Source organism: Nonomuraea ferruginea (assembly GCF_039540635.1).
Lineage (GTDB): Bacteria > Actinomycetota > Actinomycetes > Streptosporangiales > Streptosporangiaceae > Nonomuraea > Nonomuraea ferruginea.
In genome coordinates this window covers 223,451-277,752 of record NZ_BAABFD010000012.1, presented here as the reverse complement: position 1 = coordinate 277,752, position 54,302 = coordinate 223,451, and the positions used below count along the sequence as shown (strand labels likewise).

Genomic DNA, 54,302 nt, shown 5'->3' with positions numbered 1-54,302 from the left:
AGGAAGACGTCGGAGACGATGTCGTCGGCCAGGGACGGGCCGAGTCGCCGGGCGACGTAACGCCGCAGTGCGGGGGCATGCCGGTCGAAGAGTCCGGCGAAGACCTCCGGGTCGTGCCGCGAGCGCCGTATGAGGTCGGCGTCGGCCGTGCCAGACTCTTCGGCGATCACCCGGTGCTCCCGTTCGCTGCGCAGTGCATTCGACGGCTTTCGCCCGTACGACCACCGCGAGTTCGCGAAAAGGAGTGTGAACTACGTCACATACTTGGCTCAGATGCTCAGCGGCACGTGGTGGATCTCGTCGGCCGGATGGCCGGCGCGTTCGTGGATGCGCAGGACCGCGTCCGCCGTGGGCGCCTCCGAGAGGCAGTAGATGACTCCTTCCTCCGGGTCCGCCCAGGCGTGCTCGAAGGTCACTCCCTCCTCGTCCTGGATCTCGACGTCGGCGGAGTGTGCCCGTTTGAGCTGGTCACCGGTGATGCCCGCCATGCCGCGGTGCATGTCGAGGAACTTCGCCATCACTGCCTCCCCACAGGCAAGCTGTCTCCTCCAGCGTAGGTTCGCCCCCGCAGCGGGCACACCAAGTGGGACCCAAGAGGGCGTATCGGGCCACTCGTACAAAACAGCGTGCCCGGCGACGTGGGCCGGGCACGCTGGGTTCGGGTGGGAGATCAGCCGGTTCTCAAGGTGAGGCCGTACGCCGACAGGATCTCGTTGACGGGCTGGTGGTACGTGGTCCCGCCGATGCTGCAGTTGCCGGAGCCGCCGGAGGTGACGCCCTGGGCCTGGCTGCCGGAGATGAACGAGCCGCCGGAGTCGCCCGGCTGGGCGCACGCGCTGGTGCGGGTCAGGCCGGAGACGGTGCCCTGCGCGTAGCGGACGCTGGCGTTGTGCTGCTGGATGGTGCCGCAGCGCCAGCCGGTGGTGGAGCCGGAGCGGCAGATGGACGCGCCGACCGACGCCTGCGTGGAGCCGCGGACGGTCACGAGCGCGCCGCCGGAGCCGCGCACGTACGGGGTGGCGTTGTGGCCGGGAGCGGCGACCCAGGCGTAGTCGTTGCCGGGGAAGGACGAGCCCTGGAAGGTGCCGGTCGGGTTCGTGGTGCGCGAGCCGGCGCGGCCGCAGTGGCCGGCGGTGACGAAGCCGGGGGTGCTGCCGCGGGTGACGGAGAAGCCGACGCTGCACCGGCTGGAGCCGATGTAGAACGCGGAGCCGCCGATGATGTCCATGAACGGCTGCGGGCTCTCGGTGGAGACGGCGACCTTGACCACGCCCTTGTCGACGCCGGCCGCGGCGGCGAGCGCCTCGCCGGCTTCCTGGGTGGCGGCGAGGATGACGACGCTGTTGGTGGTCACGTCGACGTACCAGAGGGAGGCGCCGGTCTTGCCCTTCTGGGCGGCCAGGTCGAGCTGGTCCTTCACGGAGGTCAGCTGGGCCAGGGTGCGGCCGACGACGACCGGCTGGGCGCCCTTGGCCTCGATGGCCGGGGCCTCGGCGGCGTCGGTCGTGGCGACCATGAGCTTGGAGGCGTCGGCGTTCAGCCAGGAGCCGCCGTAGGAGTCGCCTAACGAGGCGGTGAGGGTGGCCTCGGTGGCGGCGGCGCGCTGCTCGTTGGCCAGCCGGGTGACGACCTGCCGCTCGGTGAGCCCGAGGTCGCGTTCGAGCGCGTCGATCACCGACGGCGGGGTTGCCGGGTCCGCCATGGGGGCCGGGTCGGCCATGGCGGGGACGGCGAGGGGGAATGCCAGGCAGGCCACGATGGTGGCTCCTGCCAGCGCACTGCGTTTACCCAACATGCGCACTCCTTGGTGGGGGGTGCTGTCAAGTTATCGGCTGGCGCTGGCAACGACACGTCCTCAAAAAGGCCGTATTTCGGTCTTATGGTTCATGTCCTGAAATATCTAGACACACGGTGAACATTGCGGTCAGCCGGTCCACGTCCGCCGGAGTGGGCGGCTCCGGGCCGAGGGCACGGCGGACTCTGGTGATGCCGGTGAGGAGCGCCGCCGCGGTGCGCGCTTTGGCCATCGCGTCGGGGTCGTCGCCCAGGAACTCCGCGAGCGGGGTGATGATGGCCGTCCGCAGGCGCTCCCGTACGAGCTCCTGGATCTCCGGGTCGTCGGCGGAGTGGGCCAGGGCGCGCAGGATGCGGCTCTTCGGGTCGGCGTGCATGCGGCGGGCGGCGAACTCCGCGAGCCGGCGCGGCAGCCCCGCCCGGTCGCCTTCGAGGACGACCCGGATCGTCGGCTCGTCCCGCAGGACCTCGCCGAACAGGCCCGCCTTCGACCCGAAGTAGCGCCCCACCAGAGCGATGTTGGCGTCCGCCGCCGAGGCGATCATGCGTACGGTCACGCGCTCGTACCCATACTCGGCGAACAGCGCCCTGGCGGCGTCGAGCAGCCGGAGACGGGTGGCCGCACGGTCCCGGGGGCGGGCCTCAGCTCTCATGCCCGGGAATATATCGGCTTGCCGAAACACTAGTAAACAGGCGTATACTTCCATGCGGAATACGAGGGGATGTGGTGACTTGGCGGGCCAAGCGGCGGCCGCAAGCCCCCAGAAGCAGTACACCCACCGCGAGGTCCTCGAGGTCATGGCCGGGCTCATGCTCGCCATGCTCACCTCGATGCTGTCGACGTCCGTGGTGGGCACGGCGCTGCCGACGATCGTGGGGGAGCTCGGCGGCCAGGACCAGTACTCGTGGGTGGCCTCGGCGACCATCCTGACGATGACGGTGTCCACACCGCTGTGGGGCAAGCTGTCCGACGTGTTCGGCCGCAAGCGGCTCTTCCAGGTGGCGCTGGCGGTGTTCGTCGGCGCGTCGCTCGCCGCGGGGCTCTCGCAGAACATGGGCCAGCTCATCGCCGGGCGCGCCCTGCAGGGCGTGGGCGCGGGCGGCCTGGGCGCGCTGGCCCAGGTCATCCTGGGCGACATCGTCTCCCCCCGCGAGCGCGGCCGCTACTCCGGCTACATGGGCGCCGTCTTCGGCGTCTCCACCGTCGCCGGGCCGCTGCTCGGCGGGTTCCTGGTCGACGCCGAGATGCTGGGCTGGCGCTGGTGCTTCTACGTGGGCGTGCCGCTCGCCGTGGTCGCCGCGGTCGTCGTGCAGAAGGTGCTCAAGCTGCCGCACGTCAAGCGCGACACCCGCATCGACATCTGGGGCGCCACCACCATCACGGCCGGCGCGACCTCGCTGATGCTGCTGCTCACCCTGGGCGGCACCGAGTTCGCGTGGAACTCGCCGTGGACCTACGCCCTGGCCGCCGTAAGCCTCGTCTCGCTGGCCCTCGCCGTGCTCGCCGAGCGCACCGCGGGCAATCCGATCCTGCCGCCCCGGCTGTTCCGCAACCGCACGTTCATCCTGACCAGCCTCGGATCGCTGTTCGTCGGCGTGGCGATGTTCGGCGCGATGATCTACCTGCCGCAGTACCTGCAGGTCGTCCAGGGCATGAGCCCGACGGACTCCGGCCTGATGACGCTGCCCATGGTGATCACGCTGTTCCTGTCCGGCGTCATCTCCGGCAAGACCGTCACGCGGACCGGCAGGTGGAAGATCTTCCCGGTCGTCGGCATGCTGCTCGTGACCATCGGGCTGTTCCTGCTGTCGCGGCTGCACGTCGACTCCAGCCCGTGGATCATCGGCCTCGACATGGCGGTGCTCGGCACCGGGCTCGGCCTGACCATGCAGATGCTGATCCTGGCCGCGCAGAACGGCGCCGAGGTCCGCGACATGGCCTCCACGACCTCCGGCGTCTCGTTCTTCCGCTCGCTCGGCGGCGCCATCGGCGTGGCCGGGTTCGGCGCGATCCTGACCAACCGGCTCTACGCCGAGATGCCCGCGGGGAGCGCCCGGCCGTCGCTCGGCAGCCCTGACGAGATCCAGGCGCTGCCCGAGCCGGTCAAGCACCTCGTGCTGGAGGCGTTCACCCGCGGCCTGGAGACCGTCTTCCTCGTGGGCGTCCCGATCGCCCTGCTCGGCTTCCTCGCCGTGGTCTTCCTGAAGGAGCTGCCGCTGCGCGGCGGCGCCGCTCCCCCGCCCGCCGCCCCGCCGCCCAGCAGGGACGACCTGGTGCTGGCCGGCCTGCTGCTCGAACTCGTCGCCCAGCGCGTCGAGCGCGTGAACGGCCGGCCGTCGGCGCTGCTCACGGCCGTGGCCAAGATGGCGCCGCCGGACGACCGTACCGAGAAGGAACGTGCCAGGGCCGTGGCGCGTGACGTCCTGCGCCCCACCTCGCGCGCGCTCATCGCGCAGGCGGCGCCGCCGGCGCCCGCGAAAGATCTGGTGACAGGAGGGATCCCGCAGTGATCCGCAAGTTCGTCGGCGCCGTGCTGGCCGCGCTGGCGGCCATGGCCGGGTTCTGGCTGATGGTCGCGCCGTTCGCGCTCGGCACCCAGCCCGAGGGCGCGGCCTGGAACTCCGCCACCACGACGGAGTTCTTCACCGGCCTCGGCGTCGCCGCCGTCGGCCTCGCGGGCGCCGCCGCCTTCGCCGCCGCCATCCACGCCGAGCTCGCCGCGCGGGGCCTGGTGACGGTACGCGAGCGCCAGCGGGAACCGGAGCCCGCCGCCCCCCAGACCTCGTCCGCCGAACTGGCCGCCCTGCTGGCGCCCCTGGTCGAGGCCCTGCGCGAGGACCTCGACGCGACAGACCGCGAGCGGCGGCAGAACGGATCCACGACCCTGGTCGCGTCGGAGGACCAGCGATGAGGGCCAAGCTGGGCGTGACCGCGCTGGCGCTGCTGTTCCTGGCCGGGCTCTGGCTCGTCGCCGCCCCGTTCGTGGTCGGCTACCAGCCCAGGGGCGCCGCGCTCACCGCCGCGACCGTGAACGACCTGTGGATCGGCGGCGCGCTCGCCGGCGGGTCGTTCCTCGGCCTCGTCTGGTACGCGGCCGACCTGTTGCACGAGTTGACGACCCGGCGCGGCAAGCTGCGTCGTAGCGGCTGACCTGCTGGAACGTGTCGTATCGTGGCGGGATGAAGCGTGCTGCCACCCTGGCGCTCGTGGTGCTCGCCTCCGTGGCGTGCGGCGGGCAGAGCCCGGTCGCGTCCACCGGACCGGCGCCGCCGACGACCTCCGAAACGGAGCCGGCGACCTCGGAGCCGACGCCCACCGCGACGACGCCCACCGCCACCGAGCCGCCCTCGTTCGACGCCGAGGTGAGCCAGGTGACCCGCGACCAGTTGCGGTATTCGTGGCGTGAGGGCTGCCCGGTCCACTACCGCGACCTGCGCCTGATCAGGATGACCTACTGGGGCTTCGACGACAAGCCGCACACCGGTGAGCTGGTCGTGCGCAAGACCGTCACCGACGACATCGTGCAGGTCTTCGAGAAGCTGTACGACTGGCGCTGGCCGATCAGGCGGATGGAGCTGATCGACGTCTACAAGGGCGACGACTACGACTCCATCGACGCCGACAACACCTCGGCCTTCAACTGCCGCCAGGCCACGGGGTCGAGCAGCTGGTCCAAGCACGCCTACGGCGAGGCGATCGACATCAACCCGCGCGAGAACCCGTACGTGACCGCCGACGGCAGGACGGCCCACTCCAACGCCCGGAAGTACACCAAGCGGCCGATGAAGGGCAAGGGCGTGATCAACCCCGGCGACAAGGTGGTGCGGGCGTTCGCGCAGGTGGGATGGCAGTGGGGCGGCAACTGGTCGGGCACCAAGGACTACCAGCATTTCAGCAAGGGCGGCGGCTGAGAGAATCGAGACATGGCTGACAAGGACGGCGACGGCTGGACCGAGTGCGGGCGAGGACACCGCCACTGGGGGCTGCACGGCGCCTCGGGACTGCTCGCCGTGCACCACGACGAGCTCGGGGTGCCTCACGTGCTGATGCAGAAGCGTTCGGCGTGGAGCCACCACGGCGGCACGTGGGGGCTGCCCGGCGGGGCGCGCGACAGCCACGAGGACGCGGTGGCCTCCGCGCTGCGCGAGGCCCGCGAGGAGGCGGCGGTGGCCGGCGACCTGCTGCGGGTGCAGGGGGTCTACCGCGACGACCACGGCGGGTGGGCGTTCGAGACGGTGATCGCGGAGTCGGCCGAGCGGCTGGCGGCGGTCTGCGCGAACGGCGAGAGCGACGAGCTGCGCTGGCTGCCGCTGGGCGAGGTGGCCGCCAGGGAGCTGCACCCCGGCTTCGCCGAGACGTGGGGCACGGTCAGCGGTGCGATCAGCCCGGAGACCCTGGTGCTCGACGTGGCCAACATCGTCGGCGCGCGGGCCGAGCGCGGCTGGTGGAACGACCGGCTGGGGGCCGCCACCCGGCTGCTGGAGGCGGTGTCGGGGCTGCGGCTGTCGCATTCGGTGCTGGCGCAGTGGTATCCGCGGATGGTGGCGGTGGTCGAGGGCGCGGCCAGGGAGGTGCCCGACATTCCCGGGATGCAGGTGGTCGCGGCGGCCGGCAGCGGCGACGACGCGATCGTGGACGTGGTGCGCCGGGCCAAGCCGTGGGAGCGGGTGCTCGTCGTCACCGCCGACCGGGAGCTGAGGGAGCGGGTCGCCGAGCTGGGGGCCGAGACGGCGGGACCCAAGTGGCTGCTGTCACAGCTGCGCGGGTAACACGTCGTCGAAGACGGCCTTGAGCCCGGTCACCTCCAGCACCCGCTGCAGGACCCCGTGCACGCCGGTGAGCCGGAGCGTGCCGCCGCGCCCGCCGACGGCGCGCTGGTGCTCCACCAGCGCCCACAGGCCGCTGGAGTCGCAGAACTCCAACCCGGAGGCGTCGATCACCACGTCGAGAGGTCCTTCGGCGGCGAGGGCGTCGAGCCGCTTCTTGAAATCGGGAGCCGTCAGCTTGTCCAGGTCACCCCGCAGGCGCACGGTGGCCGAACGCTCCGCCCGTGCCACCTCGATCTTGAGATCCGCCACCACCTGAACGTACACCGGCGTCACCGCAGCCGCTATCGTGGTGTCGCACTGGAGGGTTCGCATAGTGGACGAGTGCAGCCGCCTTGAAAGCGGCCAGGTCAGCGATGGCCTCGTGGGTTCGAATCCCACACCCTCCGCTTCCCGACGAAACCCGCTCACCGGCCGGTGAGCGGGTTTCGTGCCGTCTACCGGCCGGCGCCGGCGAAACCGTCTCCGATGCTGGCGGCGAGCTGCAGGTAGGCGTCCCTGGTCGCCTCCTGCAACCGGTCCAGGTCGATCTCCGCGCCCTCCTCCAGATGCGGGTCGTACGGCACGCGGACGACGGCCCGGCACCGGGCGGCGAAGTGGCCCTCCAGCTTGTTGATGTCGACGGCCGACTTCGACCTCGGCCTGACGCTGCACAGCACCACGGTCGCGTCGCGTACGAGATTCTCGTAGTGGTGGGCCTCCAGCCAGTCGAGCGTGGCCGAGGCCGCCCGCGCGCCGTCGACCGACGCGGAGCTGACCAGCACGATCTGGTCGGCGAGGCCGAGCACCCCGCCCATCGCGGAGTGCAGCAGGCCGGTGCCGCAGTCGGTGATGCAGATCGAGTAGAAGTTCTCCAGCACCTGCGAGACGGCCTGGTAGTCGGCGCCGCTGAACGCCTCCGACACCGACGGGTCGCGGTCGGAGGCCAGCACCTCCAGCCGCGACGGCGCCTGAGAGGTGAAGGCCCTGATGTCGACGTACCTCTTGACCTGGTCGGCCTCGTTGAGCAGGTCGCGGACGGTGGCCGAGGTCTCCAGCTTCAGCTTGTCGGAGAGCGTTCCACGGTCGGGGTTGGCGTCGACCGCGATCACGCGGTCGCCGCGGATCTGGGCCAGCGTGGCGCCCAGGCCGACCGTGGTCGTGGTCTTGCCGACACCGCCCTTCAGGCTGAGCACGGCGACGCGGTGGTGGCCGGTGGCGACGGGTGTGCGCGCCCTGGCCATCAGCGCGCGGCGGCGCCTGACCTCCGGCGGCTCGCCGGGCTTGATCCAGCCGCCGGACGCCTTGTAGACGATCCGGCGCCAGCCCTTGGAGGGGGCGTTGCGGCGGCCGCGCAGCAGCGTGTCGGGGTCCAGGCTCTCGGCGGTGGGCCTGCCGGTCGCCGGGGGCCTCGGCGGGGCGTTGAAGACGGGCACCGGGGCCGGGCGGTGGCGCGGCTCGGGCTGCCTCGGCGGCTCCTCGGCTCTCGGGGGCGCCTCCTCCGCCGGGCGCGGCTCCTGGAACCTGAGGTGCTCGTCGAACGTGCGGGCCTCCCGGCCGGCGCGGGGCTCGTCGAAGGCGCGCTGGGACGGCTCGGCGAACGGCGGGCTCGGCTGGTCGAAGGTGCGTTGCGGAGGCTCGGGGAAGGCGTGCTGCGTGGGCTCGGGGAGCGACGGGGGCGGCAGCGACGGGAGGGACGGGAGCGTTTCGTCCGGGGTGTGCTGGGCCGCCTCCTCGCGCGCCGACTCGGCGGCGGGCTCGGGCGGGGCGGGCGTCTCACTGGCCCAGGCCGGTGGAACGGGCCAGGAGAGGTTCTCCTCGGTCTTCTCCTCCACCTTCTCCGGCTCGGGGAAGGACGCCAGCGCGTAGCTGTCGGTGTCGTCCGGCCGGGGCAGCGGCTTGAGCGGGGCGAGGAACGCGTCGTCGATCGCCGGTTTGGTGTCGGCGCTGTCATCAGCGGGCGGATCGTCCCCCGTGTCGGCCTTTGTGTCGGTCTTGTCGCGCGTGCTCGCCTTGTCCAGCCACTCCCCCGCCTCGCTCTCGGTGGCGGGCACCGCCTCCGACCCGTACACCGAGTCGACCGCCGCGCGGAAGAGCGGCGGGGTCGGCGTGTCGTGCTGCGGCACCGACGCCCACGGGTCCTGGGGGTAGGGCGAGACGACGGCGGTCTCGTCGGCCGGGACGCCCGGGCCGGTCTTGGCGCTCACCTTGACCGGCGCCTCCTCGGACTCCTTGATGGCGTCGAGCCAGGCGAGCTGTTCCTCGAGAGATTCTTCTCGATCGTGTCTTGCCACCGTGTTCCCCCTCGGGCGGGTCTAAAGGGGTGGTAAATATCTTGCAGATTAACGCCAAGCGCTCCGGGGAAGGCCGGCAACCCTCAACTTCTCTGCCCCGTTACCGTGGTGCGCATGCGAGCCATCGAGATCACCCGCAGCGGCGGGCCAGAGGTGCTGGAGTGGCGGGAGGTCCCCGACCCGGAGCCCGGGCGCGGTGACGTGCTCATCGACGTGGCCGCCTCGGCGGTCAACCGGGCGGACGTCCTCCAGCGCCAGGGCAACTACCAACCCCCGCAGGGCGCCTCGCCCTATCCGGGGCTGGAGGTGTCCGGCGTGGTCGCGGCGGTCGGCGCGGACGTCGAGCACTTCAAGGCGGGCGACGAGGTGTGCGCGCTGCTGGCCGGCGGCGGCTACGCCGAGCGGGTGGCCGTGCCGTGGCAGCAGGTGATGCCGGTGCCGCGGGGCGTCCGGCTGGAGGAGGCCGCCGGGCTGCCCGAGGTGGCCTGCACGGTCTGGTCCAACGTGTTCATGCTGGGCCGGCTGCGCAAGGGCGAGACCCTGCTGGTGCACGGCGGCGCGAGCGGCATCGGCACGTTCGCGGTGCAGCTCGCCAAGGCGTTCGGGGCGAACGTCGTGGTCACGGTCGGCTCGTCCGGCAAGGGCGAGCGGGTCAAGGAGCTGGGCGCCGACGCGTACGTGAACTACCGCGAGGAGGACTTCGCCGAGCAGGTCAAGGCCGATGTGATCCTCGACATCATGGGCGCCAAATACCTGGCCGGCAACGTGCGGGCGCTCAAGACCGGCGGGCGGCTGGTGGTCATCGGCATGCAGGGCGGCCGCAAGGCCGAGCTCGACCTGGGCGTGCTGCTGGCCAAGCGGGCCTCGGTGCACGGCACCACGCTGCGCGCCCGCCCGGTCGAGGAGAAGGGCGCGATCGTCCGGAGCGTCGTGGAGAACGTGTGGCCGCTGATCGACGCCGGGGCGGTGCGGCCGGTGGTGTTCGCCGAGCTGCCGATGTCCGACGCGGCCGAGGCTCACCGTATGGTGGATTCCGGCGACCACGTTGGGAAGATCCTCCTAGTACGGTGAGACTTATGAATGCTGAGGACAACAACTCGCCTCACATCGTGGTGGTGGGCCCCGACTTCCAGGGTCATGACGATAACGGCGAAGACGAGCGCTCGGTGGCCAACCTGGTCGAGCAGCCGGCCAAGGTCATGCGCATCGGCAGCATGATCCGGCAACTCCTCGAAGAGGTGCGGGCCGCTCCGCTCGACGAGGCCAGCCGCAAGCGGCTGAAGGACATCCACCAGTCTTCGATCAAGGAGCTGGAGGACGGCCTGGCGCCCGAGCTGGTGGAGGAGCTGGAGCGGCTGTCGCTGCCCTTCACCGAGGACACCGGCACCGCGCCCAGCGACGCCGAGCTGCGGGTGGCGCACGCCCAGCTGGTGGGCTGGCTCGAAGGGCTGTTCCACGGCATCCAGACGACGCTGTTCGCCCAGCAGATGGCGGCCCGCGCCCAGCTGGAGCAGATGCGCAGGGCGCTGCCCGGCGGACGGCCCGAGGAGCACCCGCGCCCGCCGGGCGGCTCGGGGCCCTACCTGTAGAGCTCCTCGAGCACCAGCGCGACGCCGTCCTCGTCGTTGGCCGCGGTCACGTGATCGACCGCGGCCAGCACGCCGGGGTGCGCGTTGGCGACCGCGTAGGAGGTGCCTGCCCACGTCAGCATGGGCAGGTCGTTCGGCATGTCGCCGAACGCCACGACCTGCGACTGCTCGATGTCGTGCCGCTCGGCGAGCGTGGCCAGGGCCGTGGCCTTGGTGACGCCGATCGCGCTCATCTCGATGAGCCCGCGGCCGCTGGAGTGGGTGGCGGTCACCAGGTGCCCGACCAGCTCGTGCACGGTCGCGTGCAGCTCGTCAGGGCCCAGCTCGGGGTGCAGGGCCAGCAGCTTGACGCAGGCCCGCGAGGTGAGCGACTCGCCGCGCAGGCGCGCCCTGCCCGTGGTGGCGCCGTCCCAGGTGCCGAAGCGGAAGTCCGACTCGTGCGCGTGGCCTCCCTCGTACTCGACCGAGAACGAGAGATCGGGGACGTTCGCTCGAAGCTGAGAGACGACTTCTTCGAGCACCTCCGGGTCGATGAGGTGAGACTTCACCACCCGCTCGGTGTGCATGTCGTAGATCAGCGCCCCGTTGGCGCAGACGGCGAGGCCGCGGTGCCTCACCGCCCCCGCCACGGGGTGCATCCACCGAGGCGGGCGGCCGGTGACGAACACCAGCATGGCCCCTGCGTCCTCGACTCTGGCGAAGGCGGCGGCGGTGCGGGGAGACACGGTTCCGTCCGTACGGAGGGCGGTGCCGTCCAGGTCGGTGGCCACCAGGCGGGGTGCGCGTAGGTTGTGCATAACACGTTCCAGTTTGCCCGCTGATGCGCCCAGCCAGAAATCTTCGTTCGACGGGAACACCAACGCGCCAGAATGGTGTTAGATGTGGAGGCGTTGTATTAGCTATCCCGTAGTGAAAACCAGCATGACATTGTCTGAGCCACCCCGGGTGCTTGCTGTACGACACACCGGGATCCACGAGGTGTGGGTCCCATAGATTCACATCCTGAGGGAGAGCTTTTATGGCTCAGGGAACCGTCAAGTGGTTCAACGCCGAGAAGGGCTTCGGCTTCATCGCCCCGGACGGCGGCGCGCCGGACGTGTTCGTGCACTTCTCCGAGATCGTCGGCAACGGCTACCGCAGCCTTGAAGACGGCCAGCGGGTCGAGTTCGAGATCACGCAGGGCCAGAAGGGGCCGCAGGCCTCCCAGGTCCGCTCCATCTGACCTGTAGCAGCGAGACAGGCCGGGGTTCGCTTCCAGCGGACCCCGGCCTTTCGCGTTTGTTATGGCCTTGACCGGCCGTTGTCACGGGTGTGACTCGATTCACAGGCCAGGCGAACCCCCGCACCTTTCCGCACATCTAGCGATATATGAGGTACGCCTGGTTATGTCACCCCGTAACAGTGACCTCCGTGATCGTCCTGTTACTCAACGATCACATCCTCAAGCACGCCTGGCCCGGGTTCGTCACGGGCAAGCTGAGTGACCTCGCCGGACTCGTCGTCGCACCGCCCCTGGTGGCGCTCCTCCTGCTGCGCCGCGCCGATCTCGCGGCGACCATCCTGACCGGCGCCCTCTTCACGGTCGTGAAAACGACGGAGACGGGCGCTGAGGCCGCCTCCCAGATCTGGACCACCCTGGCGGGCTCCTCGCGCGTCCTGGCCGATCCTGGGGACCTGCTGGCCCTTCCTGCGCTCCTCCTGGCCTGGTGGGTGCGGCAGCGCAGTCGGCGGGCGGTGGCCGCGCGGTGGCGGGTGCTCACCGCCGTCCCCCTGGCCGTCCTCGCCGTGACCGCCACCGCGGGCCACCCCGGCATGCCCGCCGCCGAGGTCGTCGACCTCAGGGACGGCGTCCTCGTGCTCGACTCCCGGTACGCGTCGCACGACGGCGGCGCGACCTGGGAGACGTACGTCGCCTCCGACGCCTACGCGGGACCGGAGCGCGAGTACCTGCCCGGTCAGCGCGCCGCCTGCCTGCGCGAGCACTGCTACCGGCTCGTCCGGCATCACGTGAAGGTGCTGCGCTCCGGCGACGGCGGCCGCACCTGGGAGCCCGAGTGGGAGATCCCTCCAGGCCGGGTCACCATGCTCGAACGCGAGCTGGTCGGCGGGCGGCCCGACGAGGACCCCATCGTCTCCAGGACGCTCGTGGTCCAGGACCGGCCGGGCGGGCACGTCGTGGTCGTCGCCAACGGACGGGACGGCGTCGCCGTGCGCGGCGTCGACGGGACGTGGCGGCGGTTCGGCTTCAGCGCCGACGGCCGTCTGCTGGAGTCGGCCGCGATCCCGCTCGACCGGCCCGCCGACGACGACGCGGAGATGCTGGTCGCCGGGCTGGCCGCCGCCTGGGCGACCCTGCTCGGCCTGGCCGTTCAGTCGGTGCGGGCGCGCCGCGCCCGCCCCTGGCTCGTCGTCGTGCTGGGCGGTCTCGGGGCGCTGCTGATCGCGCCGTTGCCGTACGAGCGAGTGTTCGGCCCGCACCAGAACGTCATGACGGACTGGAGCCCGCTGCCCCCGCTCCTGGCGGCGCTGGGCGCGGCCCTGCTGATCTGCGTGGTCGTCGTGGCCTGCTCGCTGGTTTCGGACGGCGGCGTCGGGTCGCGGGGCGCGGTGGACGCGCTGGCGCTCGGCGTGGCGGTCGGGCTCTGCGTGGCGGGACCGTTCAAGGCGTGGAGCACGGGCTGGATCGACCACGGCGCGGCGCTGGCCGTCGCCGTGGTCGCCGCGCCGCTCGTGTGTCTCCTCGGGGCGCTGGCGCTGCGCCCCCGCCGCTACTTGACCGGCTCCAGCACGTCGAGCCCCACGTAGGGGCGGAGCGCCTGGGGGACCACCACGGAGCCGTCGGCCTGCTGGTGGTTCTCCAGGATGGCGACGATCCACCGGGTGGTGGCCAGCGTGCCGTTGAGCGTGGCGGCGTACTGCGGCCTGCCGTCCTTGTCGCGGAAGCGCACGCCCAGCCGGCGGGCCTGGAACTCGGTGCAGTTGGAGGTCGAGGTCAGCTCGCGGTAGCGGCCCTGGGTCGGGATCCACGCCTCGCAGTCGAACTTGCGGGCCGCCGACATGCCGAGGTCGCCCGCCGCCGTGTCGATCACGCGGTAGGGCACCTCGATCTTGGCCATCATCCGCCGTTCGTACTCCAGCAGCCGCTGGTGCTCGGCCGCCGCGTCCTCGGGCCGGACGAAGGAGAACATCTCCACCTTGTCGAACTGGTGGACCCTGATGATGCCCCGGGTGTCCTTGCCGTAGGAGCCCGCCTCGCGGCGGAAGCACGACGACCAGCCCGCGTAGCGCAGCGGGAGCTGGTCGGCGGGCAGGATCTCCTGCGCGTGGTAGCCGGCCAGCGACACCTCGGAGGTGCCGACCAGGTAGAGGTCGTCCTCGGGCAGGCGGTAGATCTCCTTGTCGTGCGCCACGTGGAATCCGGTGCCCTGCATGGTCTCCGGCTTGACCAGGACCGGGGTGATCATGGGCACGAAGCCGGTCTCGATCGCCTGCTGCATGGCCATGTTGAGCAGGCCGAGCTGCAACCGGGCGCCCTGGCCCTTGAGGAAGAAGAACCGCGAGCCGGACACCTTGGCGCCGCGCTCCATGTCGATCGCGTCGAGCCGCTCGCCCAGCTCCAGGTGGTCCTTCGGCTCGAAGTCGAACGTGCGCGGCTCGCCGTGGGACTCGAGCACGACGTAGTCGTCCTCGCCGCCGGCGGGCGCGTCGGCCTCGACGATGTTGGGCACCGTCTGGAGCAGCCCGTCGAGCTCGGCGGCGAGCTTCTCCGCCTCCGCCTCGGCGGACCGCACCTGGGCGGCGAGGTCCTTGGCCCGCTGGAGCAGCGCGGCCTTCTCCTCGCCCTGCGCCCTGGAGACCTGCTTGCCGAGGCTCTTCTGCTCGGCGCGCGAGGACTCGAACGAGGTCAGCGCGGAGCGGCGGCGCTCGTCCAGGTCGAGCAGCGAGTCGACGACCGAGTCGTCCTCGCCGCGGGCACGCTGCGACGCCCGCAGCCGGTCGGGGTCCTCACGAAGGGTACGCAGGTCGATCACAAGGAAAGGCTACCGGCGCGCGGTGAGCACCCGCTCCCCGATTATCAGACCTGACCGGCGCGGATCCTGGCGAGCCACTCCTTCGCCCCGGCGAACTCGGGGTCGCCCGTGCCGCGCTTGATCTGCGGAGCCACCCCGTCGGCGCGCGGATAGCTGCCCAGGAAGCGCACCTCGCCGCAGATGCGGTGGAGGCCCGCGACGGCCTCGCCCACCCGCGCGTCGGCCACGTGGCCCTCGAAGTCGAAGTGGAAGAAGTAGCGGCCGATGCCCTGGCCGGTGGGCCGCGACTCGATGCGGCTCAGGTTGACGCCGCGCACCGAGAACTCGGTCAGCATCTCCAGCAGCGCGCCCGGGTGGTCGTCTGCCAGGAACACGACCAGGGTGGTGCGGTCGCTGCCGGTCGGCTCGGGCAGCGGGCCCGGCCTGCTCACCCGTACGAACCTCGTCACGGTGTCGGACCGGTCGCCGATGTCGCCCCGCAGCTCGACCAGGCCGTAGTGCTCGCCCGCGATGCGGGCGGCGATCGCGGCGTCGTACGGCGAGCCGGGCAGCGACACCTCCTGCGCCGCCGCCGCCGTCGACGGGGCGGACACCACGACCGCGTCGGCCAGCTCGCGGTTGAGGAAACCGCGGCACTGCGTGATCGCGGCCGGGTGGGTGTAGACCCGCTTGACGTGCACGATCTCGGTGTCGGGCCGGGCCAGCAGCGAGAACCGCACCGGGAGCAGCAGCTCGGCGGTGATCAGCAGCGGCTCGCCCCAGGCGAACTCGTCCAGCGTCGTCGTGATGCCGCCCTCGAGCGAGTTCTCCAGCGGGACCACCGCGGCGTCGGCCTCGCCGGCGCGCACGGCGTTGAGCGCGGCGGTGACCGTCGCGCAGGGCAGCCGCTCGGCTTCGGGCTCCAGGAGCGTCAGGGCCTCTTCGGTGAAGGTGCCCTCAGGGCCGAGGTACGCGGTTCTGGACATGATTACAGGGTATCCGCAGGTTGACGTGCTAGGTGGGGCATTCGGGACTCCTCGGCACGTCGCCCCGGCAGCCAGTGCGCCAGCAGCCAGACGAGGAAGATCGCGCCCAGGCCGAAGCCGTTCTGCACGATCTTGCCGAGCACCGGGCTGACCACCGGGATCTCCGCCGCCTTGATCGCCACGCCCCACCAGGGAACCGGCACCACGTAGTACAGCCACACCCCGGCGGCCACCCGCAGCCGCACCGGGTCGCGTCCGTCGCCCACGATCGCCCCCAGCACCACGACCACCCAGGCCAGATGGTGGATCCAGGCCACCGGCGACAGCAGCACCGCCATCAGCCCCACCAGCGCCACCGCCGTCAGCGTGTCGCCGCGCCGGTACGCGTCCCGCGCGCCGCGGAACCCGTACCAGCCGACCGCCGCGACCACCGCCAGCCAGATCGCGGTCGTCAGCAGGTCGGGCAGGTAGAGGCGGATGAGCATGCCGCGCATCGACTGGTTGGTGGTGGCGGCGTTGGCGCCCAGCCGCTCGGAGTCCAGCAGCGCGCCGAACCAGAAGTCCACCGCGTCCTGCGGGATCACCGCGAACGGCAGCAGCGTCAGCAGCGCCGTCACCAGCGAGGCCATGAACAGCGTCCGCCACTGCCGCGTCACCAGCAGGTAGATGAGGAACACCCCGGGCGTCAGCTTGACCGCCGTGGCCAACCCGATCAGGAACCCGCGCGGCCACCACGGCCGCCGCGCCACGCAGTCGGCCAGGCAGAGCGCCACCAGCAGGATGTCCACCTGCCCGAACCGCACCTGGTCGCGGATCGGCATCAGGAACGTGCACGCCACCATCAGGAACGCGAACACCCACGGCGCGTGCCGCCCCAGCGACTCCCTGAACGCGAACCCCACCGCCACACCCAGCGCCGCGAAGATCCCCGCCGTCCACACCCACTGGGCGGTCACCCACGACATCGCCGCCAGCCCGCTCGCGAACAGCGCCGCGACCGGCGGGTAGGTGAACGGCAGCAGCTGCGGCGCCGGCGTGAAGAACCCGTAGACCGGACGTCCGTCGAGCACCATCTGACCGCCGGTACGGTAGACGTCGAGATCGACGAGACGCTGGTCGCCGGGGTTGGTCAGCCAGTGCTCGACCAGCGGCCACACCCCGGCGGCGACGACCACCGCCGCCAGGGCCCACGCCCACCATCGCCGCCGCATCGGCGTCTCGACACCCGTCACGCTGTGGCAGGCTACCGTGGCGGTTGACCGAAGGGCGCGCCGACTCAGGGGGTTCAGCACGATGCCGCACAGGTTCCGCTCCCTGTTGCGGCTGGTGGTCGTCGGGCTGCTCACGGTCATGGGGGTCGCCGTCCCGGCCTCCGCCGCCGTCCAGGGACGGGTGGCGGTCGTCGGCGTGCCGGGGCTCGAGTGGAGCGACATCGACCAGACGCGTACGCCCAACCTGTGGAAGCTCGCTGGGCAGGGCGGCACTGCCTCCCTGTCCACCCGCGCCGTCCCGCCCCCCGGCCGGGGCATCACCTGCGCCGTCGCCGGCTGGCTGACGGTCTCGGCGGGCCAGCGCGCCGGCACCCCTGGCGAAGGCTGCCCTGAGACCCCGGCGCCGCAACGCGCCGACGACCAGGGCTCCCCCGAGGACCCCGGAACCGCCACTCCGGAAAGCCCTGCTCCCACCGACACCTCGCAAGGCCCGACCCCGCGGCCGACCGGGACCCCGGCCCCGGCGCCCACCGGCGATCCCGGGGCCCCCGGACACCCCGTCACCGTGCCCGGCTGGGCGGAGCTGGTGGCTCACCAGGCCGGCACCGGCTACGACGCCCGGCTCGGCACCCTCGCCCAGACGGTCATCGACGGCGGCGGGAAGGTCGCCGCCGTCGGCCCCGGCGCAGCCCTGGCCGCCGCCGACGAGACCGGCCGCGTCGAGACGTACGCCGACGCCCCGGCCCGGCTCGGCGACCTCTCCTCGTACGCGCTGATCGTCATGGACGTCCCGGACCTCGCCACCGCCTGGGCCGCCCAGCCTCGGGACGAGTACGGAGTCCCCACCGGCATGCCGCAGGACGTCCGGCAGGAAGCGGCGGCGGCGGCCGACCGGCGCGTCGGCGAGTTCCTGGCCGTCCTCCCGAAGGACACCACCGTCCTGGTCGCCGGGATCTCCGACGTCTCTCCCGGGGCCCACCTCCACGTGGCCATGGCCACCGGCGGGCGCTACCCCGCCGGACACCTCACCGCCACCTCGACCAGGCAGGACGCGCTGGTCGCGATCCAGGACCTGACGGCCACCGCCATCCACCTGACCGGCCTCGAACCCCCGCGGCAGGTCGTGGGCCGCCCCTGGCAGCCGGGCGGCGCGACGGGCCCCGCCACGCAGGAGACGGTCGCCGAGCTGGCGGACGCCGACCTGGCCAGCCAGGTGCTGCGCGAGGTCCGCGGCCCCTTCTTCGCCGTCTTCGTCGCGGTCCAGCTCCTCTTCTACGCCTTCGCGGCCCTGGCGCTGCGCCGCCGCAGATCGGCCGCCCCGCCGGACGCGCGTCCCGCCGGAGCCGGCGACACCGCTGTGTCTCCCGGAACCTCCACCGGCCCCACCTCCTCTGAGGCCGGTGGAGCCGGGGGGATCGACGTGGCCGGGGCGTCGCGGTTGCTGGTCACCGTGCAGGTCGTCTCCGTGATGAGCGGCGGCATCGCCGTCGCCACGTTCCTGGCGCAGCTCGTGCCGTGGTGGAGCCTGCCCGCGCCGATGGCCGCGCTCATCGTCACGATCGTCGCCATGGCCGGGCTGATCACCGGCGTGGCCTTCGCCGGTCCGTGGCGCGCGCACGTGCTCGGCCCGCTCACCGTGGTCGCGCTGGTGACCTCCGTGGCGATGCTGGCGGACGTCATGACCGGCTCCCACCTCCAGGTCAACGCCGTCTCCGGGTACGAGCCCGTGACCGGCGGACGGTTCTACGGCTTCAGCAACATCGCCTTCGCCATCTACGCCACCGGCACCGTCCTCGGCCTCGCGGGCATCGCCCAGTGGCTGCGCGGCAAGGGCGCGCCCCGGGCGGCGGTGATGACGGTCTGCGTGCTGTACGGCGGACTGGCGGTGTTCGCGGACGGGTCGCCCGCGTGGGGGGCGGACTTCGGCGGCGTGCCGGCGTTCGTCGCGGGCCTGTCGGTCTTCCTCATCCTCCTCTCCGGCGGTCGGGTGTCGTTCGTGAAGCTCCTGGTCGTCGGCCTGGTGGGGGCCGTGCTCATCGGCGCCATCTCGGTCGCCGACTGGGCGCGCCCGGCCGGGCAGCGCACGCACCTCGGCACGTTCGTGCAGCAGGTCATCGACGGCCAGGCGTGGACCGTCGTGGGCCGGAAGTTCGGCGCGATGGTCGGGGTGACCGTGGGGAACTGGTCGCTCACCCTGCTCTCGCTGGTCGCGCTGGCGTTCTTGTTTCTGGTGCTGGCGCGGCCGTCACGCTGGGGGGCGTCGGCGCTCGGGCAGGCGTACGCGCACGCGCCCGCACTCCGCGCCGGCCTGATCGGCGCGCTGACCTGCGCCTTCATCGGCTTCCTGATGAACGACTCGGGCATCGCCATCCCCGCCATGGCGCTCACGGTGGCGGTGCCCCTGACGCTGGCGTCGTGCGTACGCGCTCTGCAGCTCGCCACGCCCACCACAGCAGGGCCGCCGTCAGCGCCAGCAGCAGCCACGGAACGACCTGACTCCGCACGACGGTCGTGAGCCACCCGAGCTCGGGCGGCTGCCCGGCGACCCGCGCGGGCAGGTAGGCCAGCGACAGCACCAGCAGGTGGGCCACCATGAACCGGTCCAGGGCGGACGCCGCGGCCAGCGCCAGCACCCCGAAGGCGAGCCCGTCGTACCAGGGCAGCACGTACGGCGAGGCGAACAGGTAGGCGACCACCATCACCGCCGCCACGGCCACGGCCGCCTGGCCGCCTTCGCCCTTGACGGCGAACCACCCGCGCCCAGGAGCCGGGGAGGCCGTGAGAAGGGAGCGGGGGATCGCGCGGAAGAGGGCCCAGGCGATGAGGGCGAGCAGGAGCAGGGAGCCCACCTGGATCTCGCTGCGGTAGGCGTGGCCCATGCCGACGACCGACTGGAGCCAGCCCTGGACGAGCTTCCAGAACGAGGCGTTGGAGATGGACTTGCTGGTGCGGGCCACCGGGGCCAGGGCGTCGAGGCCGGCGGCGGCGTAACCGGCGGCCACCACCGCCAGGGCGACCCCTGCCGTCAGCGCCAGGCGGCGGGGGTTTCTGCGCAGCTCCCAGGCGGGGCCGAGAGCGACCAGGCCGGCGTTGAGCTTGATGGCGACCCCGAGCCCGAGCAGGGCGCCTCCGATGACAGGCCGCGACCGGGCCAGGAGGGCGGCGACCATGCAGGCGACCGCCAGGGTGTCCACGTGCATGCCGGCGACGAGCTGGTAGAGCAGCAGCGGGTTGGCCGTCCACAGCAGCGCGCCCCGCAGCCGCGCGGCGGGCTCGCCACGGGCGAAGCGGTCGATCAGGAGGCCGGTGACGATGAACGCCGCGACGTTGACCAGGGCCAGCAGGAAGATCGTCAGGCGGACGGAGTCGCCGGCCAGCCAGCTCGCGGCGGCGTGTGTGGCCGTGGCCACCGGGCCGTAGACCGAGGGCTCCTCGCGCCACGGCGCCTCGACGGCGTCGGTGACGGGATCACCGGGAAGGTCGTCGGCGCCGTGGGTGTAGGGGTCGATGCCGAGCGAGGCGAGGCGGCCGTAGCCGGCGTAGTTGAGATGGTCGCCGGAGCCCGACGGGGGCAGGAACGCGAGCAGCACGGCGGCCAGGCAGCCGAGCAGCACGAGCGTGCGCGGCAGGCGTGCGGGGAAGGACGCGGGCGGCACGGCCAGGGCGCCGAGGAGACCGAGCCCGCCGAGCACCAGGGCGGCCACGGCCAGGGAGATCACCAGATAGGGGTGAGGACCGGCGGCCAGCGAGTAGGGCGGTTGCCAGCCGGGCCCCGACAGGGCCGGGACCATGGCGGACGGGCCGAGCACGCCGATGAGGGCCGTCAGCAGGATCGAGGCGGCGATGCAGGCCAGAGCCGGCCACATGAGCCGGTGGGGGGAGCCGGCCCGCGTCTCGGAAGTCACCCGCAAATTCCAGCACACCCGCCACAGGGCTCCGTCCGCCCGTCCCCAGCCTGTGGACAACCCCGTGAAGGGTCAGCGTCTGGGGCGGAGCTTCGCGAGGTTGTCGGCCACGAGGGGTTCGCGGGTGGCCAGGGCCAGGGCGACGTCGCGGAGCTGCCTGGCCCGGTGGAGCTGGGAGCGCCAGTCGGAACCGGTCGCCCGGTGCGCCATGTCGACCTCGACCTCGACCACGCGGAACCCCTTGCGGATCAGGTCGATGGTCAGGGCGGTCTCCACGCCGAAGCCGTGGGCCAGCGGGCGGGCCGCCTCGAACGCCTCCCTGGTGAGGCAGCGCTGGCCGTTGAGCGGCTGGGTCGCCTCGAAGCCGGTGGCGCGGCGGATGCCGTCTCTCGACAGCCGGACGACGATGCCGTGGCCGGCGAGCTTGACCCGGTTGGTGAAGGCGGCGATGGTCATGTCGGCCTCGCCGGCGCGCACGGGCCCCGCTAACGCGGCCGCGGCCTGGGCGCTGCCGGCCAGGTCGGCGTCCAGGAAGAGCAGATGGCGGGCGTCGCCGTCGAGAAGGCGCACGGCCTCGGCGCCCGTCTCCATGGCGGCCGCCTTGCCGCGGTTGCGGCTGTGGCGGACGACCTTGGCCCCCGCCGCGCGGGCGACCCGGCCCGTCTGGTCGGTCGAGCCGTCGTCGACCACGACGACGAGGTCGACGCCGGGCAGGCCGAGGGCCGAGGCGACGGTGAGGCCGATGCGATCGGCTTCGTTCTTGGCCGGGATGACGACCGCGGTGTCGCCCGCCGTCATGACTTCTCGGAGAGAAGGAACTCCTGCGGCACCTCGTCATGCACGGTGAACACCGAGTCGAGCCCGGTGACCTGCAGGATCTTCTGCACGGCGGGGCGCGGCGAGGCCACTTCGAGAGTGCCGCCCTGCTCCTTCATGCGCTTGAGTGCCGACAGCAGCACGTTCATCCCCGTGGAGTCGCAGAAATCCACGGCGGACATGTCTATGACCACGCGGCCGGGCCCCTCCTGGAGCAGCCGGGTGAACTCCGACTGCAGGTGGGGTGCCGTATAGAGGTCGATTTCACCGGCAATCACGACAAGTGCGTGGCCGGCATGTGATCGAGTCGAGACCTTGAGCTCCACAGAGGCAGGCTAGCGGCGTGAGGGCTCCGGGTCACGTTGTCACGCCGATACGTGAATGACGGCATGGATTCCGGGTGGCGACGAGAGTGGCCATTTGGGCTTCACGAAGACGGAGAGTAGGCGAAACTTGACGGTGCGCCACCATGGCGGCCGGAGAGGGGGCGGGCCTGAGCTCCGGATCCGGTCACCACTTCACAGGAGGAGGCTGGGCGAGCTCACGGGCCCGATGACCTATGAACACAGACCAACCGGAAGATCCTCAGCGTCGGAGAATCCGCGAACAGCTGGAAGCCATTCTCATCCGCAGCGAGAAGGCGACCTCGTGGCACGACGAGGCGGCCCGCCTGCGCGGGCTGGTCAACCACGAGGGTTACGTCCCCGTACGCACCAAGCTGGCCGGGGAGGACCTCGACTTCCTCTCCGGGGCCCGCGACGAGCTGCTGATGTTCTCCGAGCTCGGGTTGCGGCTGCTCGACCTGCACCAGCCGCGCGACGCGGGCGGCATCACCAGCGACGCCGCGCACCCCATCCTGCGGTGCCGGAGCTGCATGTGGAGATGGCCCTGCCCGACATTTCGTGCAATGTCGGAGTCGTTCGGCTCCACCTGCGAGTCCATCCTCCCGGAGACCGCCTGATCCACCCCGTCATCCGAGAGGGAGGCGGATCTCGAACCTGCAGCCCGGCCCCTCGTTCACCACGCCGATCACCCCGTCGTGCGCCTCCACGATGCCCCGGGCGATCGCCAGCCCCAGCCCGGCCCCGCCGTCCGCCGTCGGGGTCCGGGCCGCCTCGCCGCGGAAGGCCACCTCGAACACCCGCGACAGCTCCTCCTCCGGGATGCCGCCGCAGCAGTCGCTGACCGACAGGCAGGCCATCCCGGACTCCACCCCGGCCCGCATCACCACCGGCAGGTCCGAGGGCGTGTGCTTGACGGCGTTGACCACGAGGTTGCGCAGGGCCCGCCCGAGCGCGCCCGCGTCGGCCTCGACCGGCACCGACGCCGCCGCCTCAGCGGTGAGCACCACGCCCTTGGCCCTGGCCAGCGGCTCGGCCCCGGCCAGCGTGTCGGCGACCAGATCGGCGAGCCCGATCCTGGCCCGCGACAACCGCAGCGCCCCGGCGTGGATCCTCGACAGCTCGAACAGGTCGTCCACCATCGCCGACAGCCGCTCCACCTCCAGCTTGATCTGGCGGTGGTAGCGGCCGACCGTCTCGGGGTCGGCCACGACGCCGTCCTCCAGCGCCTCGGCCATGGCGCGCATCCCGGCCAGCGGGGTGCGCAGGTCGTGGCTGACCCAGGCGACGAGCTCGCGCCGGGCGCCTTCGAGTGCGCGTTCGCGCGCGTACGCCTCCTGCAGCGCGTCGGCGATGGCCTGGAGCTCGGCGGGCAGCCCTCGCGGCGCGGTGAACGGCGGCTCGCCGACCGCGGCCACCAGCCGCCTGCTCTCCGCCACGACCCGCCTGGCCACCACGAACGCCACACCGAGCCCGACGAGGCCGCCGACGGCGATCACGCTGAGCACGACGTCCCTGGCGGGGCCCTCGATGATCATCCGCATGGTGATCGCCACCACGCCGGCCAGGGTGGCGGCCACCGCGACGACCACCACGATCGCCATCATCACGCCGATGGAGCGGGTGCGCAGCCACCACATGACGGCCAGGCCCGCCGCCGCCACCAGCAGGCCCAGGCCTGCGGTGACCACGACGATCATGCCGAGGCTCACGCGGGGCCCTCCAGCGGTTCGTACCGGTAGCCGACCCCCCAGACCGTGACGATCCTGCGCGGATCGGTCGGATCGGGCTCGATCTTCTCCCGCAGCCGTCTGACGTGCACGGTCACCGTGGAGGAGTCGCCGAACGACCATCCCCACACCTGGTCGAGCAGCGCCGCCCGGCTGAACGCCTGCCTGGGGTTGCGCATCAGGTAGGCCAGCAGGTCGAACTCGCGGGCGGTCAGCATGATCTCCGCTCCTCCCAGCCGTACCTCGTGGGCGCCCACGTCCACCGTCAGGTCGGCGTCGCGGAGCACGCCGGTGCCGCCGGTGACGGCCGCGCCGCGGGCGCGGCGCAGCACCGACCGCACGCGCAGGGCCAGCTCGCGCGGGCTGAACGGCTTGACCACGTAGTCGTCGGCGCCCGTCTCCAGGCCGACCACCCGGTCGATCTCCTCCCCCAGCGCGGTCAGCATGATCACCGGCACCGGCCAGCGCTCCCTGAGCTTCCTGCACACCTGCAGCCCGTCGAGCTGGGGCAGCATCAGGTCGAGCACCATCAGGTCGGGCGGCCTGGCCAGCGCGCGGCGCAGCGCCTCCGCGCCGTCGCCCACGCACTCGACCTCGTGCCCGTCGCGCTCCAGATAGCGTGCGACCACCTCGGACACGTTCGGGTCGTCGTCGACCACCAGGATGCGGGTGTTCACGCCATCACGGTACGGCGCTGCGGCACGGGCGAGGCGATCACGTCATCGCTTCGTAAGCCTCGCACGCGGCACCGGCACGACGTACGGTGGCGTCATGGGTCGAGTCATCATGCTCGTGGCGGGTGCCGCGCTGGCGCTCTTCGTGCTGTTCACCTTCATCATCCCCATGGTTCTGGGGCTGCTGAAGATCGCGCTGATCATCGGAGTGATCGCTCTGCTGGTCTTCGTCGTCGTCACGCTGGTCGGTAAGTCGTCCTCGCCGCAGTGACGGCCTTCCTGTTCGATCCGTGGCTCATCGCCGTCACCATGGTGGCGGTCCTGCTGCTGGTCTCGTGGGCGGCCAGGCTGCTGCCGGCCTGCGGCGGTGAGCCGTCCGGGTTCCCCCTGGTGTACGCGCGGCGCACGGCCTTCCAGCGCCAGCGCGATCCCGACGCGGCCGGGAGACCGAGACCGCGAGCTCCTTCACCGCGCCCCGCTTCCTGTTAGGCGGGGCTCGGACCCGAGCCCTGGAAGTCTCCATGGGAGAAGGGCTCATGATCGATTCGCTTGTCTCGTTCGTCATCGGCGTCTCCGGGGGCCACGCCGCCCTCGGCATCGTGCTGTTCACCCTGGCCGTGCGGCTCCTGCTGCTGCCGCTGGGCATCCGCCAGGCACGCAGCGCCCGCGTCAGGGAACGCCTCGCGCCCATGCTGCGCGAGCTGCGCAAGAGGTTCGGGCGCGACCCGCAGCGGCTGGCGAAGGAGACGTCCGCGCTGTTCGCCAAGGAGGGCAGCTCGCCGTTCGCGGGGATCCTGCCGGGGCTGGCCCAGTTGCCGTTCATGTGGCTGATGTTCCGGGTGGCGACCCACCCGACCGCGCTGGCGGGCCACGACCTGTTCGGGGCTCCGCTCGGTCAGCAGGTCGCGGCCGTGCTCGCACATTACGGTCTGTTCAGCGGCCCATTTTCGGTCTTCGCTTTGGTGCTCGTGCTGATGGCCGTGGTGGCATGGCTGTCTTCCCGTACGGTGAAGTCGGCGCTCACCGACGACCAGCCGGAGCTCATCCGAAGGGTGACACCGTTGCTGCCGTTCGGCTCGGTGCTGGCCGCGGCGGTGCTCCCCCTGGCCGCCGGGCTCTATCTGCTGGTTTCCACGGCGTGGACCGTGGGAGAGCGCGCCGTGCTCGCTACCCGGCCTCTTTGAGCGCGTGAACCTGCCCGTTCATCTGCTTCTGAGGTGCGGGCAGGATCGCCCACACCGTTGTCGTGTCGCCGTCATGCCGCACGCCCCAGCTCTCCGCCACATACTCGACGATCCCCAGCCCGCGGCCGCCCAGCGAGGACAGGGCCGGCCGGCCCGCCCTCGGCTCGGTCGCCGCTCCCCCGTCGCTGACCGCCACCTCGATGTGACCATCGTTACGCAGCCAGGACACCCTCACCATCCCCGAAGGCAACGGGTGGGCGTGCCGTAGCGCGTTGCTGAGCAGCTCGCTCACCACGAGTACGGCATCGTCGATCGCGGGATCGAAGACCCCGCAGTCCTGAAGATCGTTGCTGAGACGCTGGCGGGCGACGGCGACGCTGGACGGCGCGTACGGCAGTAGCACCACGCTTGACACACCCACCTCCCCGTCTCCCAGTGCCCCCCGCGGAAGCACCCCCGGTACGACCGAAATGCCCCGTTACTCGATCCCAGAAACCGCATCTCGATCACAGCTTGTACACATCGGACGATAGATCAGCGCAACCGTGACCACCTCGTTACCGCACCGGTGTGTCGGATCCGATAGTAGAAGCGGACCTGAGCTGGAGCTTCATCCGGGTGCCACCACCGGGGCGCGGATGCGCGCTCACCTCGCCGCCCTGCGCCCTGGCCAGGCTCCGCACGATGTAGAGGCCGAGCCCGACGCCGCCGAACCTCCGGCGGTCGCCGGTCTCCACCTGGACGAACCGTTCGAAGATCCGCTCCCGGTCGGCCGGCGCGATCCCCACGCCCTCGTCGTCGACCACCACGACCACCCCGCCGTTCTCGCGCCAGGCGCCGACGCTGATCAGCCCGCCCTGCGGCGAGTACTTGAAGGCGTTCTCCAGGAGCTGGCCGAGCACGATGTCGGTGGCCAGCGGATCGCCCATCACCCACGGCAGGCCCACGGCGATGCCGACCTCGATGCGGTGCCTGTCGGACAGCACCGGCAGCCCGAGCGTGGCCGCGTGCAGCCGCTCGGCCAGGTCGAACGGCTCGTCGCCGACCACCTGCTCCTCCGCCCCCGCTCTGGCGCCGAGCAGCAGGTGGTCCATGAGGCTGCCGAGCGACTTGGCCCGCTCGGCGATCGTGTGCACGGCGGAGCGGCGCTCGGCGTCGCTCAGCTTGTCCCAGCGGGCGTCGAGCGTGCCGGCGAAGCCGCGGACGACCGTGATCGGGGTGCGCAGCTCGTGGCTGGTGGTCGCCAGGAACAGGTCCTTGGCCTCCTCCAGCTCCTTGGCGGCGGTGACGTCGCGGAAGTCGACGACCAGCTCGCCGGTCTCCTCGATGCGCGCGCACACCACGTCCAGCCAGCGCCCGCTGGGCAGCTGGTGGGTGACCTTCTCGCCGGGTCCGGGCAGCGGGAACGGCGGCGGGCCGCCGATGACCTCCTCGGCGCTGACGGCGGTGAGCTCGGCCGCGGCCGGGTTCCACCGCAGCACCCGGCCGTCGCCGTCGAGCACCGCGATGCCGTCGGCGCTGGCGTCGAACACGGCCCGCTCGTGCGCGCGCTGCCGCACCGCCTCCTGGTAGGCGACCGCGTTGCCGACCGCGATCCCGGCGTGCCCGGCCAGCAGCTCCAGCAGCTCCAGCTCCAGGTGGCCGGGCTTGCGCTTGGCGAACAGCGCGTAGAGCGCGCCGTACGGGCGACCCCCGACGGCGGCGAGGCCGAGCGCGATCGTGTGCAGACCCTTCAGCCGCGCCCACACCAGCCGGTCCAGCCCGGCGGACTCCAGCAGCACGGTCCTGCCGGTGCGCAGGAGCGTGCCGACCAGGCTGGTGTCCAGGTCGGTGGTGGCGTCCTTCAGCGAGTCCGGCAGCCGGTAGGTGCTGACCAGGCGCAGCCGGTCGCCCTCGATGAGCACGAACCCGCCCGCGTCGGCCCCGGTCAGCTCGGTGAGGCTGGCCGAGATGCGGTCGAGCACGGCGGGCAGCTCCAGCTCGGCGTTGATGTCGCCGACCACGTCGGTGAGCCTGCGCACCAGCCTGGCGCGGCGCGCCAGGCGGCTCTTGGCCGCGTGGTCGGCCTGCACCAGGTGGTAGACGCAGACGTATCCGGCCGTCGCGCAGCCCACGCGCAGCGCGCTGATGTCGGCCCGCACGTCCAGCACGCCGCCGTCGGCGCGCGCCCGCTTGGTGCGCAGCGACACCTGCCCGCCGGTGCGGACCCGCTCCAGGGCCGCGTGGTGCTCGGCCGCCAGCTCCTCCGGCACGATCGGCGCCCTGCGCCCGAGCACGTCGGCCGCGGACCAGCCGAAGAGCGCCTCGGCGGCCGCGTTCCAGACCAGGACCGTCTGGTCCCGGTCGATCGCGACGACGGCGTTGGGTGAGCTGTCGAGCACCGCGCGGACCATCTCGTCGTCACTCGCACCCCTTGGGTCCCCCACGACTCCATAGTGCCCGCGGCGTGGCGCTCGCGTCGGGCGATCCGTCCGATACGCTGCGGTCACGGCTTTTTCATGGCGGGTGGAGGTGAAGGCGTGTCGGGCGACCTCGAGGCCCTGCTGCGGGTGACGTCCGACACTTATCGGGGTGACGGCACGCTCGACGTCGCGCTCGGCACCTACGACGGCGCAGTCGGCAGGCTGGTGCTCGCGGTCACCGCGCGCGGCCTCGTCGCCTGCAGCTACGAGGACGAGCACGTGGTCTTCGAGCGGGTGTCCAACCAGGTGGGCAGCCTCATCGGCACCGACGCCCGGCGGCTCGACCCGGTCCGCCGCGAGCTCGACGCCTACTTCTCCGGCCGGCTCCGCGCCTTCTCCACCCGGGTCGACCTGACCCTCGCCACGCCGTTCGCTCGTACGGTCCTGCAGAAGACGATGGCGGTCCCGTACGGCACGACCACGACGATGGGCCGGATCGGCGAGCTCATCGGCAGGCCGCGCGCGCTGCGCGCGGTCGGCAACGCGCTCGGCGCCAACCCCGTGTGCGTGATCGTGCCGTGTCACCGGGTGGTGCGCGACGACGGCGAGCCCGGCGACTACGCGGGCGGCCCCGCCGCCAAGCGCCATCTGCTCACCGTCGAGCGACGCGGCGCGTGACCAGCCCGATCAGCAGCGTCGCCAGAGCCGCGACGATGGCCGCGCCCAGCGCGCCGTTCATCCACGGCTCCCTGGTGAAGCCGATGACCTCGCGCACCCCGGCCCAGAAGCCGTCCCACGGGGCGACGGTGGGGGTGGAGGTGGTCAGCCAGTACGCCGCGAAGCCGAGCGCCCACGGCACCAGCATCGACCAGCGGGCGGGGGCGTCGGCGTCGGTGTTCCACCGGGCCGCGCCGCCGAGCAGGAAGTAGTCGACGGCCAGCACCGCGAACATCGGCACGAACACCGCGCCGATCACGCCCAGGAACGCGCCGTAGGAGGTCACGTCCACGACCAGCGCGATGGCGACCGTGAGCAGGCCGATGAGGGTGCTGATGATCCGCCGGTCGACGCGCGGCATGAGGTTCTGCAGCGAGACGGTCGTCGAGTAGACGTTCGCGAACGACTGGTCGGCCTCGCGGAGCACCAGGATCGCGAAGAACAGCGCGCCCAGCGGCACCGCCACGAACGGCCCGAACACCGCCGTGCTGTCGGCCGCCACCGCCTCGGCCCCGGCGATCGCGACCGCGTACACGCCCAGGGCCAGGCAGGCGACCTGGGCGAGCGTGTAGCCGCCGACCACGCCGGTGAAGGCCGCCCGGCTGGACCTGGAGTGCCGGGCGAAGTCGGCGGCCAGCGGCACCCACGACACCGACAGCGCGATCACGTAGTCGACGGCCGGGGCGAACGCCTCCCAGGACCCTCCGGTCCGCGGCTGCGCGTCGCCCAGGAACTGCACCGCGAACCAGATCATCGCGATGATCACCAGAACCGTGATGTAGCGCCTGATCAGCCGGACCGCGCCCAGCGGCCAGACGGTCAGCACCGTGGTGATCACCCCGGCGACGATCACCCACACCGCGTACGGGACCGTGTCGCCGAAGATGGCCAGGGCGCCCTGGGCGATCACCCAGAGCTCGAACGCGCCCCAGCCGATCATCTGGATGATGTTGAGCACGGTGGGGAAGTACGACAGCCGGGCCCCGAACAGCCCGCGCAGCAGCACCATCGCGGGCTTGCCGGTCTGCGTGCCGGGGATGGCCGCCAGGCCCACCATGGTGGTGCCGATCAGGCTGCCGACCACGGTCGCGACCAGGGCGGCCGTCACGGTCAGCGGCGCGCCGCCGAGCGGGTCGATCAGGAACAGGGCGCCGGAGAAGCCCAGCAGGCTGACCGCCAGGTTGGCCCAGAGCGCGCCCTGGTCGAGCACTCCGAGCGTCTTGGGGGGCTCGCCCTCCAGGGTCAGCGGAACTTCCTCGCCATGGATGGCATGCGACATCGCGCACTCCCTACGCCGGCATTACCCGGACAGGTTCATGCGGTCGGCAGCGGCGTAGCTGCCCTCTCAGCCCGGTTGGCCCCGAGCTCCCGCGGTGGGTCGTCAACAGCCGGAGATCAACTCCGGCTGCCGCCCCCATGATGCACTATTGGTCCCGTTTCGGCCAGTCGGGGTCAGGCGACCATCGGCGGCCGGCCCGTCTCGCTGACCATGGGACGCTTGTCGAGCTCCCAGGCCTGCATGCCGCCGCCCACGTTGACCGCCTCGCGGCCCAGGCGGTTGAGCCAGGCCGCCACCTGCATCGAACGGCCGCCGACGCGGCACACGACGTAGACCGGACGGCCGGAGGGGACCTCGTCGACCCGCGCCTGGATCTGCGTCATCGGGATGTGGACCGCCTCGGGAGCGTGGCCCGCCACCCACTCGTACTCCTCGCGCACGTCGAGCAGGTAGGCGTCGTCGGGCACGTCGCGGACCTCGACCTCGGGAACCGTCATGCGCCCATTCTTACCTGCCGCGCGTCATGCTCGGCACGCTACTTGAGCAGCTTGGACATGCGGCGGTCGGCCAGCGGCTTGCCGCCGGTCTGGCAGGTGGGACAGTACTGCAGCGAGGAGTCGGCGAAGGACACCTCGCGGATCGTGTCGCCGCAGACGTCGCACGGCTGGCCCGCGCGGTTGTGCACGCGCAGCCCCGACTTCTTCTCCGCCTTGAGGTCCTTGGCCGCCAGGCCGCGCGCCCGCTCGACCGCCTCGCGCAGCGTGGTCACGATGGCGTCGTGCAGGTCGGCGATCTGCGCGTCGGTCAGCGTCGCCGCGACCTTGAACGGGGACATCTTGGCGGCGTGCAGCACCTCGTCGGAGTAGGCGTTGCCGATGCCGGCGACGACCTTCTGGTCGCGCAGCAGGCCCTTGATCTGGGTGCGGTTGCCGCCGACGATGCGTTTGAGCGCGGCGACGTCGAAGGACTCGTCGAGGGGGTCGGGGCCGAGCGCGGCGACACCCGGCACTTCATCCGGATTTTTCACGACATAGACGGCCAGGCGCTTCTGCGTGCCCGCCTCCGTCAGCTCGAACCCCGGCGCCAGCCCGTCGGCGTCGGGCGCGAGCCGCACCCGTACGGCGAGCGGGCCCTTGCCCGGACGGACCGGCCTGGCGCCCGACAGGTCGTCACGCCAGCGCAGCCAGCCCGCCCGGGCCAGATGGATGACCAGGTGGAGCCCGTCACAGTCGAGGTCGAGGAACTTGCCGTGACGGGACACGCCCGTGACGGTCAGCCCGCCCAGCGCGGTCACCGGCGGGTCGAACGTCTTGAGCGCCTGGAAGGCCACCACGTCGACGCCCGCGATCGTGCGGCCGACCGCCCGCTCGCCCAGGAACGCGGTGAGCGACTCCACCTCGGGAAGTTCAGGCATGCTCTCCAGACTACGCGGCGCTACGGCACGTCCCAGAACGCCAGCTCGTGCGCCATCCCCTCCGTGAACATCGCCTCCGCCCGGTCAGGATCGACGTCCGTCTCGTCGATCATCTGGGCGATCCGCTCGGCCAGCGAGGCGAACCCCGGGTCGGCGTACGTGTCGACCCAGGCCCGGTAGCGCGGCTCGGCGGGCGGGTTCTCCGCCAGGATCCGCCCCAGCGTCGAATATCCCCACATGCACGGATACAGCGCCGCCAACCCCTCCCCGTACGAGCCCGCGGACTCCAGCAGGAAGTCCGTGTACGCGACGCAGGCCGGACCCTTCACCGCCCCCTCCAGATCGGCCCCGAACTCGGCCGACAGCGAACGGTGCAGATCCAGCTCCTCGTGGTAGGTCGAGTGCGCCAGGTCCACCAGGTCGCCGACGTGCGCGTCAGGAGCCTGCCAGGCCAGCTTGGCGAACACCCGCACGTAGTCGAGCAGGTAGAGGTAGTCCTGCTCCAGCCACGACCGGAACACGGGCTCGGGCAGATCGCCCCGGCCGATCCCGGCAACGGTGGGATGGGCCAGCTGAGCCTCAAGCAGGGGACGGCCGACAGCGTGCAATTTTTCCGAGATGGTCATGCTCGCACGTTAGTGTCAGAGGATGAGCGTGACGATCGCGGAGGAGATCCTCCTTCTCGCCTTCGGCGAGGACGACGGCAGGCAGCTGCTCTCCACCATCCAGCTCGACCCCGCCGTGGCCGGCGCCCTCCTGGCCGAGCTGGCGATCAGCGAGCGCATCACGCTGCGCGACAAGAAGGTGACCGTCCTGGACCCCGCGCCGCTGGGCGACGACGAGCTCGACGCCGCGCTCGCGCGCATCGCCGGCAGCCCGAAGGAGCGCGGGCCCGCCTGGTGGGTGCAGCAGCTGCAGTCGGGCAAGCTCCGCACCCGCCTGCTCACCCGGCTCGCCGCCGCGGGCGTGCTGGCCGAGGAGCGCGGCCGGGTGTTCGGCATCTTCCGCACCACCCGCTGGCCCGAGCTCGACGGCAGCGTCGAGTCGCGGGTGCGTGAGCGGGTCGCGGGCGCGCTGGGCGGCGCCGAGCCCGACCCGCGCACCGCCGTGCTCATCGCGGTCATGCACGCCGCCAAGCTCGACCGCAAGGCGTTCCCCGGCGCCGACAAGGGCCGGGTCAAGGAGATCGCGGCCGGCGCGTGGGAGGCCGAGGCCGTGGCGCAGACGATCGCCGCGATCAACGCGGGCATCTCGATCGCCGTCACCACGGCCGCCATCACCGCGACGGGCTAACCCGCGTCGAGGATCTCCTTCGGCACCGGCTGGTCGGCGGCCAGCGCCTCGAACAGGGCCAGCGCCTTGGCCCTGTCCCACTTGACGGCCTCGCCGCCCGCGACGTTCTCGGTGCCGCCGAAGGGCACCACCGTGGTCACCGGGCTGTCGCCCATGGCCAGGCCCAGCGAGAGCATGTCGAACACGCCGGTGTCCTCGTCGACCGCCACGGCGTCGGTGGCGCTCATCGCCAGCGGGATCGAGGTGAACGGGTTGATCAGGGTGCCGGGGCTGGCCGCCTTCTTCACCACCGCGCTGAGGAACTGGCGCTGCCGCTTGGTCCGCTCGTAGTCGGGCAGCGCCCCGCCCTTGCGGGTGCGGACGTAGCCGAGCGCCTGGGCGCCGGTGAGGGTCTGGGTGCCCTTCTTGAGCTTCAGGCCCGCCTTGGGGTCGTTGACCGCGGCCCGCACGTTGATCTCGACGCCGCCGACGGCATCGACGATCTCGACGAAGCCGGCGAAGCCGATCTCCATGTAGTTGTCGACGCGGATGCCCGTGACCGTCTCGACGGTGCGGACCAGGAGCTTGGGCCCGCCGATCGCGTAGGCGGCGTTGAGCTTGTTGCGGCCCTGGCCGGGGACGGTGACGGCGGAGTCGCGCGGCAGGCTGACCAGCGTCGGCCGGTCGCTCCCTTCGGGCAGGTGGAGCAGCATCATCGAGTCGGTGCGCTGGCCCTCGCTGTTGCCGGTGGCGAGCTTCCTGCGCTCGCGGGCCGACAGGCCCTTGCGGCTGTCGGAGCCGACCAGGAGCCAGTTGGTGCCGGGGGTGTCGGCCGGGCGGCCCTCGTAGTCGTCCAGGATCCCGGCGGGCAGCCCGCCCAGCCGCCCGTCGATCCAGAAGAGCATGCCCGCGGCGGTCACCACCAGCGCCACCAGGAGCGCGAGGAGGATCTTGAGAACGGTGCCGCCCTTGATCCGCCGGCGCGGCGGCCGTTGTCCGGGCGGCGGGGGCGGCCGGTCGGAGGTGCTCCGCATGGGCCTGACAGGGCTGCTGCCCGACCGGCGCTTGCCGTACACCCGCGAGCTGGACCGCGGCACGTCGTCGGCGACCGGCTGCGGCGGGGGCTGCGGGAAGTGGTGCGCCGGGGCCCCCGCCGCACGCGGCCCGTCCTTGCTGGAAGGCAGCGGGCGACGCTCGCCCGGCGAGCGCATGGCCCGCGTCCGGTCGTCCTCAGCCACGTGGCTCCTTCTTCCCCTTGCTTGACATAGTCGCCCTGACATAGAAGCTACGTCCAACACTTCGCTCAGTGCAGTCCACCGGCCATTGTTCCGCCACGGAAAAGTACGTAGAACCAGGCAGATAAGACCACCGGAAACACAGAGGCCATCCGCATCGTTAGTTTTATGGACCAGCTCTAAAGAAGGGATGATCGTGTCCACTGCGGACCCATGGAGTAGCCGCCCGTGCACATGCACGGGTTCCCCTGAGAGCTCGCAGCGGTGAGCGCCTATCTGGGCCTGATGGCCCTCTTCCTGCTCACAGCCGCGACGGGCTACTTCGTCGCCCAGGAGTTCGCCTTCGTCGCCGTCGACCGGGCCGTCCTGCGCGAGCAGGCCGCGGCCGGTGACCAGGCCGCCGAGAAGGCACTCCGCGTGACCTCACGCCTCTCGTTCATGCTGTCGGGCGCCCAGCTCGGCATCACCGTCACCGCCCTGCTGGTCGGCTTCCTGGCCGAGCCCGCCATCGCCGTGATCGTGCGGCCCTGGCTGACGGACGCCGGCTTCTCCGACGCCCTCATCACCGGGCTCTCCGTCGCCATCGGCGTGGGCGTGGCCACCGTGGTGCAGATGGTGCTCGGCGAGCTCGCGCCGAAGAACCTCGGCATCGCCAGGCCGGAGCAGGTGGCGAAGTTCCTGGCCGGATCGACCCTCGTCTACCTGGCCGTGGTCGGGCCGGTGATCCGGCTGTTCGACTCGGCGGCGACCGGGCTGCTCAGGAAGGTGGGCATCGAGCCCGTCGAGGAGGTGGAGCACGGCGCCACCCCCGAGGAGCTCTCCCGGATCATCGAGGAGTCCACGGAGGCCGGTGAGCTGCCGCCTCGCCTGTCGGAGCTGCTGGAGCGCGCCCTGGAGTTCGGCGACCACACGGCCGAGGAGATCATGGTGCCGCGGCCCCGGGTGGTGGCGCTGCGCGCCGCCCAGCCGATCTCCGAGCTGCTGGAGACCATGCGCCAGTGCGGCCACTCCCGCTACCCCGTGCTCGGCGACGACGGCGACGTGGCCGGCGTGACCGGCGTGCGCGAGCTGCTCGCCTCCGGGATCGAGGAGGGCGCCGTGCGCGACATCACCCGCCCGGCGCTGCTCGTGCCCGACTCGCTGCCGCTTCCCGCGGTGCTCGACCGCATGCGCGTCGCCAAGGACGACATCGCCTGCGTCATCGACGAGTACGGCGGCCTGGCGGGTGTGATCACCGTCGAGGACCTGGCCGAGGAGCTCGTCGGCGAGCTCGTCGACGAGAACGACCCGGACCCGGTGGGCGCCGTGCGGCAGCCCGGCGGCGTCTGGGAGGTGCCCGGCAGGCTGCGGCTCGACGAGGTCGAGCGGGCCACCGGCATCGCGCTGCCGGAAAGCGACGACTACGACACGCTCGGCGGGCTGATCCTGGCCGAGCTGGGCCGGATGCCCGAGCCTGGCGACACGGTGACGGTGCCGACCGTCGTCGAGGCCGACCCGTTCGAGTACGACGACGGCGGCGACCGCCACGTGGCCGAGCTGACCGTGATCTCGCTCAACCGGCGCGTGCCCGAATGGGTGCGGCTGGCGCCCGCCCAGCAGCCCGCGGAGGCGACCCGATGACGATGATCATGATCAGCGTCGCGCTGCTGGCGTTCAACGCGCTGTTCGTCGCCGCCGAGTTCGCCTTCGTGTCCTCCCGGCGGCACCGCCTGGAGGAGATCGCGGCGGGCGGCAACCGGCTCGTCAGGATCGCGGCCAGGTCGGCCGCGGGCGGCAGCCGCCAGCTCTCCCTGATGCTGGCCGGCGCCCAGCTCGGCATCACGCTGTGCACGCTGGGCCTCGGGTACGTGACCGAGCCGGCCATCGAGCACTACCTCGAACCGGTGTTCGCGGCCATCGGCGTGGCAGAGCCGCTGCGCATGCCGATCGCGCTGACGCTCTCGCTGGCCCTGGTGACGTTCCTGCACATGGTGGTGGGCGAGATGGCGCCCAAGTCGTGGGCGCTGACCCACCCCGAGCAGGCGGCGCTGCTGCTCACCCTGCCGTTCAGGGCCTTCACCTCGGTGATGCGGCCGCTGCTGTCGTCGCTCAACGGCCTGACCAACCTCGGCCTGCGGCTCTTCGGGGTGCAGCCGCGCAACGAGCTGGCCACCACCAGGACGCCGCGCCAGCTCGCCATGCTGGTCGGCGAGTCCGGCCGGATGGGGCTGCTCGACCGGGAGGAGCACGACCTGCTGACCCGGGCGCTGCGGTTCGAGGCCGAGGGCATCGAGCGCCTCATGGTGCCGATCGGCCGGGCGGTCACCGTACCCCCGCGGGCCGGCACGGCCGAGATCCGGCGCGTGGCGGCCGGCAGCGGCCACCTCAGGCTGCTCGTGAGCGACGGCGGCGAGGTGGCGGGGGTCCTGCACGCCCGTGACGCCCTGCTGGAGCCCGGACGTACGGCGAGCGAGCTCGCCAGGCCGGTGCCGAAGCTGCCGAGCCTCACGCAGGTCCCCGAGGCCGTGGCGGCCCTTCAGGAGGCCCGTGCGCACCTGGCGCTGGTCACCGGAGGCGACGGCGCGGTCATCGGCATGGTGAGCCTCACCGACCTGCTGGGGCAGTTGCTGGACACGCGCAAGCTGGCGGCCTGACCTCAGCTTCGCTCTGAGCGAAACAATGGGCCCCGGCCGGAAGCGGTTTGAAAGCGAGCTGCAACCGGCCGGGCGTACCTTTCGCCCGGCGGGTACGGCCGGGAGGCCGCAAGCGGACAGGATGTCGAGGAAAAGATGAAGCCCCGGCTCTTGCGAACCGGGGCTGTTCTTCGCCAGGGTGGGTCTGCCGATTTTCATCGACCCTACCGAGGTGGGCGAGGAGGGATTTGAACCCTCACGTCCTTTCGGACACACGGACCTGAACCGTGCGCGTCTGCCGTTCCGCCACCCGCCCTTGTGGGTGCGGAGAAACACTAGCACGTAACAGCCACTGGTACTGAACCCGGATACGATCGCATAAGACACGGGAGCGGAGGAGCTGGGCGCGAGTGCCTCAGGAGCGCCGGGGGCCGCCGCCTCGTGGTTCGAGCGGAGACCGGGCGCCACGCGCGCCGGGGGGCCGCGATCATATGCACGGAGGAAGGGAGGTACCCGGTGGGAGTCCTTCAGCGCTTCGAGCGACGGCTCGAAGGCTTGGTTGAGGGGGCCTTTGCGCGGGCGTTCAAATCTGACCTTCAGCCGGTCGAGGTCGCCAGCGCGGTGCAGCGGGAGATGGACGAGCGGGCGGCGATCGTCGCCCAGGGCCGTACCCTCGTCCCGAACGACTTCGTGGTGGAGCTGTCCACGACCGACGCCGAGCGGCTAGAGGTCTACGCCGACAGCATCAGCCACGAGCTGGCCAACCTCGCCAGGGAGTACGCCAAGGAACAGGGCTACTCCTTCGTGGGACCGGTCCGGGTCCGATTCGAGACGGCGGGCGACCTGGCGGTGGGCTTGTTCCGCATCAGGTCCGGCGTCATCCGGGGCGCGACGGTTGAGCAGGACGAGATCCGCCAGCCGGCGAGCGACCTGCCCCCGTCACGTCCCAACGCGTTCGGCGGGCGGCCCCGGCTGCTCGTCAGCACCCAGGACGATCCGCAGGGCGACCGCTCCTACGAGCTCACCACGCCGGTGACCTTGCTGGGGCGCGGCACCGACTGCGATCTTCGTCTCGTCGACCCCGGCGTCTCCCGCCACCACGCGGAGCTGCGCGTCGAGGGTCAGCAAGTCGTGCTGGTCGACCTCGGGTCGACCAACGGCACTTTCGTCAACGGCCAGCCGGTACGCAGAATCGAGCTCCAGAACGGCACGCGAGTGACGCTGGGGCGCACGACTCTGGTGTTCCGGCGCGATTAGAGGTAGACAGACGGTCCATGTCCGAGCTCACGCTGCTGCTGATCCGGCTCGCGTTCCTGGCGGTGCTGTGGTTTTTCGTCATTGCCGCAGTCGGCGTGATCCGGACTGACTTGTTCGGGTCACGTACGGCTCCCGCCGGCCCGGGCAAAGGGGCCAAACCGGCCAAGCCCGCGCCCAAGCCCAAGAGCAGGAAGGGGGAACCCCGCCAGCTCATCGTGACAGGTGGCCCGCTGCAAGGCACCACCATTAATCTCACGGAGACGCCCATCACCATTGGCCGGGCGAACGACGCCACGCTGGTAGTCAGCGACGACTACGCATCCAGCCGGCACGCCCGGCTCTTTCCCCAGGACGGTCAGTGGATCGTGGAAGATCTCGGCTCTACCAACGGCACGTATCTCGACCGCTCGAAAGTCACCCGCCCGACCCCGGTGCCGCTCGGTGTTCCGATCCGTGTCGGCAAGACAGTCATTGAATTGCGCAAATGACCATCGCACTCCGCTACGCCGCCCGCTCGGACGTCGGCCTCCTCCGCGAAGGAAACGAGGACTCGGCGTACGCCAGCGGCCGCCTGCTCGCCGTCGCCGACGGCATGGGCGGGCACGCACACGGCGAGGTGGCGAGCTCCGTCGCCATCGCCGCGATGGCCTCTCTCGAAGAGGCCCAGCAGGGGGGTGACCTGCTCAACGCCATCGAGGCAGCCGTACGCGACGCCAATCGCAAGCTGCACGAGATGGTGGGACGGGATCCCAGCCTCAAAGGCATGGGCACCACGCTCACCGCCATGCTCTGGAACGGCACCCAGGTCGCGCTGGTGCACGTCGGCGACTCGCGCGCCTACCTGCTCAGACGCGGGGAGCTCTACCAGATCACCCATGACCACACGCTGGTCCAGCAGCTGGTCGACGACGGGCGCATCACGCCCGAGGAGGCCGCGACGCATCCGCAGCGCTCGATCCTGCTGCGGGCGCTCGACGGCAGCGGCGAGGTCGACCCCGACCTGACGCTGCGCGAGGCGCAGGTGGGCGACCGCTACCTCCTCTGCTCCGACGGGCTGTCCGGGGTGGTGAGCGCGGAGACGCTGCACGCCACGCTGACCAACCTCGATGATCCTGAAGAGGCCGTACGCCAGCTCATCGACCTGGCCAACCGCGGCGGCGGGCCCGACAACATCACGTGCGTGATCGCCGACGTGCTGGAGATCACCGACGGCCAGCAGGTGCCCGTCGAGGCCTCCGTCGTCGGCGCCGCGGGCATGACCCGGCTGCACGGCGGCGAGGAGCCGGCGCCGGGGCGAGCGAGCGCGGTGACCGCTCCCCAGCCGGCCATCACCGATGACGACTACGACGAGCCGGTCGCGCGAGCGTCCCGCAAGTCGGGCAAGCGTCGCCGGGTGTGGCCCGTGCTGGTCACCGTGCTGTCCGTGGCCGCCGTCGTCACGGGCGTCGGCGGCTATTTCGGTTGGAAATGGACGCAGGACCAGTTCTTCGTCGGGGCCTGGGCCGACGAAGTGGTCGTCTTCCAGGGCATCCAGCAGGAGGTGGGCCCCGTTCAGTTCTTCAAGGTGGCCCAGCACACCGGCAAGGCCCTGTCCCGGCTCTCGCCGCCCGACCAGGCTCTGGTCAAGGACGGCATCGAGGTCGGCGACGTGGCCGAGGGCCTCACCAAGATCAACACGATGAAGTTCGCGGAACCCACCCCCACCGCGAGCGCGTCGCCATCTCCCACTCCCACAAGGACGAAACCTCAATAGATGAGCGAAGTGGCCGCAGCCCCCGTGCCCATGCCCGCCAAGCGACGCATGGCCCAGCTCGTCATGCTCGCGTTCGCGGTCGTGATCACGATGGGCGCCTACGCCAACGTCGGGCTGGCGATGGACGGGGCGATCCCCTCGGGCATGCTGACGTACGGCTTGAGCCTGGGCGGCCTGATGCTGGCCGCCTACCTCGTGCTCGCCAAGTTCGCGCCGTGGGCCGACCCGCTGATCCTGCCGCTGGTCACGCTGGTCAACGGCCTCGGCCTGGTGATGATCTTCAGGCTGTCGGAGACCGACTCCACGCTGCCGTCGGCCACGCTCGCCTCGCCCAACACCCAGCTGCTGTGGACGCTCATCGGCATCGTGCTGTTCAGCGTCACCCTGATCTTCCTGCGTGACCAGCGCGCCCTGCAGCGGCTCACCTACACCGCCGGCGCGCTGGGGCTGCTGCTGCTGGTCTCGCCGCTGATCCCGTTCCTCGGCCAGGAGATCAACGGCGCCCGCATCTGGATCGGCATCGCCGGACTGGGTCAGATCCAGCCCGCCGAGTTCGCCAAGCTGGCGCTGGTCGTCTTCTTCGCCGGCTACCTCGTGGCCAAGCGCGACGTGCTCGCCCTGGCCGGGCGGCGGCTGCTCTTCATCGACCTGCCGCGCGCCCGCGACCTCGGCCCGGTGCTCATCACCTGGGGCGTCAGCCTGGGCATCCTGGTCCTGCAGAAGGACCTGGGCTCCTCGCTGCTGCTGTTCGGCACGTTCATCGCGATGCTCTACATCGCCACCCAGCGCATCTCCTGGGTGATCATCGGCATCCTGCTCTTCCTGGGCGGCGCGATCCTGGCCGGCATGGTCTTCGACCACGTCCAGCAGCGCTTCGAGGTCTACCTCGACCCCGCCAACGAGGAGCTCTACAGGGCGGTCGGCGGCAGCGAGCAGCTCATGCAAGGCCTGTTCGCCATGGGATCCGGCGGCATCCTCGGCACCGGGCTCGGCCAGGGCCACCCCGAGCTGATCCCGCTGGCCTTCTCCGACTTCATCTTCCCCGCCACCGGCGAGGAGCTGGGCCTGACGGGCCTGATGGCGATCCTCGTGATCTACGCGCTGATCGTGCAGCGCGGTCTGCGCACCTCGCTCGCCGCCCGCGACCCGTTCACCAAGCTGCTGTCCGCCGGCCTGTCGTTCCTGCTGGCCTGGCAGATCTTCATCATCGTCGGCGGTGTCACCAATCTCATCCCCCTGACCGGCCTGGTCACCCCCTTCATGTCCCAGGGTGGCTCGGCGCTGCTGTCCAACTGGATCCTCATCGCGCTGCTCGTGCGCATGTCCGACGCGGCGCGCAGGCCGCCGCCCCAGGCGATCCAGAACGAAGGAATGACGCAGGTGTTCCAGCGATGAACCGGACTATCAAGCGCGCCGCCGTGGCCTGCCTGGCCATGTTCGGCCTCCTGATGATCAACGTGAACGTCCTCCAGGGCGTCCGCGCGCAGAGTCTGAGCGACGACGCCCGCAACACCCGCAACTTCTACGAGCGGTACGCCGTGCAGCGCGGGCGCATCACCGCGGGCGGCAAGGTCATCGTGGCCCAGTCGAAGGAGACCAAGGGCGACTTCCGCTTCCTCAGGGAGTATCCCGAGGGCCGCCTGTACGCGCACGTGACCGGCTTCTTCTCGCCCGAGAGCGAGTCGGCCATCGAGCGCAGCGAGAACGACCTGCTCGACGGCTCCAGCGCCGACCTGCTGCTGCAGCGCGGCATCGACCTGTTCACCGGCGAGCCGACCAGGGGCGCCAACGTCGACCTGACGATCAACCCCGAGGCGCAGAAGGCCGCCTACGACGCGCTGCGCGAGAGCGGCAAGCGCGGCGCCGTGGTGGCGATCGAGCCGAAGACCGGCGGCATCCTCGCCATGGTCTCGCTCCCCACGTACGACCCGGCCGAGCTGTCGGGCACCAACAAGTCCGAGGTGTTCGGCCGCTACGACGAGCTGGCCAAGGACAAGAGCCAGCCGCTGCTCAACCGCACCATCGAGAACACCTACCCGCCGGGCTCGACGTTCAAGGTGGTGACCGCCGCCGCCTTCCTGGAGGACGACTCCAGCCGCGGCGCCGACACCACCGTGGACGCCCCGCAGGTGCTCGACCTGCCCAACACGACCGCCGACCTGCCCAACTACGGCGGCGCGGCGTGCGGCTCCGGCCAGGTCACGCTCCGCTTCGCGCTGGAGAGGTCCTGCAACACGCCGTTCGGCAAGATCGGCATCGACCTCGGCCACGAGGCGATGGGCGAGCAGCTGGAGAAGTTCGGCGCGGGCAAGCCGCTGGCCGTCCCGATGTCGGTGGCCAAGAGCGACTTCGGCCCCAAGGAGGACGCGGCGGCCGTCGCCCAGGCCTCCATCGGCCAGCGCAGCAACCAGATGACGCCGCTCCAGATGGCGATGATCGCGGCCGGCATCGCCAACGAGGGCGTGGTCATGAAGCCGTACCTCGTCAACAAGATCACCGACCCCAACGGCGACACGATCGACGAGGCCGACCCCGAGGAGTTCAGCGAGGCGGTCAGCTCCGAGACGGCGGGCGAGCTCACCGACATGATGATCAGCGTCGTGGCCAACGGCACCGCGAACCGCGCGCAGATTCCCGGCGTCCAAGTAGCTGGGAAGACCGGAACCGCCGAGACCGCTCAGGGCCAGCAGCCGCACGCCTGGTTCATCTCGTTCGCCCCCGCGAACGACCCGAAGATCGCGATCGCGGTGATGGTCGAGTCCGGCGCCGTGCGCGGCGGCGGGGAGGCGACGGGTGGCGGAACGGCCGCGCCCATCGCGAAAGCGGTGATGGAGGCGGTGCTGAAGTAATGGACGGTAACGTGCTGAATCATGCGGCTCGGTAACCGCTATCTCCTGATCTCCCGCATCGCCGCCGGCGGCATGGGGGAGGTTTGGCGTGCCCGCGACGAGCTGCTCGGGCGCGAGGTGGCCGTCAAGGTGCTCCACAGCCACATCCACGCCGACCCCGCGTTCCGCGGCCGGTTCCGCAACGAGGCCCGCATCACCGCCGGCCTCGCCGACCCCGGCATCGCGCAGATCTTCGACTACGGAGAGCAGGCCGACCGGGCCTATCTGGTCATGGAGCTGGTGCACGGCGAGCCGCTGTCGACCATCCTGGTCCGCAACGGCCCGCTCGGCGCCGAGGTCACCCTCGACGTGCTCCACCAGACGGCCAAGGCGCTGCACGCCGCCCACTCCTCCGGCGTGATCCACCGCGACATCAAGCCGGGCAACCTGCTGGTGACGCACGAGGGCACGATCAAGGTGACCGACTTCGGCATCGCCAGGGCCATGGAGGCGGCTCCGGTGACGCAGACCGGCACCGTGCTCGGCACCGCCCAGTACGTCAGCCCGGAGCAGGCCCAGGGTCTGCCGCTCACGCCATCGACAGACCTCTACTCCCTGGGCGTGGTGGCCTACGAATGCCTGTCGGGCCGGGCCCCGTTCCACGGCGACAGCGCGGTGGCGATCGCGCTGCGCCACCTCGGCGAGCAGCCGCCGGCGCTGGGCGTCGACGTGCCCGCCCCGGTGCGCGAGCTCGTGGCGGCGCTGCTGGCCAAAGATCCCGCGCATCGGCCCGGCTCCGCGCGGGAGCTGGCCGATCGCGCGTACGTGCTGCGCGAGTCGCTGTCGGCCGGCGGCGCCGACCTCGGCTCGCTGACCGACCCCTCGGGCTTCCCGATCCGTCCCCGCCAGGAAGACCGGACGGCGGACGGGCCCGCGGCCATGGGCGCCGAGCCGGTCACGGAGCTGCAGGAGACGCCGCCGCGGCGCCGGTTCGGGCGGGTGCTGACGACGGCGGCGGCGGCCGGGACCGTCGTGGCCGTGGGTTTCAGCGCGTGGGCGCTCACCCCCGCCCCTCAGACTCCGCCGCTCGTCGTTCCGGAGACGACGACGCCTCCGCTGCCTGCTTCCGACAAGCCCCGGCAGAAGCCCTCACGGACCAAAACCGAGACCCGTCGGCCTCCTGTGGTTACGGTCAAGTCGTCGAGGCCGGTAGCCTCGCCGTCGGCTACGGTAAGCAAGTCGGCTACGCCGACGACGCAGCCGACGCCGAGCCCGACCCCGACCAGGACCCGTACCCCGACCCCCACGCCGACCCCGACCCCCACCACGACGCCGACGACCCCGACACCTTCCGCCTCGCCGGACCCGGGTGACTCGAACCCGCCGAAGGAGGAGACGTGACGCGCCAACGGGTCGATGATGGACACCGGCGGCCGCCCCCCGAGCAGGCCGGCACCAAGATGAACGGTAAGGGACAGTGCAGGAAATGACTCAGCCTCGGCTTCTCGGAGGTCGCTACGAGCTCGACGGTGTCGTCGGGCGCGGCGGCATGGCCGAGGTGTATCGCGCCAGAGACATCCGGCTGGACCGGATCGTCGCGATCAAGACCCTTCGGTCGGACCTGGCCCGTGATCACACCTTCCAGGCCCGTTTCCGCCGTGAGGCCCAGTCTGCGGCGTCGCTGAACCACCCGGCCGTGGTCGCGGTCTACGACACCGGCGAGGACGTCACCGACGGCGCCCCCGTGCCCTACATCGTGATGGAGTACGTCGACGGCAGGACGCTGCGCGACCTGCTCCGCGCCGACCGGCGGCTGATCCCGGAACGCGCGACCGAGCTGGTCGACGGCATCCTGCGCGCGCTCGACTACAGCCACCGCGGCGGCATCGTGCACCGCGACATCAAGCCGGCCAACGTGATGATCACCACGGCCGGCGACGTCAAGGTGATGGACTTCGGCATCGCCCGCGCGATGGCCGACTCGGCCGCCACGATGACGCAGACGGCCCAGGTCATCGGCACCGCCCAGTACCTCTCGCCGGAGCAGGCACGCGGTGAGCGCGTCGACGCCCGCAGCGACATCTACTCAACCGGTTGCGTGCTCTACGAGCTGCTCACCGGCCAGCCGCCGTTCACCGGCGACTCCCCCGTCGCGATCGCCTACCAGCACGTCCGCGAGGAGCCGATCCCGCCGTCGCAGATCGACCCGGAGATCCCCCAGTGGGCCGACGCGATCGTGCTCAAGGCCATGGCCAAGGATCCGGCGCACCGCTACCAGAGTGCGGCCGAGATGCGGGCCGACATCCAGCGCGCCATGTCCGGCATGCCGGTCGACGCCCAGACGATGGCGATGAACGGCTACGGTCAGGGCACCCGCATGATGACGGCCACCCAGGCCGCCACCGGCCCGGCCACCCAGCACTCCAGCGCCGTCCCGCCCTACGAGTACGACGAGGGCGGCGGCCGGGGCGGGCGCCGCCGGGCGAACAACGGCGGCGGCAACGCGGTCAAGACCGCCCTGTGGATCATCATCCCGCTGCTGGTCATCGGTGCCTTCATCACCTTGGGCTACGTCATGTTCAGCGGCGGCGGCAGCCCGACGGCCCCGACCACGGTCAAGGTGCCGGGGCTGGAGGCGAAGACGCGTGAATACGCCGAGAGCCAGCTGAAGCAGCTCGGCCTCACGGCGGAGGTCACCGAGGAGTTCAGCGCCGAGTACGACAAGGACACGGTCATCGAGACCGATCCGGCCGAGGGCACCGAGGTGGAGAAGGGCGCCACGGTCAAGGTCGTGGTCTCCAAGGGCGCGGAGAAGGTGAAGGTCCCCGCCGACCTCATCGGCATGACCACCGAAGAGGCCAACGCCAGGCTGACCGAGCTGGGGCTCAGCAGCACGATCAAGACGCGCGCGTCCAGCCAGCCGGAGGGCAAGGTCTTCCGCACCGATCCCAAGGCCGGCGCCTCGGTCGCCAAGGGCGACACGGTGACCCTCTTCATCCCGAAGGAGGCCGTGGCCGTACCGAGCGTCCAGGGCATGACCGAGGAGGAGGCCCGCCGCACCCTGGAGGAAGCGGGCTTCAAGGTCAAGGTCGTCACCCAGCCGAGCGACCAGGCCCAGGGCACGGTCATCCAGCAGAACCCGGGTGAGGGCGCCAAGCTCCAGCCCAACATGACGGTCACCATCGTCGTGTCGCAAGGCCCGGCGGCCCCCACCCCGACCGAGCAGCCGTCGGACGACTTCCCGACCGACGACTTCCCGACGGACGACGTCCCGACCGACGACGGCGACGACGGCTTCCCGAGCCAGGACGAGCCCCCAGGCGACGTAGGCGACGGCCTAGGCTAAAAAAGGGCCGCCATCCCCACAGGGGCTGGCGGCCCTTCACATCAAAAACCCCTCCGCCCCACCAACAAAGGACCGACTCCAGTGCCCGACCTCCGTACAGGGAAGGTCTTGCGAGGAGCGCCGGTGTCTGGACTGAGGAGAGAGGGAGCGCAGCGACCGAACGACGAGGGAAGACACCGGATCTGAGCGACGAGCCGGCGATCCGAAGGATCGCCAAATAGAAGCGCGCCCCCGCCGCTCGGGGGCAACGGCGGGGACGCTCATCTGTCTGTCGCTCTGAGGCTCCGGTTCGTTACAGCGTTTTCTCCAGCCAGTTTCCGAGCAGCCGGTGGCCGTGCTCGGAGAGCACCGACTCGGGGTGGAACTGGACGCCCTCGACGGGCGCGGCGCGGTGGCGCAGGCCCATGATGACGCCGTCGCCGGTGCGGGCGGTGACTTCGAGCTCCTCGGGGACGGTCTCGGGGAGCACGGCCAGCGAGTGGTAGCGGGTCATGCGGACGGGCGAGGGCAACGTCGCGAACACCCCCTTGCCGTCGTGGCTGATCGCGCTGGTGCCGCCGTGCACGAGGTCGGGGGCGCGGGCGACGGTGGCGCCGTAGGCGTGCGCGATGGCCTGGTGGCCGAGGCAGACGCCGAGCAGCGGCTGCCCGCGCCGGGCGGCGTGGCGGACGAGCGGGACGCTGACCCCGGCAGCTTCGGGTGTGCCGGGGCCGGGGCTGATCAGGACGCCGTCATAGCCGTCGGCGTCGTCCACCCGCACCTCGTCGCGGGGCCGCACGTCGCAGCTCGCGCCCAGCACCTTCAGGTACTGGACGATGGTGTGCACGAAACTGTCGTGGTTGTCCACGACCAGCACGCGGGTCATCGGCGCACCGTCACCTCGTCGAGCGTCACAGCGGGTTCCAGGAGCGGGAACACCGAGAACCAGAGTACGGCCATCGCCGTGGCGACCAGCAGGGCGGCCCACAGCAGCCGCCGTCCTGGACCGCCGGGGAGCCTGCGCCACAGCCAGCCGTACATCGTCATGCCTTCCTGGGCTCGGTGTCCTTCAGCACCCCGTACACGATCAGCCGTTGCGCCGCCGAGTACTCGGGGTGGCAGGTCGTCAGCGTGATGTAGGCCCGGATGGGCCGCAGGCCCGGCATGCCGGGCACCGGGGCGAGCACGTCCACCTCGCCGGGCTCGACGATGTCCTGCGAGGTGACCCGGTAGGTGTAGCGGGCCTCGCGGGCCTCGACCACGAGCTCGTCGCCGCGTTCCAGCTCGTCGACGCGGTTGAACGGGGCCGCGTACGTGGTGCGGTGGCCGGAGACGACGAAGTTGCCGACCTGGCCGGGCATGGCGGTGCCGGGGTAGTGGCCGGGGCCCTTCTTCAGGTGCTCGGCCCGTACGCCCTCGACCACCGCGTAGCGGAAGTCGTGGCCCAGCCTGGGGATGCGCAGCAGCGCCACGGCGTCGCCCAGCTCGACGGCGGGCGGCCGGGCGGCGTTCTCGGCGGCCAGCGCGCGCTGCAGCAACAGCTGCTGGCTCGCCGTGTAGGCGCCGGTGCCCCAGAGCAGATAGGCGCAGAAGAGCGCCAGAACCAGGCCGGCGGTGATGCTCAGCTCCCCCGTGGTCCGCAGCACGATCCGCACCCGACCAGGGTAAGCGGGACGACTCCAGGCGCCGGGGATCGCCATCCCGTGCGCGTGGCGACTATCCTGGGGCTCGCTACCACTACCCTTTACGCAGAGCCTGCGGACGATCCGGAAGCCCAGGCCCTCAGCAGGAGTCATCCAGTGCCCAAGCCCAAGACGCGCAAGAAGGCGGTTTACACCCCGCCGCAGAAGACCCAGCAGATCAAGGTCAGCCCTCGCTGGCTGGCGCCGACGATGGTCGCCGCGTGGATCATCGGCATCCTGTGGATCGCCACCTACTACGTGGCCCCGCGGGCGCCCTTCATCGGCGATCTGCAGAACTGGAACCTGCTGATCGGGTTTGTTTTCATCATCTTCGGTGTGGTTCTTTCCACCCGCTGGCGCTAGTTCTTTTCCACAGCTTTTCCACAGCTGGGGACGTCAGCCCAGGATCGCCATGGTGATCATGGGAATTCTGACGACCACGAGCACGGCGAGCAGTGCCACGAACCCCGCGACCGCCGCCGCCTGCCACACGGCGCGGTTCTCCCGGGGCGCGTAGGCCAGCGCCGCCGACAGCGCTGCCCCGGTGACCAGGCCGCCGATGTGGCCGGTCCAGCTGATGCCGGGGACGATGAAGGTGATGGCCAGGTTGATCGCGATCAGCACGGCGATGCCGCGCACGTCCAGGTTCAGCCTGCGTCCCACCACGAACACCGCGCCGAACAGGCCGAAGATGGCTCCCGAGGCGCCGACGGTGAGGATGCGCGGGTTGTCCATCCACAGCCCGAGGACCGACCCGCCGAGCGCGCTCACCAGGTAGAGCGCGACGAAGCGGACGTGTCCGAACGCCCGCTCCAGGTACGGCCCGATCACGTAGAGGGCCCAGCTGTTGAACAGGATGTGGAACATCCCGCCGTGCACGAACGCGGCGGTGATCAGCCGGTAGTACTCGTCGCCCAGGGCCACGAAGAGGGAGTTCATGCCCAGGAGGCGCTGGATGTCCGGCACGAAATACTGTGCGACGAAGACGAGCACGTTGGCCGCCAGGATCGTCCACGTCACGTAGGGAGCGCGGACCACCGCGCCGCCGAACGTCGACTTCGCCTGCCGGATCCCCCGGTTGCCCTCGGCCACGCACTCGGGACATTGGAACCCCACTGCCGCGTCGCGCATGCAGTCGGGGCAGATGGGCCGGTCGCACCGCTGGCAGCGGACCCACGTCTCCCTGTCGGGGTGCCGGTAGCACGTGGGGACCGTCTCCGCGGGCTGCTCGGGCTGCGAGGGCGGGAGGGGCGGCTGGCTGGTCATGCCCGCAGCCTAAAGCCTGCGGGCCACTCCCGCGTCCGCTGCTCGGACGGGGTGACGCCGCCTCCCGCGCGCCGGGCCGGCGCGGCCCGGCTTCCGGGAAGGGGGGCCTGCAGAGCGCAGGAACCCGGAAGGCCGGACAGGCGGCCGCGCGTCAGGCCGGGACGCGGTCGATGGTGACCGACTCCAGGACGACTTCCTCGACCGGCTTGTCGTTACGCCCGGTCTTGGTCTTGGAGATGGCGTCGACGACGTCCTGCCCCTCGACGACCTCGCCGAAGATCGTGTGGCGGCCGTTGAGGTGCGGCGTGGGCACGGTCGTGATGAAGAACTGCGACCCGTTGGTGCCCTTCCCCATCTTCTTGCCCGCGTTGGCCATGGCCAGCAGGTAGGGACGGTTGAAGTAGAGCTCGGGGTGGATCTCGTCGTCGAACTCGTAGCCCGGCCCGCCGAAGCCCTCACCGAGCGGGTCGCCGCCCTGGATCATGAAGTTCGGGATGACACGGTGGAAGATCGTGCCGTCGTAGTAGCGGTCGTTACTCTTCTCGCCGGAGCCCGGGTGGGTCCACTCGCGGGAGCCTTCGGCCAGCTCCACGAAGTTTCGCACCGTCTTGGGGGCTCTGTTGGGAAAGAGCTCGACCTTGATCATGCCGCGATTGGTCTGCAGATTCGCAATCAGCTTCTCAGCCACGAGACAGCTGCCTTCCTCTATGCACAGGGTGGAATTGTGGTGTTTTGACAACCATGGCCCTAAGGCCTCCGCCGCCATCCTCCCACGGCGGGCCATGATTGAGCCGCTTTGTATCGGGAAGGTCACGCGCGGGGCCCCAACGACAGGGGAGGTAGTCGTGTCCCTGACACTGAGAAGACGACGCCGCGTGGTCATAGAAGTGCCCACCACGTGGCAGGGCCGGATGAAGGCCCAGGCCATGAAAACCGGCGCGCGCATGGCGCCGATGGCCGACCAGGCCAAGCTGGCCGCCAACAGGCGGGTCGACGACGCCCGGATGTGGGCTGCACCCAGGCTGAAGAAGGCCGCCCACCGGGTCGAGGACCAACTCGCACCGGCAGTCAGCTCGATGCTGAACGACGCCGCGATCCGGGTCAGCCCGGTCCGGCGGCAGCAGTCGCGGCGCTGGCCGACGGCCGTCCTGGTGACCGGTCTCGCCATCGGCGCGGCCGGCTTCATGTTCTACCGGCGTAACGCCCAGCAGTGGACCGAGCACATGAAGGACTCCGCGTCCGACGCGTCTCGCTGGGCACACGAGCGGTCCGACAGGGCCGTCCAGTCCACGGGCCCGGCCGGCGCGCCGGTGGCCGAGACGACGGATGAGGCATCTCACCGGATGCCATGATCCGCGATGAAGGCGCGCCCCCGGTTTCGGGGGCGCGCCTTTTCGTCTGCTCGTACGTGACATTCATCACCATATTGGGCCTTATAGGGTCATTCTCATGCTGTACGGCCGAGCCACCGAGATCGCCGCGATCCAGGGTGTGATCGACGCGGCGCCGGCCGGTGCGGGAGAGGCCCTGCTGCTGCGGGGCGAGGCCGGCATCGGCAAGTCGGCCCTGCTCGATCTGGCCGCCACCCTGGCCGGGCCGCGGCTGACCGTCCTGCGCGCGTGGGGCGTCGAGGCCGAGGCCGACCTGGCGTTCGCCGCGCTGCACCAGCTGCTGCGGCCGGTGACCGGGCTGCTCGACGCGCTCCCGGCGCCGCAGCGCCAGGCCGTGGCCGGGGCGCTCGGGCTGGCGGCGCCGGCCGAGGACCGGTTCCTGGTGGCGGCCGGGGTCCTGTCGCTGCTGGCGGAGGCGGCGGAGGACGGCGGCGTGCTCTGCCTGGTGGACGACCTCCAGTGGCTGGACCGGGCGTCGGCCGACGCGCTGCTGTTCGCGGCCCGGCGTGTCCGCACCGAGCGGGTCGGGATGCTGCTGGCGGTCCGGGGTGACGGCGTCCACAAGGGTGTTCCCGAGCTGCGACTGCGCGGGCTGGACGACGAGAGCGCGGCCACGCTGGTGGACTCGCTGGCCCCGGCGGCGCCCCCGGTCCGCGCCCGCCTGGTGTCGCTCACCGGCGGCAACCCTCTCGTCCTCGGCGAGACCCTGGCGTCCCTGAGCCCCGACCAGCTCGCCGGCCGCCTCCCCCTCCCCGACCCCCTGCCGGGCGGCGCCCAACTCTTCGGCGACCAGGTGACCCGCCTCTCGGCCCCGGCCCGCCGCGTCCTCCTCGCGGCATCCCTGGAACCGGACCTCACCCTGACCCTCCGCACCGCGTCCCTCCTGGACTCACCCGTACGGACCCAGCACGAGCAACCACCGACCGAGACGGAGACCCCCGCAGATGCGCCGGCGCGCGCAACCACCCCACCCGAGATGGAAACCGCCGCGAGAGCGCGGCCGAACGAGACCACGCCGTCCGTGGCGGAGACCGACGTACGGGCATGGCCGAACGGGGATGGTCCGTCCAGGGAGGCACCCGCGAGGGCGCGTGTGACGGAAGCGTCGGTGCGGGCACCCGCACGGGAGCTGCCTGCGGCGGTGAGCCTGCGCGAAGAGGTTGCTCTGGCCGGGCTCTATGAGGCGGAGAAGGCAGGGCTCGTGGTGGTGGACGGGGCGGCGGTCCGGTTCCGGCATCCTCTGGTGCGGTCGGCGGTGCACGGGGCGGCGGGCCCGGTGGAGGTACGGCGGGCGCACGCGGTGCTGGCCGAGCTGGTGGAAGGTGACAGGCGGGCCTGGCACCTGGCGGCCGCCGCCATGGGGCGGGACGAGCCGGTGGCCGCCGCGCTGGCCGCCGCGGCCGACGGAGCCCGAGCCAGAGGCGGGTACGGCGACGCGGCGACGGCACTGGGCCGTGCGGCGGAGCTGACCCCCGACCCCTGGACCCGCGCCCGCCGCTACACGGACGCGGCCACCGCAGCCTGGCTCGGCGGCCGTCCAGGCCAGGCCCAGACCTACCTCGCCGAGGCCCACGCCCTCACCCACACAGGACCCCTTCACGAGACAACACCCGCACACCAGAAAGAAGGCTCACCCCCCACGCCCCATCCCGCGCCAGAGACCGGCGACGAAAGACCACCCGCTCACGAGGGAGAAAGGGCACCGAAGCCGGAAGCCGCATCCCCACACAGAGCGAACCGTCCCCCAGCAGACGCCCGGGACGAGACGGCTGGAGGGAGGAGCGGTCCCAAGGGGTTCGATGGGTTGCGGCGGGAGATCAGGCAGTTGCGGGGGCGGTTCGAGTTGAACTCCGGGGACGCCGCGGAGGCCGTGCGGATCCTCGCCGGGGGCGACAGCATGGAGATGCTGGCCGACGCCGCCGAGGCGGCGAACTACGTGGGCGACATCCCGGCTCTCGTGGAGATCGGGCGCAGGGCGCTGGCGCATCCGCCGGGGTTCCTGCGGGACGTGGTGGCCGGGATCGGGGCGCGGCTCGACGACGGCGGCGGGGCGGAGCTGCTGCGGGGTGCGCTGGCGAGGACCGGGGAGCTGCGGGAGGCGGCCGAGTTCCTGTGGGCGTCGGCGGCGGCGAGCTATCTGGGCGAGGCGGACGTGTCGGCCGAGCTGGTCGGGCGGGCGGGCCGGGTGGCGCGCGTGTCCGGCATGGTCGGGCAGCTACCGGTGGTGCTGGAGTTCGTGTCCACGGGCGAGCGGCTCAGGGGCAGGCTGGCCGAGAGCGAGGCCGTAGCCGAGGAAGGGCTGGCGCTGGCCAGGGAGGCCGGATACACCAACAGCGAGGCCGCCCATCTGGCGAACCTGGCCGTGGTGGCGGCGCTGCGCGGCCAGGAGGAGTCCTGCCGGGAGCACGCGCGCCGGGCCCTGGCGATCGCGGTGCCGCACCGGGTGGGGCTGCGCGCGGGCGTGGCCTCGTACGCGCTGGCGATGCTCGATCTGGGGCTGGGCAGGTACGACGCGGCGCATGCCCGGTTCACCGCCCTGGCGGCGGCGGGGCATCCGACGGTGGTGTGGCGGACAGCGCCGGACCGGGTGGAGGCGGCCGTGGCCGCGGGTGAGCCGGAGGCGGCCCGCGAGGCCCTGGACGGGCTGGAACGGTGGGCGGCGAACGCCGGCACGCCCGAGTCGCGGGCGTCGCTGCTGCGCTGCCGGGCGCTGGTGGACGGGGACGCGGCGCTGTTCGAGGAGGCGGCGCGGCTGCACGGGGAGCCGTTCGAGGCGGCGCGCACAGCTCTGCTCCACGGCGAGCGGCTGCGCCGTACGCACCGGCCAGGGCAGGCGCGGGGGCGGCTGCGTTCGGCGCTGGAGACGTTCACCCGGTTGCGCGCGGAGCCGTGGGCCCGGCGCGCGAGCGGGGAGCTGCGCGCGGCCGGGGAGGCGGCGGGCGACGTGCCGGAGGCCGACCCTGCGGCGGCCCTGACGCCGCAGGAGCTGCGCATCGCGCGCCTGGTGGCCGAGGGGGCGTCGAGCAAGGACGTGGCGGCGCGGTTGTTCCTCAGCCCGCGCACGGTCGAGTATCACCTGTACAAGATCTATCCCAAGCTCGGCATCACCAGTCGTACTGAACTCGCCCGCCTTCTGTAGTGCCCAGTAGTCCTACGGAAGGCACCGGCGCCGGTCGGGGCCAAGCTTGGAGGCATGACAGAGAACCTGATCAACGTGGACGGCGTCGAGCTCTGGACGGAGGAGTTCGGCGACCCTGATCACCCGCCCGTTCTCCTGGTGATGGGGTCGATGTCGCAGGGCGTGCTGTGGCCGGAGGAGTTCGTCGGCAGGCTGGTGGCCGGCGGGCGCAGGGTCATCCGCTACGACCATCGCGACACCGGCAGATCGGGCACCGTCGACTTCGACGCGAACCCGTACACCTGGCTCGACATCAAGGACGACGTGCTGCGCGTGCTCGACGCGTACGGGCTGGAGAGCGCGCACCTGGTGGGCCACTCGGCGGGCGGGCTGCTCGGGCAGCTGGTGGCGGTGGAGCGGCCGGAGCGGGTACGCACGCTCACCGTGATCGGCTCGTCGCCGCTGGGCGGGCACGAGGGTGAGGTGCTCATGCGGGCGCTCACCGGGCAGCCGCAGCCGGAGGGCAGCCTGCCGCCGCCCACGCCGGAGTTCACGGCGTTCTACACCGAGGCGATCCAGAGCCCGCCGCCGGCCACCCGGGGCGAGCAGATCGACCGGATGATCGCCGAGGCGCGGGTGCTGAACGGGACGGCGCTGCCGTTCGACGAGGACGCCGAGCGGCGGCTGGCCGAGCGGGTCTTCGAGCGGGCCAGGGACCTGGCGGCGGTGGTCAACCACCGGCGGGCGGCCGCCGCGAACCCCGGCTTCGAGCCCGAGGGCGTGCTCGGCCGGGTCGAAGCGCCGACGCTGGTCATCGAGGGCACGCACGAGCCCGCCAAGCCCGGCCACGGCGCGCTCATCGCCGCGGCCATCCCCGGCGCGGAGCTGCTCATGGTGCGGGACATGGGGCACATGCTGCCGGCTCAGGTCCGCGACGAGGTGGCGGACGCGATCCTGCGTCACACGGCCGAGCCCACCGCATGAGACCACCAAGATCCCGGACGACCCTCCACGAACGCGGGCGGCACGGACGGGGGCGGAGTCAGGTGATCCCCAAGCGCGGGACGGGCGGGGTCAGGTGAGTGCGGAGATCGCGGCGAGGGCGTCGACGATCTGGCGGGAGTCGGGAGTGCTGTCCGGGTCGAGCAGCCATTGGATCATCAGCCCGTCGGAGATCGCGATCAGCACCGAGACCAGGACCTCGGGCGCGACCGGCAGCTCGACGCCCATCTCGGCGGAGGCCCGCCGCAGCATGCCGACCCCCGCCTCGCGGGCGTCGCCGTACGCGGCCGCGAGGCGCTCGCGCAGCGCCTGCTCGCGCAGCGCCGCGGGGTAGCCCTCGACGCAGCCCATCAGCGTCGGCCGCATCTCGCCGAACACGTCGACCAGCGCGGCCATGGCGCGTTCGAGC

General features: G+C 71.5%; 56 protein-coding genes, 2 tRNA genes, 1 pseudogene and 1 riboswitch (2 of these 60 running past the window's edge). Of the genes and pseudogenes, 30 read left to right on the top strand and 29 right to left on the bottom strand.

What is annotated here, in order from left to right; all coding sequences use genetic code 11:
- The 4 genes from ABD999_RS23800 to ABD999_RS23785 all read right to left on the bottom strand — a co-directional run.
- On the bottom strand, window positions 1-170 hold the start of the coding sequence (locus ABD999_RS23800; RefSeq protein ID WP_148036084.1) for an RNA polymerase sigma factor. It extends 418 nt beyond the left edge of the window; 170 of the gene's 588 nt are visible here — the first part of the coding sequence; it begins with the start codon at window positions 168-170; its stop codon lies off the left edge, out of view.
- A 99-nt stretch (window positions 171-269) separates the two neighbouring features.
- Window positions 270-518, bottom strand: a complete 249-nt coding sequence (locus tag ABD999_RS23795) for an SCO4226 family nickel-binding protein (protein WP_148036083.1) — start codon at window positions 516-518, stop codon at window positions 270-272.
- A 152-nt stretch (window positions 519-670) separates the two neighbouring features.
- Window positions 671-1,795 carry a S1 family peptidase gene (locus ABD999_RS23790; RefSeq protein WP_148036082.1) on the bottom strand — a complete coding sequence of 375 codons (1,125 nt, stop codon included), beginning with the start codon at window positions 1,793-1,795 and terminating at the stop codon, window positions 671-673.
- Between the two features lie 82 nt (window positions 1,796-1,877).
- Window positions 1,878-2,447, bottom strand: a complete 570-nt coding sequence (locus ABD999_RS23785; protein WP_271276272.1) for a TetR/AcrR family transcriptional regulator — start codon at window positions 2,445-2,447, stop codon at window positions 1,878-1,880.
- Window positions 2,448-2,526: 79 nt separating this feature from the next.
- On the opposite strand from ABD999_RS23785, the gene ABD999_RS23780 reads away from it, so the two are divergent.
- From ABD999_RS23780 to ABD999_RS23760, 5 genes are read left to right on the top strand one after another with little or no spacing between them, the layout of a single operon-like run.
- Complete coding sequence (locus tag ABD999_RS23780) at window positions 2,527-4,305, top strand: MDR family MFS transporter (protein WP_333485698.1); 1,779 nt, start codon at window positions 2,527-2,529, stop codon at window positions 4,303-4,305.
- Window positions 4,302-4,706: a hypothetical protein gene (locus ABD999_RS23775; RefSeq protein ID WP_271276271.1), complete on the top strand. Its 405-nt coding sequence runs from the start codon at window positions 4,302-4,304 to the stop codon at window positions 4,704-4,706. Before ABD999_RS23780 ends, ABD999_RS23775 begins: the two co-directional genes overlap by 4 nt.
- A complete protein-coding gene (locus ABD999_RS23770) occupies window positions 4,703-4,945 on the top strand; it encodes a hypothetical protein (protein ID WP_271276270.1) in 243 nt (80 codons plus the stop codon). The genes ABD999_RS23775 and ABD999_RS23770 overlap by 4 nt, the downstream gene beginning before the upstream one ends.
- Before the next feature lie 29 nt (window positions 4,946-4,974).
- Window positions 4,975-5,706 (top strand): M15 family metallopeptidase, encoded by a 732-nt coding sequence (locus tag ABD999_RS23765; RefSeq protein WP_271276269.1) that lies wholly within the window; start codon window positions 4,975-4,977, stop codon window positions 5,704-5,706.
- Window positions 5,707-5,718: 12 nt separating this feature from the next.
- A complete protein-coding gene (locus ABD999_RS23760; RefSeq protein WP_271276268.1) occupies window positions 5,719-6,564 on the top strand; it encodes an NUDIX hydrolase in 846 nt (281 codons plus the stop codon).
- Here the strand turns inward: ABD999_RS23760 and ABD999_RS23755 are convergent.
- Window positions 6,547-6,936 (bottom strand): STAS domain-containing protein, encoded by a 390-nt coding sequence (locus ABD999_RS23755; RefSeq protein WP_148036075.1) that lies wholly within the window; start codon window positions 6,934-6,936, stop codon window positions 6,547-6,549. The genes ABD999_RS23760 and ABD999_RS23755 overlap by 18 nt on opposite strands.
- Between ABD999_RS23755 and ABD999_RS23750 the strand changes: the two genes are divergently transcribed.
- A tRNA-Ser gene (locus ABD999_RS23750) sits at window positions 6,924-7,010 on the top strand. The two genes, ABD999_RS23755 and ABD999_RS23750, sit on opposite strands and share 13 nt — an antisense overlap.
- Window positions 7,011-7,058: 48 nt before the next feature.
- On the opposite strand, the gene ABD999_RS23745 is transcribed toward ABD999_RS23750, so the two are convergent.
- Complete coding sequence (locus ABD999_RS23745; RefSeq protein ID WP_271276267.1) at window positions 7,059-8,894, bottom strand: MinD/ParA family ATP-binding protein; 1,836 nt, start codon at window positions 8,892-8,894, stop codon at window positions 7,059-7,061.
- Between the two features lie 114 nt (window positions 8,895-9,008).
- Between ABD999_RS23745 and ABD999_RS23740 the strand changes: the two genes are divergently transcribed.
- Window positions 9,009-9,965 carry an NAD(P)H-quinone oxidoreductase gene (locus tag ABD999_RS23740; RefSeq protein ID WP_271276266.1) on the top strand — a complete coding sequence of 319 codons (957 nt, stop codon included), beginning with the start codon at window positions 9,009-9,011 and terminating at the stop codon, window positions 9,963-9,965.
- Window positions 9,966-9,970: 5 nt separating this feature from the next.
- Entirely contained in the window at window positions 9,971-10,483 is a 513-nt protein-coding gene (locus ABD999_RS23735; protein ID WP_271276265.1) for a bacterial proteasome activator family protein, read from the top strand.
- On the opposite strand, the gene ABD999_RS23730 is transcribed toward ABD999_RS23735, so the two are convergent.
- On the bottom strand, window positions 10,474-11,280 hold the full coding sequence (locus ABD999_RS23730; protein WP_271276264.1) for an HAD family hydrolase: 807 nt from the start codon (window positions 11,278-11,280) through the stop codon (window positions 10,474-10,476). The genes ABD999_RS23735 and ABD999_RS23730 overlap by 10 nt on opposite strands.
- 221 nt (window positions 11,281-11,501) lie before the next feature.
- Between ABD999_RS23730 and ABD999_RS23725 the strand changes: the two genes are divergently transcribed.
- Window positions 11,502-11,705: a cold-shock protein gene (locus ABD999_RS23725; RefSeq protein ID WP_101787411.1), complete on the top strand. Its 204-nt coding sequence runs from the start codon at window positions 11,502-11,504 to the stop codon at window positions 11,703-11,705.
- A gap of 188 nt (window positions 11,706-11,893) precedes the next feature.
- Window positions 11,894-13,288 carry a hypothetical protein gene (locus ABD999_RS23720; RefSeq protein ID WP_271276263.1) on the top strand — a complete coding sequence of 465 codons (1,395 nt, stop codon included), beginning with the start codon at window positions 11,894-11,896 and terminating at the stop codon, window positions 13,286-13,288.
- Here the strand turns inward: ABD999_RS23720 and serS are convergent.
- Genes serS through ABD999_RS23705 form a run of 3 tightly spaced genes read right to left on the bottom strand, consistent with a single transcriptional unit; the run spans window position 13,252 to window position 16,711 of the window.
- A complete protein-coding gene (gene serS, locus ABD999_RS23715) occupies window positions 13,252-14,514 on the bottom strand; it encodes a serine--tRNA ligase (RefSeq protein WP_148036070.1) in 1,263 nt (420 codons plus the stop codon). The genes ABD999_RS23720 and serS overlap by 37 nt on opposite strands.
- A gap of 44 nt (window positions 14,515-14,558) precedes the next feature.
- Entirely contained in the window at window positions 14,559-15,479 is a 921-nt protein-coding gene (gene pheA, locus ABD999_RS23710; protein ID WP_219550757.1) for a prephenate dehydratase, read from the bottom strand.
- A gap of 2 nt (window positions 15,480-15,481) precedes the next feature.
- Window positions 15,482-16,711: a glycosyltransferase 87 family protein gene (locus ABD999_RS23705; protein WP_271276262.1), complete on the bottom strand. Its 1,230-nt coding sequence runs from the start codon at window positions 16,709-16,711 to the stop codon at window positions 15,482-15,484.
- Window positions 16,712-16,772: 61 nt separating this feature from the next.
- Between ABD999_RS23705 and ABD999_RS23700 the strand changes: the two genes are divergently transcribed.
- Entirely contained in the window at window positions 16,773-19,205 is a 2,433-nt protein-coding gene (locus ABD999_RS23700) for a hypothetical protein (protein WP_271276261.1), read from the top strand.
- A gap of 286 nt (window positions 19,206-19,491) precedes the next feature.
- Here the strand turns inward: ABD999_RS23700 and mptB are convergent.
- The 3 genes and pseudogenes from mptB to ABD999_RS23685 all read right to left on the bottom strand — a co-directional run.
- A pseudogene (gene mptB, locus ABD999_RS23695) lies at window positions 19,492-20,556 on the bottom strand (polyprenol phosphomannose-dependent alpha 1,6 mannosyltransferase MptB); the annotation flags it as partial.
- A gap of 111 nt (window positions 20,557-20,667) precedes the next feature.
- Window positions 20,668-21,393 (bottom strand): glycosyltransferase family 2 protein, encoded by a 726-nt coding sequence (locus ABD999_RS23690; protein WP_148036069.1) that lies wholly within the window; start codon window positions 21,391-21,393, stop codon window positions 20,668-20,670.
- Window positions 21,390-21,737: an STAS domain-containing protein gene (locus ABD999_RS23685; protein ID WP_148036068.1), complete on the bottom strand. Its 348-nt coding sequence runs from the start codon at window positions 21,735-21,737 to the stop codon at window positions 21,390-21,392. Before ABD999_RS23685 ends, ABD999_RS23690 begins: the two co-directional genes overlap by 4 nt.
- Window positions 21,738-21,970: 233 nt before the next feature.
- Here ABD999_RS23685 and ABD999_RS23680 point away from each other — a divergent pair, with 233 nt between their 5' ends.
- The gene (locus ABD999_RS23680; RefSeq protein ID WP_148036067.1) at window positions 21,971-22,372 is read left to right on the top strand and encodes a hypothetical protein; all 402 of its coding nucleotides are present in this window, start codon (window positions 21,971-21,973) and stop codon (window positions 22,370-22,372) included.
- Window positions 22,373-22,381: 9 nt separating this feature from the next.
- Here the strand turns inward: ABD999_RS23680 and ABD999_RS23675 are convergent, their stop codons facing one another.
- Window positions 22,382-23,464, bottom strand: a complete 1,083-nt coding sequence (locus tag ABD999_RS23675; protein WP_271276260.1) for a sensor histidine kinase — start codon at window positions 23,462-23,464, stop codon at window positions 22,382-22,384.
- A complete protein-coding gene (locus tag ABD999_RS23670) occupies window positions 23,461-24,159 on the bottom strand; it encodes a response regulator transcription factor (RefSeq protein WP_148036066.1) in 699 nt (232 codons plus the stop codon). Before ABD999_RS23670 ends, ABD999_RS23675 begins: the two co-directional genes overlap by 4 nt.
- A gap of 94 nt (window positions 24,160-24,253) precedes the next feature.
- Between ABD999_RS23670 and ABD999_RS23665 the strand changes: the two genes are divergently transcribed.
- Genes ABD999_RS23665 through ABD999_RS23655 form a run of 3 tightly spaced genes read left to right on the top strand, consistent with a single transcriptional unit; the run spans window position 24,254 to window position 25,340 of the window.
- Entirely contained in the window at window positions 24,254-24,427 is a 174-nt protein-coding gene (locus ABD999_RS23665; protein ID WP_187281667.1) for a hypothetical protein, read from the top strand.
- Window positions 24,424-24,645: a DUF6412 domain-containing protein gene (locus ABD999_RS23660; RefSeq protein ID WP_148036065.1), complete on the top strand. Its 222-nt coding sequence runs from the start codon at window positions 24,424-24,426 to the stop codon at window positions 24,643-24,645. The genes ABD999_RS23665 and ABD999_RS23660 overlap by 4 nt, the downstream gene beginning before the upstream one ends.
- A gap of 47 nt (window positions 24,646-24,692) precedes the next feature.
- Window positions 24,693-25,340 (top strand): YidC/Oxa1 family membrane protein insertase, encoded by a 648-nt coding sequence (locus tag ABD999_RS23655; RefSeq protein WP_271276259.1) that lies wholly within the window; start codon window positions 24,693-24,695, stop codon window positions 25,338-25,340.
- Here the strand turns inward: ABD999_RS23655 and ABD999_RS23650 are convergent.
- A complete protein-coding gene (locus ABD999_RS23650; RefSeq protein WP_261809001.1) occupies window positions 25,324-25,755 on the bottom strand; it encodes an ATP-binding protein in 432 nt (143 codons plus the stop codon). The two genes, ABD999_RS23655 and ABD999_RS23650, sit on opposite strands and share 17 nt — an antisense overlap.
- Before the next feature lie 142 nt (window positions 25,756-25,897).
- Window positions 25,898-27,733, bottom strand: coding sequence for a PAS domain S-box protein (locus tag ABD999_RS23645; protein ID WP_271276289.1), 1,836 nt, complete (start codon window positions 27,731-27,733; stop codon window positions 25,898-25,900).
- A 126-nt stretch (window positions 27,734-27,859) separates the two neighbouring features.
- On the opposite strand from ABD999_RS23645, the gene ABD999_RS23640 reads away from it, so the two are divergent.
- Complete coding sequence (locus ABD999_RS23640) at window positions 27,860-28,420, top strand: methylated-DNA--[protein]-cysteine S-methyltransferase (RefSeq protein ID WP_271276258.1); 561 nt, start codon at window positions 27,860-27,862, stop codon at window positions 28,418-28,420.
- Here ABD999_RS23640 and ABD999_RS23635 read toward each other — a convergent pair.
- The 4 genes from ABD999_RS23635 to ABD999_RS23620 form a co-directional block, all read right to left on the bottom strand.
- Window positions 28,395-29,738: a purine-cytosine permease family protein gene (locus ABD999_RS23635; RefSeq protein WP_148036061.1), complete on the bottom strand. Its 1,344-nt coding sequence runs from the start codon at window positions 29,736-29,738 to the stop codon at window positions 28,395-28,397. The two genes, ABD999_RS23640 and ABD999_RS23635, sit on opposite strands and share 26 nt — an antisense overlap.
- A riboswitch (TPP riboswitch) is annotated at window positions 29,729-29,841 on the bottom strand. It overlaps the preceding gene by 10 nt.
- Before the next feature lie 70 nt (window positions 29,842-29,911).
- Entirely contained in the window at window positions 29,912-30,235 is a 324-nt protein-coding gene (locus ABD999_RS23630; RefSeq protein WP_271276257.1) for a rhodanese-like domain-containing protein, read from the bottom strand.
- Window positions 30,236-30,273: 38 nt separating this feature from the next.
- Window positions 30,274-31,152: an Fpg/Nei family DNA glycosylase gene (locus ABD999_RS23625; protein ID WP_148036059.1), complete on the bottom strand. Its 879-nt coding sequence runs from the start codon at window positions 31,150-31,152 to the stop codon at window positions 30,274-30,276.
- A 20-nt stretch (window positions 31,153-31,172) separates the two neighbouring features.
- The gene (locus ABD999_RS23620) at window positions 31,173-31,778 is read right to left on the bottom strand and encodes a TenA family protein (protein WP_271276256.1); all 606 of its coding nucleotides are present in this window, start codon (window positions 31,776-31,778) and stop codon (window positions 31,173-31,175) included.
- A gap of 22 nt (window positions 31,779-31,800) precedes the next feature.
- Between ABD999_RS23620 and ABD999_RS23615 the strand changes: the two genes are divergently transcribed.
- Window positions 31,801-32,445, top strand: a complete 645-nt coding sequence (locus ABD999_RS23615; RefSeq protein WP_271276255.1) for a GOLPH3/VPS74 family protein — start codon at window positions 31,801-31,803, stop codon at window positions 32,443-32,445.
- On the opposite strand, the gene ABD999_RS23610 is transcribed toward ABD999_RS23615, so the two are convergent.
- Window positions 32,442-33,662 (bottom strand): LCP family protein, encoded by a 1,221-nt coding sequence (locus ABD999_RS23610; RefSeq protein ID WP_271276254.1) that lies wholly within the window; start codon window positions 33,660-33,662, stop codon window positions 32,442-32,444. The two genes, ABD999_RS23615 and ABD999_RS23610, sit on opposite strands and share 4 nt — an antisense overlap.
- A gap of 261 nt (window positions 33,663-33,923) precedes the next feature.
- Here ABD999_RS23610 and ABD999_RS23605 point away from each other — a divergent pair, with 261 nt between their 5' ends.
- The gene (locus ABD999_RS23605) at window positions 33,924-35,279 is read left to right on the top strand and encodes a hemolysin family protein (RefSeq protein ID WP_271276253.1); all 1,356 of its coding nucleotides are present in this window, start codon (window positions 33,924-33,926) and stop codon (window positions 35,277-35,279) included.
- Window positions 35,276-36,292 carry a hemolysin family protein gene (locus tag ABD999_RS23600; RefSeq protein WP_219550773.1) on the top strand — a complete coding sequence of 339 codons (1,017 nt, stop codon included), beginning with the start codon at window positions 35,276-35,278 and terminating at the stop codon, window positions 36,290-36,292. The genes ABD999_RS23605 and ABD999_RS23600 overlap by 4 nt, the downstream gene beginning before the upstream one ends.
- 212 nt (window positions 36,293-36,504) lie before the next feature.
- Here the strand turns inward: ABD999_RS23600 and ABD999_RS23595 are convergent.
- A tRNA-Leu gene (locus ABD999_RS23595) sits at window positions 36,505-36,587 on the bottom strand.
- Between the two features lie 200 nt (window positions 36,588-36,787).
- On the opposite strand from ABD999_RS23595, the gene ABD999_RS23590 reads away from it, so the two are divergent.
- The 7 genes from ABD999_RS23590 (at window position 36,788) to pknB (ending at window position 45,455) form a co-directional block, all read left to right on the top strand.
- The gene (locus tag ABD999_RS23590; protein ID WP_219550775.1) at window positions 36,788-37,528 is read left to right on the top strand and encodes an FHA domain-containing protein; all 741 of its coding nucleotides are present in this window, start codon (window positions 36,788-36,790) and stop codon (window positions 37,526-37,528) included.
- A 17-nt stretch (window positions 37,529-37,545) separates the two neighbouring features.
- The gene (locus ABD999_RS23585; protein WP_148036053.1) at window positions 37,546-38,016 is read left to right on the top strand and encodes an FHA domain-containing protein FhaB/FipA; all 471 of its coding nucleotides are present in this window, start codon (window positions 37,546-37,548) and stop codon (window positions 38,014-38,016) included.
- Window positions 38,013-39,281, top strand: coding sequence for a Stp1/IreP family PP2C-type Ser/Thr phosphatase (locus ABD999_RS23580; RefSeq protein ID WP_219550777.1), 1,269 nt, complete (start codon window positions 38,013-38,015; stop codon window positions 39,279-39,281). Before ABD999_RS23585 ends, ABD999_RS23580 begins: the two co-directional genes overlap by 4 nt.
- Window positions 39,282-40,676 carry an FtsW/RodA/SpoVE family cell cycle protein gene (locus ABD999_RS23575; RefSeq protein ID WP_271276252.1) on the top strand — a complete coding sequence of 465 codons (1,395 nt, stop codon included), beginning with the start codon at window positions 39,282-39,284 and terminating at the stop codon, window positions 40,674-40,676. It begins immediately after the preceding gene.
- On the top strand, window positions 40,673-42,130 hold the full coding sequence (locus ABD999_RS23570) for a peptidoglycan D,D-transpeptidase FtsI family protein (RefSeq protein ID WP_219550781.1): 1,458 nt from the start codon (window positions 40,673-40,675) through the stop codon (window positions 42,128-42,130). Before ABD999_RS23575 ends, ABD999_RS23570 begins: the two co-directional genes overlap by 4 nt.
- A gap of 21 nt (window positions 42,131-42,151) precedes the next feature.
- The gene (locus tag ABD999_RS23565; protein ID WP_148036050.1) at window positions 42,152-43,510 is read left to right on the top strand and encodes a serine/threonine-protein kinase; all 1,359 of its coding nucleotides are present in this window, start codon (window positions 42,152-42,154) and stop codon (window positions 43,508-43,510) included.
- An 85-nt stretch (window positions 43,511-43,595) separates the two neighbouring features.
- On the top strand, window positions 43,596-45,455 hold the full coding sequence (pknB, locus tag ABD999_RS23560; protein WP_148036049.1) for a Stk1 family PASTA domain-containing Ser/Thr kinase: 1,860 nt from the start codon (window positions 43,596-43,598) through the stop codon (window positions 45,453-45,455).
- A 292-nt stretch (window positions 45,456-45,747) separates the two neighbouring features.
- Here pknB and ABD999_RS23555 read toward each other — a convergent pair whose 3' ends face one another.
- From ABD999_RS23555 to ABD999_RS23545, 3 genes are read right to left on the bottom strand one after another with little or no spacing between them, the layout of a single operon-like run.
- Complete coding sequence (locus tag ABD999_RS23555; protein WP_271276251.1) at window positions 45,748-46,320, bottom strand: anthranilate synthase component II; 573 nt, start codon at window positions 46,318-46,320, stop codon at window positions 45,748-45,750.
- On the bottom strand, window positions 46,317-46,481 hold the full coding sequence (locus tag ABD999_RS23550; protein ID WP_271276250.1) for a hypothetical protein: 165 nt from the start codon (window positions 46,479-46,481) through the stop codon (window positions 46,317-46,319). The genes ABD999_RS23555 and ABD999_RS23550 overlap by 4 nt, the downstream gene beginning before the upstream one ends.
- Window positions 46,478-47,089, bottom strand: a complete 612-nt coding sequence (locus ABD999_RS23545) for a class E sortase (protein ID WP_148036047.1) — start codon at window positions 47,087-47,089, stop codon at window positions 46,478-46,480. Before ABD999_RS23545 ends, ABD999_RS23550 begins: the two co-directional genes overlap by 4 nt.
- Window positions 47,090-47,233: 144 nt before the next feature.
- Between ABD999_RS23545 and ABD999_RS23540 the strand changes: the two genes are divergently transcribed.
- The gene (locus ABD999_RS23540; protein WP_271276249.1) at window positions 47,234-47,479 is read left to right on the top strand and encodes a cell division protein CrgA; all 246 of its coding nucleotides are present in this window, start codon (window positions 47,234-47,236) and stop codon (window positions 47,477-47,479) included.
- 33 nt (window positions 47,480-47,512) lie between these two features.
- On the opposite strand, the gene ABD999_RS23535 is transcribed toward ABD999_RS23540, so the two are convergent.
- Together ABD999_RS23535 and ABD999_RS23530 are read right to left on the bottom strand one after the other, a co-directional pair.
- Window positions 47,513-48,382 carry a rhomboid family intramembrane serine protease gene (locus ABD999_RS23535; RefSeq protein ID WP_148036045.1) on the bottom strand — a complete coding sequence of 290 codons (870 nt, stop codon included), beginning with the start codon at window positions 48,380-48,382 and terminating at the stop codon, window positions 47,513-47,515.
- A 151-nt stretch (window positions 48,383-48,533) separates the two neighbouring features.
- Window positions 48,534-49,070: a peptidylprolyl isomerase gene (locus ABD999_RS23530; protein WP_364233786.1), complete on the bottom strand. Its 537-nt coding sequence runs from the start codon at window positions 49,068-49,070 to the stop codon at window positions 48,534-48,536.
- A 157-nt stretch (window positions 49,071-49,227) separates the two neighbouring features.
- Here ABD999_RS23530 and ABD999_RS23525 point away from each other — a divergent pair, with 157 nt between their 5' ends.
- From ABD999_RS23525 to ABD999_RS23515, 3 genes are all read left to right on the top strand, one after another.
- A complete protein-coding gene (locus ABD999_RS23525; protein WP_345482884.1) occupies window positions 49,228-49,734 on the top strand; it encodes a hypothetical protein in 507 nt (168 codons plus the stop codon).
- 97 nt (window positions 49,735-49,831) lie between these two features.
- Window positions 49,832-52,912: a helix-turn-helix transcriptional regulator gene (locus tag ABD999_RS23520; protein ID WP_271277285.1), complete on the top strand. Its 3,081-nt coding sequence runs from the start codon at window positions 49,832-49,834 to the stop codon at window positions 52,910-52,912.
- A 54-nt stretch (window positions 52,913-52,966) separates the two neighbouring features.
- Window positions 52,967-53,875 carry an alpha/beta fold hydrolase gene (locus ABD999_RS23515; RefSeq protein ID WP_271277286.1) on the top strand — a complete coding sequence of 303 codons (909 nt, stop codon included), beginning with the start codon at window positions 52,967-52,969 and terminating at the stop codon, window positions 53,873-53,875.
- Window positions 53,876-53,965: 90 nt separating this feature from the next.
- Here the strand turns inward: ABD999_RS23515 and ABD999_RS23510 are convergent, their stop codons facing one another.
- Window positions 53,966-54,302, bottom strand: partial view of a TetR/AcrR family transcriptional regulator gene (locus ABD999_RS23510; protein ID WP_271277287.1) — the 3' portion only. The gene runs 248 nt beyond the window's last position; only the last 337 of its 585 coding nucleotides appear in the window; the start codon falls outside the window, past its right edge; its stop codon occupies window positions 53,966-53,968.

Excerpts from the sequence above, each read along its gene's own strand:
- ABD999_RS23795 (WP_148036083.1), bottom strand. The coding sequence starts at position 518 with ATGGCGAAGTTCCTCGACATGCACCGCGGCATGGCGGGCATCACCGGT.
- ABD999_RS23790 (WP_148036082.1), bottom strand. The coding sequence starts at position 1,795 with ATGTTGGGTAAACGCAGTGCGCTGGCAGGAGCCACCATCGTGGCCTGC.
- ABD999_RS23785 (WP_271276272.1), bottom strand. The coding sequence starts at position 2,447 with ATGAGAGCTGAGGCCCGCCCCCGGGACCGTGCGGCCACCCGTCTCCGG.
- ABD999_RS23770 (WP_271276270.1), top strand. The coding sequence starts at position 4,703 with ATGAGGGCCAAGCTGGGCGTGACCGCGCTGGCGCTGCTGTTCCTGGCC.
- ABD999_RS23765 (WP_271276269.1), top strand. The coding sequence starts at position 4,975 with ATGAAGCGTGCTGCCACCCTGGCGCTCGTGGTGCTCGCCTCCGTGGCG.
- ABD999_RS23760 (WP_271276268.1), top strand. The coding sequence starts at position 5,719 with ATGGCTGACAAGGACGGCGACGGCTGGACCGAGTGCGGGCGAGGACAC.
- ABD999_RS23755 (WP_148036075.1), bottom strand. The coding sequence starts at position 6,936 with ATGCGAACCCTCCAGTGCGACACCACGATAGCGGCTGCGGTGACGCCG.
- ABD999_RS23740 (WP_271276266.1), top strand. The coding sequence starts at position 9,009 with ATGCGAGCCATCGAGATCACCCGCAGCGGCGGGCCAGAGGTGCTGGAG.
- ABD999_RS23735 (WP_271276265.1), top strand. The coding sequence starts at position 9,971 with ATGAATGCTGAGGACAACAACTCGCCTCACATCGTGGTGGTGGGCCCC.
- ABD999_RS23730 (WP_271276264.1), bottom strand. The coding sequence starts at position 11,280 with ATGCACAACCTACGCGCACCCCGCCTGGTGGCCACCGACCTGGACGGC.
- ABD999_RS23725 (WP_101787411.1), top strand. The coding sequence starts at position 11,502 with ATGGCTCAGGGAACCGTCAAGTGGTTCAACGCCGAGAAGGGCTTCGGC.
- pheA (WP_219550757.1), bottom strand. The coding sequence starts at position 15,479 with ATGTCCAGAACCGCGTACCTCGGCCCTGAGGGCACCTTCACCGAAGAG.
- ABD999_RS23700 (WP_271276261.1), top strand. The coding sequence starts at position 16,773 with ATGCCGCACAGGTTCCGCTCCCTGTTGCGGCTGGTGGTCGTCGGGCTG.
- ABD999_RS23690 (WP_148036069.1), bottom strand. The coding sequence starts at position 21,393 with ATGACGGCGGGCGACACCGCGGTCGTCATCCCGGCCAAGAACGAAGCC.
- ABD999_RS23680 (WP_148036067.1), top strand. The coding sequence starts at position 21,971 with ATGAACACAGACCAACCGGAAGATCCTCAGCGTCGGAGAATCCGCGAA.
- ABD999_RS23665 (WP_187281667.1), top strand. The coding sequence starts at position 24,254 with ATGGGTCGAGTCATCATGCTCGTGGCGGGTGCCGCGCTGGCGCTCTTC.
- ABD999_RS23655 (WP_271276259.1), top strand. The coding sequence starts at position 24,693 with ATGATCGATTCGCTTGTCTCGTTCGTCATCGGCGTCTCCGGGGGCCAC.
- ABD999_RS23645 (WP_271276289.1), bottom strand. The coding sequence starts at position 27,733 with ATGGTCCGCGCGGTGCTCGACAGCTCACCCAACGCCGTCGTCGCGATC.
- ABD999_RS23635 (WP_148036061.1), bottom strand. The coding sequence starts at position 29,738 with ATGTCGCATGCCATCCATGGCGAGGAAGTTCCGCTGACCCTGGAGGGC.
- ABD999_RS23630 (WP_271276257.1), bottom strand. The coding sequence starts at position 30,235 with ATGACGGTTCCCGAGGTCGAGGTCCGCGACGTGCCCGACGACGCCTAC.
- ABD999_RS23625 (WP_148036059.1), bottom strand. The coding sequence starts at position 31,152 with ATGCCTGAACTTCCCGAGGTGGAGTCGCTCACCGCGTTCCTGGGCGAG.
- ABD999_RS23620 (WP_271276256.1), bottom strand. The coding sequence starts at position 31,778 with ATGACCATCTCGGAAAAATTGCACGCTGTCGGCCGTCCCCTGCTTGAG.
- ABD999_RS23615 (WP_271276255.1), top strand. The coding sequence starts at position 31,801 with ATGAGCGTGACGATCGCGGAGGAGATCCTCCTTCTCGCCTTCGGCGAG.
- ABD999_RS23600 (WP_219550773.1), top strand. The coding sequence starts at position 35,276 with ATGACGATGATCATGATCAGCGTCGCGCTGCTGGCGTTCAACGCGCTG.
- ABD999_RS23585 (WP_148036053.1), top strand. The coding sequence starts at position 37,546 with ATGTCCGAGCTCACGCTGCTGCTGATCCGGCTCGCGTTCCTGGCGGTG.
- ABD999_RS23580 (WP_219550777.1), top strand. The coding sequence starts at position 38,013 with ATGACCATCGCACTCCGCTACGCCGCCCGCTCGGACGTCGGCCTCCTC.
- ABD999_RS23575 (WP_271276252.1), top strand. The coding sequence starts at position 39,282 with ATGAGCGAAGTGGCCGCAGCCCCCGTGCCCATGCCCGCCAAGCGACGC.
- ABD999_RS23570 (WP_219550781.1), top strand. The coding sequence starts at position 40,673 with ATGAACCGGACTATCAAGCGCGCCGCCGTGGCCTGCCTGGCCATGTTC.
- ABD999_RS23565 (WP_148036050.1), top strand. The coding sequence starts at position 42,152 with ATGCGGCTCGGTAACCGCTATCTCCTGATCTCCCGCATCGCCGCCGGC.
- pknB (WP_148036049.1), top strand. The coding sequence starts at position 43,596 with ATGACTCAGCCTCGGCTTCTCGGAGGTCGCTACGAGCTCGACGGTGTC.
- ABD999_RS23555 (WP_271276251.1), bottom strand. The coding sequence starts at position 46,320 with ATGACCCGCGTGCTGGTCGTGGACAACCACGACAGTTTCGTGCACACC.
- ABD999_RS23550 (WP_271276250.1), bottom strand. The coding sequence starts at position 46,481 with ATGACGATGTACGGCTGGCTGTGGCGCAGGCTCCCCGGCGGTCCAGGA.
- ABD999_RS23535 (WP_148036045.1), bottom strand. The coding sequence starts at position 48,382 with ATGACCAGCCAGCCGCCCCTCCCGCCCTCGCAGCCCGAGCAGCCCGCG.
- ABD999_RS23520 (WP_271277285.1), top strand. The coding sequence starts at position 49,832 with ATGCTGTACGGCCGAGCCACCGAGATCGCCGCGATCCAGGGTGTGATC.
- ABD999_RS23515 (WP_271277286.1), top strand. The coding sequence starts at position 52,967 with ATGACAGAGAACCTGATCAACGTGGACGGCGTCGAGCTCTGGACGGAG.